The sequence below is a fragment of the Marinospirillum celere genome, from assembly GCF_900112235.1.
In the GTDB taxonomy this organism is placed as follows: Bacteria; Pseudomonadota; Gammaproteobacteria; order Pseudomonadales; family Halomonadaceae; genus Marinospirillum; species Marinospirillum celere.
The window spans coordinates 173,015-230,685 of record NZ_FOLH01000003.1; the positions used below are offsets into that span (position 1 = coordinate 173,015).

Sequence of the window (57,671 nt, forward strand, 5' to 3'; positions counted from 1 at the left end):
CCCAAAGTAGTTTTTTGAACATCACCCACTCTATCCCGCCCTCCAGTTCGCTCAGCCCGATACAGCTGGTTGATATCAAACTCACTAAAGGAGCCATCAAACAGGTTAGGGACATCATACTGTTCAACAAAGGGCACATAGGCAGAAAATACGCGCGGCTCAAGCGTTTGTATCATGTCCTGACCGAAAAAGCGGGCATCCCTTTCCAGAAAAATACCTGTATCCAGACTATAGACAGGCACAGTGACGCTGGGCTCCAGGTTGACGCCATCACGCTCTTCTTGGCTGACATTTTCATCCCAGTAGGGGTCCAACCAATAGCTGGAGTGCTTGAGCTTGACTTGCGGGCGCACATAGGCCCAAGGCCAAGTCCAGTCACCACTTAACGAGGGCTCCAGGTGCAGGCGGGTGGCTCTGGGAGCACCCCAATTATTAAGACTGCTGATATAAAAATCACCCCCAGTTTCGGCAACATTCTGTGTAAAGTAACGGCCCGTACTAGCCTCCTCATCAGCCAGCTTGTCAAAATAGGTCAAATCCATCAGGAAACCCGCCTGAAAGTGACGACTTAGCCGTTCACGGCCCCGGATTTCCAGTTGTGGTAACTGATAGTAATCCTGACGGCGCGCATCCCGTCCTTGGCGTAAATCGAAGAGTGCAAAGGTGGTTTCAGGTTCCACAGCATTGCTATTAGGATCAAAACGGCGCCTTAACTCTTGATAGCCTCTGGCCTGTAAACGTCCCTGCCAGTTGTTCCAACGATAGTCCAACCGTAACTGCTGGAGAAGGCGCTCATTGTCCTCATCACCAAAACGCCCTTTAGCCAGATCATAAAAATAACTATGGTCACTGGCCTGAGCAAAATCCAAATTGTAATTCAGGCCAGCGGCTTCCCAGCGCCCAGTATGTTGAGCCGCAAAATGCCAGCGATCCAAGCCATAGTAACGATCATCATTATTCAAACGGGCATAAAACAGCTGCCCTGCATCACTGGGCTGTAGATAACGAAACTCAGTGCCCAGCATCCAGCCCCGATCTCCGATATAACGTGGCCAGAAGGTGGCATCATAATTAGGTGCCAGGCTCCAATAAAAGGGCTGGATATAATCCAGTCGCTGCTGGCTGGTTGAATAAGAAATAGTCGGGCTCAATAAACCCGTATGGCGGCGATCATCAATGGGAAAACGCACCCAGGGCACATAGAAAACGGGCACCTTTTGCACTTCCATACGCACATGGTAAGCATCACCAAAGCCACTTTCCCTATTCAAATCAATACGCTTGGCAACCAGCCGCCAAGCATGATCATCAGGACTACAGGTCGTCATACTGGCTTCCTGCAGGCGAACGCGACCATCCGGCAGCTGTTCCAGCTTCCAGGCAGCGCCTCGCATATGTTGATCATGGATCAGGTAGTGAGCACCCTCTGCACGAAGGTAATTGCTATCCAATTCATAATCACCCTCTTCAGCACGAAGCAAAAAATTGTCCTGGCGAACCTCCAGATTACCTGTAAAACGCGCTCGGGTTCGATCAGCATTTAGCTGGGCTTGATCAGACAGCAGATAAAGCGGCCCTTGTCTGAGACGCACCTCGCCCTGCAAATTCATTCCACCTTCAGGTGAATAGTCAAGTTGCCGTCCTTCGGCAAACAAGCGAGCATCACCTAGGGACCGATCGGCTTCCGGCAAATCCAAGGGAGGGGACACGTAATAACCCTGGCAAACCTGCCCTGCAGGGCGGCGTTCATATAGCTGCCAGTCAAGCTTCTGGGCAGGTAAATCAGGTGGTAGGCTTGGCGAGGCCATGAGCGGCCCCGATGCCAACAGTAAAAAACTGCAAACCCTTAAACTTACTGGCTTCAAAAGCAACTCCTGAAGACTGGAAAACCCAAGCAGGCCTGCTAAAGGCTTAAAAAAAGCGTATTATAGCGTTTCTATTAACCACTGCCATGATTGCTTTTTATGACTCAGACAAGCAACGCGCTTCAAGACCGCCAACAGCAGCTTGTCAGTTGGCTACAGCCCTGGTTGAGACAGACATCGCCCAACCTGGTTCAAGTCGCCGGTGATGCCAGTTTTCGGCGCTATTATCGCCTGGAAGCCCAAGCAACTCATCTGGGTGAAGACTTAATAGTTATGGATGCCCCTCCTGCCCAAGAGGATTCAAGCCGTTTTTTACAACTGGCTGAAGCCTGGCATCATGAAGGCATTGCTGTACCCCGGCTCCATGCCAGCTGCCAACAACAAGGCTTTGCTCTGCTTGAAGATTTTGGTGACCGCCAACTGATGCAGGTGGTTGAGCCGTTAACTCCAGAAGCAGCCGACCCCTTCTATCGACAGGCCCTTAAACAACTGGCCGAACTTCAGCAGTGCTCAGATCAGCAACTGGCTGGCTTGCCTACTTATGATTGGGCCTTACTGAACCGGGAAATTCAGCTTTTTGAAGACTGGCTGCTCGGGCACTTTCTTGATCTAAAACCAAGTGCCCTACCCGCATCCTGGAGCCACTTTCGGGAAGACTTGATCCAACAGGCACTGGCGCAACCTCAGGTTAGGGTGCATCGTGATTACCACTCACGCAACCTGATGGTAACGCCCTATCAGCAGCTGGGTATCCTGGATTTTCAAGATGCAGTCAGCGGCCCCTGCACCTATGATGCAGTTTCTCTGATACGTGACTGTTATCTGGATTGGCCGCTGGCCTGGCAAGACCAGTGGTTGGATTATTTTTATCAATTAATCCAACCCGGAGTGAACAAGTCCCAGTTTGAACACTGGTTTGACTGGATGGGAATGCAGCGCCATTTAAAAGCTGCAGGTATTTTTGCCCGCCTTTGGCTAAGAGACAGCAAGCCCAGTTATCTTCAGGATTTACCACTAACTCTACAGCATTTGACCAGAGCCCTTAAAAAATACCCGCAAGCGGCCGATATCACCCAATGGATTGAAGACATGATCCTCCCGCAGGTGGTAACGCTCGTGCATGAACAGCAGATCAAGCATCAGGAAGTATGATCACTCAGGCCATGATTTTTGCAGCAGGCGAAGGAAAGCGAATGCGGCCCCTGACCCTGAAAACCCCCAAGCCCCTGCTCAAGGTTGCGGGCAAGCCGCTTATTGTCTGGCACTTAGAAAAGCTGGCTGCAAAAAAAATCAAGACGGTTGTGATTAATACCAGCCATCTGGGTGAACAGCTCCCCCTGGCATTAGGGCAGGGGGAGCGCTGGCAACTAGATATCCAGTACAGTGCTGAAGCCACCCCACTGGAGACGGGGGGCGGCCTGCTTCAAGCTCTGAATTTGTTGAAACCCGAGCCCCTGCTGCTGATCAATGGCGATATCTGGTGCTCGCACCTGCCCGAATTGGACCTACCCGAGAACAAGCTAGCCCGGTTGTTTCTAGTTCCCAACCCTGAGCACCATCCCAAGGGTGATTTTTATTTTAACCCTAGCACTCAAACCCTGAGTAACCAGCCCGGCGCTGATGCAACCGCGATGACTTTTTCTGGTATTAGCCTGCTTGACCCCCGATGCCTGACAAAAGAACACCTAACCAGTGCCTATGAGCAACTACCGGAAAAAGGGCAAGCCTTTCCTCTAGCCCCTTTGCTGCGCTCCCTGGTTGATCAACAACTGGCTGATGGTCAAGCTTATAATGGTGATTGGGTGGACGTAGGAACCCCCTTAAGACTGGATCAACTCAACGGATATCTGGCATGAAATTGCGGTTACCTCCTTTTGCCGGCAAGGCGGCAGGCGCATTGATTGGCTTTCTACTCGGTGGCTGGGTCGGTCTTGCTCTAGGTATCATTCTTGGTCACAGTTTTGACTATCATCGCCAATCACTTTTTGTCTTGCTGGGTAAGCTACCAAGAGGCCGCTTACCCAAACCCAGTGAACGCATCTACCGGGAAACCCTGTTTACCTGCCTGGGCTATCTGGCCAAACAGGATGGGCGCGTTTCACCTCAGGAAATTGCCGCTGCAGAAGCCCTCTTCAAGCGTATGAAGTTAAAGCGCAAGGAACGCCAGGAAGCCATAGAGCGTTTTAACCAGGGCAAGCTGGCCAGCCAAACCACGGCCCAAAATGCTCTCGAACAGCTGCGTAAACGCTATGCTACCCGCAAGGCCAGACGTTTGGATTTTATGGAACAGCTGCTGGAAATGGCCTATGCCGATGGCGGACCCAGGGAAGCACAGCTGAAGATAATACAGAGCTTCCTGCCTTTTCTGGATATCGGCCAGGTTGATTTGGACCGGCTGCACCGCCGCATTCGGGAAGCCAAAGGCTATGGCACTAGTCAGGAACGTCAGCAGGGCTATACGCGTAAACCGACTCAAGAACTCAGCCTGGTTTCTGCCTATCGAACCCTGGGGCTCAATTCTTCAGCCAGCAACAAGGAAATCAAGCTCACCTACCGGCGACTAATGAGCCAAAACCACCCTGACAAACTCATGGCACAGGGTTTGACTGATCGTGCTCTGGCAAAAGCCAAGGAACGTGCCCAGGAAATTCAGCAAGCCTATGCTCTACTGAAAAAGGCACGCGGCCTCTAATCCAGGCTGCGCAGCCAACCCTCAACCCGTTGAGTCAACCAAGCATCCGAACTCCGTTGACGCTGACCACTGTTGGCTTCCATTGGCAATTGCACTGCACGCTGATTACCCGCCCGCCGATAAGCTGCTTTGCGCCCTTCAGCATGGCGCCTTTGTTCAGCTGAACGGGGGTCATAGACATCCAGCAAGGGCCTGGAACCTAAAGCACGCAGGGCTTGATTGAGATCAGCCGCACGAGCACCTTCCGGCACCTTGACATTCAAGAGAACCAAAGCGGCATTTTCAGGCCAATTACCCGCTTCCAGCCAAGGTAAAAGCCAGAAAACGGCTTCGCCCTGAAGAACCAAGACCTGGCGACCTTCTGTTCCCTGGTGGTTCAACGCCAGTTGCAACCGTTCTTCCACCAGGGCACGCTGTTCAGCCAGTCTTTCAGCAGGGTCCGGTGGCTCCTGGATTTCTTCTTCCTCGTCCTGATCATCATCAAAAGCACCCGGAAAAGCGCCTGCCTCTTCTTCATCATTTTCCTGATGAGCAGGCGTTGCTGTTGAGCTCAGGCGTGATAAAAGTGGCCCAGGTGGCAAGGTGCGGTCGGGTGGGCCCAGCGGTTGATACAAAGGCAAGGAAAGGGCCAGGGTATGCCAACCTTGATCAGCCATCGCCTTGCGAAGTGGAGCGACTCCCAACGGCCAATTGGGGTGAAGTCCATCTCCCGGTAGAATAAATAGGTTACCCTTGGGACTGGCACTGAGGGCCTCCTGCTGTAACAACAGAAATTGGCGCTCGTCGTCCAGATCCAGCTCCAGAATTTCTTCTTCTTCCACCTGCTCCAGCATAGCTTTGAGTAGCAGACGCTGATAGTCCACTTCAGCCCGCTCCCGCTGATCTTCCTCTTCTTCATCTTCTTCGTCAGCAAAGCCAGGCGGCAAACCTGTTGCTTGAAGCGGTTGCAGCGCCAGCATCAACATCAGCAGGATCAACAGAAAATACTTCACCTTGGACACTTCCTTTATCAAAACCTACCCCGAGTATAAACAGCCTTGGGTAGACAACCAAGCAGCGCCTGCAAAGGATCGCTGACTATTTGAGTTGTCTGCTTTCTTGAAACGCCAGTATCCCCTAAAATGGCTAAAAATTTGATCCTTAGGTGCCTAGATGTCCAGAAATGACTTTGTAATTGCTCCCTCTATACTCTCTGCCAATTTCGCCCGCCTGGGTGAGGATGTCGACCAAGTCCTGGCTTCAGGAGCCGACTGGGTGCATTTTGATGTGATGGACAACCACTATGTACCTAATCTGACCATAGGCCCCATGGTCTGCAAGGCCCTTAGGGATCACGGTATCACTGCGCCCATTGATGTCCATTTGATGGTTAAGCCAGTGGATCGAATTATCGGTGACTTCATTGAAGCTGGAGCAACCAGCATCACTTTTCACCCGGAGGCTTCTGAACATATTGATCGCAGTCTACAAAGAATCCGCGAAGGTGGCTGCCAAGCTGGCTTGGTTTTTAACCCAGCCACGCCCCTGAATTTGATGGATCATGTACTGGACAAGCTGGACCTGGTGCTCCTGATGAGTGTTAACCCAGGCTTCGGAGGTCAGAAATTCATTCCCCACACCCTGAATAAAATCCGTGAAGCGCGCGCCAAAATTGAAGCCAGCGGCCTGCCTCTGCGTTTAGAAGTGGATGGTGGCGTTGGTCTTGCCAATATTGCGGAAATTGCAGCAGCCGGTGCAGATACCTTTGTAGCCGGTTCAGCCATCTTTGGACAAAGGCTCAGCGAAGACCCCAATGGCTTTGACACCGTCATTCAAAAGCTGCGCCAGCAACTGGCGCAAAGCTGAGCCGATGCAACTTCACCCACAACTCCAAGGCTGCCAGCTTTTGGCTTTTGACCTGGATGGAACCCTGATTGACTCGGTGCCTGACCTGGCCACAGCCGTGGATTGCACACTTGAACACTTGGGTTTACCTGCTGCAGGTCAGCAGCGTGTACGCAACTGGGTCGGTCAGGGCAGCCTGGCTCTGTTACAAAAAGCCCTGACCAACAATGACCAGGGTGAGCTCTTTTTGGATAAAGAGGACCCCAGGTTACTAGAGGCCCACAGCTATTTTTTGGAAACCTATGATCGCTGCAAAGGGGAAGCAACCTGCCTTTACCCACAGGTAGAAGAAACCTTGCTGGCCCTGCAGAATCTGGATCTGCCAATGGCGGTCATCACCAATAAACCCCTGCGCTTTGTGCCGGGTATCCTGGAGGCGTTAAATATTGCCTCCTGCTTTCAACTGCTCTTGGGTGGCGACAGCCTAGATTATAAAAAGCCCCACCCGGCTCCCTTATTAGCGGCGGCTAAATATTTTGGCAGCCAACCCGAGAAATCTGTTCTGGTGGGAGACTCCCGTCATGATATTCAAGCGGCCAAGGCTGCCGGTTTTATCAGTGTTGGTGTACCCTATGGCTACAATCAGGGTGAACCCATCAGTAGCAGTCAGCCTGACCTAGTGATCAACCAACTGAGCGAATTGCTGAATCAAGGATTAGCCGAATGACCCCCGAACTCTTTGCTTCTTTGGCCGCCCAGGGCTATAACCGCATTCCGGTTGCCCGTGAAGTTCTGGCCGACCTGGACACACCCCTTTCGACCTATATGAAACTGGCTCAGGCACCCTATACCTACCTGCTGGAGTCCGTTCAAGGGGGTGAAAAATGGGGGCGTTATTCCATTATCGGCTTGCCCAGTGACGAACGCATTGAAATCCACGGCCACAACTTTAGTCACTACAAGGCTGGGGACTGCTTGCGTAACGAGGAAGTGGCCGATCCCTTGCAAACGATTGAAGACTTCCAGGCTGGTTTTAAGGTCGCACCCCTTCAAGGGCTGCCCTTGTTTACCGGTGGGCTGGTTGGTTACTTCGGGCACGAAACCATTCGCTATATAGAGCCCAGGCTCAATGCCAACTCTCAGGCTCGTGACCAAGCCGATCCTTTGCAGGTACCCGATATTTTATTGATGGTTTCCGAAGAAGTAGTGGTTTTTGATAACCTCTCCGGCAAACTCTATCTGATCACGCATACCGATCCAGTTAACCCGGCTGCTTTAGATAAAGCCTACCAGCGCTTGGAAGCCCTGGAGGTTCAACTGCGTACGGCCACGCTAACCACCACCAGCCCCGGAACAGGACGCGAACAAGTCAAAGAAAGCGATTTCCAGGCAGGCTTCAGCGAAGCGGATTTCAAGCAGGCAGTCGGCAAGATCAAGGACTATATTCTGGCCGGAGATATTATGCAGTGTGTGCTATCACAGCGCATGAGCTTACCCTTTCAGGCCCAGTCACTAGACCTCTACCGAGCACTACGCTGCCTGAACCCTTCGCCCTATATGTTTCATTTGCAGCTGGACACTTTTCAGGTAGTCGGCTCTTCACCCGAAATTCTGGCTCGTCTTGAAGAGGGTGAAGTAACCGTCAGGCCTATTGCGGGAACGCGTAAACGTGGCAGTAATGAAAATGAAGACCAGGCTCTGGAAGCTGAACTCTTGGCTGATCCCAAGGAAAGAGCCGAGCATTTGATGTTGATCGATTTAGGACGCAATGATGTTGGTCGTATTGCTAAAACCGGCAGTGTTGAAGTCACCGACACCATGACGGTGGAGCGCTACTCTCATGTCATGCATATTGTCTCCAATGTTGTCGGCCAGCTCAAACCCGAACTAACCGCTCTGGATGTCTTGCGCGCGACCTTTCCGGCAGGCACCCTGTCAGGCGCACCTAAGATCCGTGCTCTGGAAATTTTGGATGAACTCGAACCCGTTAAGCGCGGGGTCTACGGTGGCGCTGTGGGTTATCTGGGCTGGCAGGGTAATATGGACACCGCCATTGCAATCCGTACGGCCGTCATTAAAGAGGGCGAAATCCATATCCAGGCCGGGGCCGGGGTAGTCGCCGACTCGGTTCCCCAACTGGAATGGGAGGAAACCCTGAATAAAGGCCGGGCTGTCTTCCGTGCCGTTGCTATGGCTGAAAAGGGGTTGGATAACCTTTAGTAATCCACTTCCCAAAAGATATCGAGCGAGTTTTCAATGGAGTTGACCACTTCAATATAAAGTTGACGGGTCAACTCATAGCGCACGGCAACCCGGCTGATATCTTCATAAATCCCCACACCATAGCGAACACTCAAGCGCCGGTTTAAATAGCCGGCAGCAACCACACTGGCATCACTGCCTTCACCCTCGGTTGCCAACTCAAAGTCACGTATCCCTACGACCTCACCCACGCGGCGGGTATAATCAGCAACGCCAGCCAGCCCAAGTGACAAAGCTGCTGTATTGACCGCATTTTCATCTGTTTCAGTTTGCAAGGGTCGCCCCAGTACCAACCAGGCCAAAGCATTTTCGCTAGACATTGCCGGTTCTGAAAAAATCTCAGTTTCCGGTTCATCAATTCTTCCAGTCACCCGAATGCCAACCAGAACATCCTGTATTTCCCGAATCGCCTCTATATCGAGAAAGGGAAGATCGATAGGACCATTGAAATTCAGCCTTGCCCTACGCAAACGTAGATCCTGCCCCCAGGATTGATAGGTTCCCCTAACCAGCAAGAGCTCTCCCCGGGTATCCATACCATCACCGACTCTTAAGCGTCCTTCCAAGTCAGCTTCCAAACCAAAGGCATTGAGACGCAAGCGATCGCTGCCAATAATCAGTTCAATATCCATACTAAATCCGGCGACCAAGGCTGGCTCAGGCTCTGGCCGATTCCTGACCCTGGCATCACTGGAAACCCTGACGGCCTGCTGGGGTAAGCGTTGAATTTCAATATTGCCACTGGGAATGGCCAGAGTTCCTCCTAAATGCAACTCACCTGCACGCAAGGTCAAACGCAGGTTAGGTTCCAATTCAAGGCCTGCCCAGGGTTCAACACGAATATCAATTTGCCGGCCACTGATATCCAGTAAGCCTTCCAAGCCGTCTTCCCAGTTCAATTGACCATCCAGACGCCCCGAACCCCGTCGACCCGCTTCAAAATCACCGCCCAATCTGGCTTCTCTAGCTTGCAGAGTAATCACTGCATCCAGACGACTTAAATTGACCGGCCATTGCAAATCACTGGCCGAAACCTCAATTAAGCGTAGTTCCCCCCAAATTTCAGGAGCCAAGAGTTGCCCCCTAATCTCACCGGACCCCTGCAGCTTGCCATCCAGATCATCCACATCCAAAAAGGGTAAGAGGAGTTGTAAATCTGCATCTTCCAGAAGATAGCGCCCATTTAGAGAACGCTCACCCGTTTCTGGGTCGGCAAACAAAGCCAGTTGTAAATCCAGTTCACTCAGCCCCAACTGCTCGCCATAAAGCTGCCAGTGCACATCCAGGTAATCGGGTCTTAATTGCACCGCCAGCTCAAGCTGCTGGTAGGAAAAAGGAATCCATTCTTCTATTCGATTGATCTCATCGACCTGATAAACCAGGAATTCGCCACCATTGGCATCTAAAAACAGGTCAGCATGCAGACCATCCGGCTGCCAATCCATGCTTACTTCACCCTGCATCCGCCCTTGCCATTGCAAATTATCCGGTAACAAAAAACCCAGGCCTTCCAGATCAAAGGGTTCCATTGCATAGCTCAGGATCCGGCCACCTTCCTCTTGTGGCTTCCAGCCTCCATCCAAGGTCATGCTGAAATTTTGACCGGTATAATCGCCACTCAGTCTTAGTCGGTGCTCTTCAGCCAAGCCTTCCAGCTGCAAGCGCAGATTTTCAAGCTGCAGGTCATCACCGATCTGTAACTGCTGAGCAAGCACTTGCCATTTGATCGGCTGTTGACCTAAAGGACGGGAAATTAATCCCGAATACTCCAAGGCCCAGGCCATTTTTTGAATTTCAATGTCCTGCCAGCTGACCTGTCTTGCTGAAGCTCGAAGACGGTAATCACCCTGTAAAAGGCTAGTTTGTAGGCTCGCCAAATCAACTGAGGTCTTATAGCCATTGATCAGAGCGGGCAGACTGGCATGAGCCGTGACAACCAGGTCACCATCCAAGCCTTCCACCCAAGGCTGGGTTAAATGTTCCAAATCGGCCAAATGGCTGGAGAGGCTGGCTTGCCAGAAGTCCGAAGTCAGTAATAACTTCGCTTGTAGGTGTTCTTCGCCCGCACCCTGTAAACTAATAGTCGGTAGATGTAAGGAATAATAACGCTGAGACCCCTGCCATAGCAGATCAAAATCCAAATTGGCTAAAAAGGGAAAATCTACTCGCTCTAACTCACCCTTCAACTGACCTTGCAGACCTAACTCCAAGTCTTCAGCCCAGCTCAACCATTTTTCAAGTGGCGATGAGGGCTCATTAAGATTCAAAGGCTCCAAGGGCTGGGATAGGCGCGCACTGGCACGCCCAAGGTTCAGCAAGCTGTGCAAGGGTAGTGTTGATGAGAAGCGGGTTTCCAATTCCAACTCATCGCCTTGCAAATCCAGATGGGTATCCAGATACCCACCCAGACTCAGTTGTCCTTGCTGAAGACTGGCTTGAAGAGTCAGTGAGTCTTCACTCCAGAAAGGCGTCCAGGGCTCATTCATGAATGCCTGCCAGGGAAAGCCTTCACCCAGAAAAGTCTGCCAATCCAGATGCAGCTGGGCATCAGCGGTTTCTCTGCCCTCTCCACCCAAAGAGAATAAAGAAGCCCAATCACTTTGCCCGGATAAAGTCAGTTGTCGCTCCGGGTGATAGGCTAGCTGAAGTTTTTCTAACTGAAGGTCTGTTAAATCCATAGTCAGGGCTAAATCCAGCAGGATCAATTGCTGCCCAGCTAAGAGCTGACCTTTGGAATCAAGACGCCAGCCTTGCTCCAAATCACCGGAGAATTCCAGATTCACATGATCTAAGAGAAAGTTGCTATCTAACTTCTGGACGGCTACAGGTGGCGGTAGAGATCTGGCCTGCCAGAAATCCGAACTCGAAACTTCGGTCGCCTCCAGCTGCACACGCAGCGGTAACTCAGCAGTAAAAAGTGCCAGCTCAGCTGTTGCTTTGACCGGCAAACGGTCAGCTGCCAGCTCTCGAATTTCCAAGACCTGCAGACTTCCGCCTGCCTGCGCCTGTAATTGCAATCCCTGCCAGCCAGCCTGCAGATCCAAAGCCAGTGCCCAATCGCCCTGCATATCCAAATGCCCCTGAGCTTGCAGAGGAGAGTGACTATCCAAGGGCAACCAGGGAGTGTGTAGGCTTAGGTTTTGCCACTCAAGAGTTACGTCTTGCCAGCGAGCGTCCTGCAAATAGATGGCATTTAAATGCTCTTGCTGGTTAAACGTCAGACTGGATAAACGTACTTCATCGACCGTTAGAGGCCAAGGCATGGCTAGCTCAGGAAGCTGAATTTCTGGCATACGAAAACTATCCCAGCCAGAGTCTTCACTGGTGGCTGTTGCTTCTGCTTCAGAATCAGTAGCGGGAAAACGATCAATATTTAACGCCGTTGCTTCAGCAGAGCGCACACAGACAGCAAATCTGAGCAGACAAAGGGGCTGCCAGGCTATTTGTAAATTTTCCAGTTCGACCCGGGTTTCCTCGCCCTCCCAGCTAAGCTTCTCCGCTTGCCAATCACTAATCAAATAACCACTAAAGCCTTCAACTTGAACACCTGGAGCTTGGCGTAGTAACCAGCTGCCTCCTGGCTCACTGGCAAAAAGCCATAGAAAACCCAATAACAAGAAGAGAGTTAGCAGGCTGATACTGGCGGAAGCCAAATAAAGCAGCCAACGCAGAATCAAGCGCAACCATAGAAGGGGCAGCAGCAAGCGCGCCACCAGTCGTTGCCTGAAATAGAGCCAAGCGCGACTAATCATATCTCTGGCCCCAAGGTAAAGTGAATCCGCCAGCCACCCAGATCATCATCCAACCCCTGAGCAATATCCAGGCGCAGTGGACCAACCGGCGATACCCAGCGTATCCCTGTCCCCACACCTACTTTGGGTTCCTGAAGGTCTTCTGGTTCCAAAACCGCATCACCGGCATCCACAAAAAAAGCCCAGCGCCAGCGCTCTGCAAAGGCATACTGGTATTCCAGACCTGCCGTTGCCAGGTAGCGTCCACCAATCAAGCGCCCGTCACTGCCCTCAGGAGCTAACTCCTGATAACCGTAACCGCGAACACTTTGGTCACCCCCGGCAAAAAAGCGCAAGGAAGCAGGTACCCGGTTAAATTCATTGGTTGCCGTTCCGCCGGCACGAAAACGTGCCAGGAAACGGTGGTGGTCCCAGAGCGTGGTCAGCCCCCTGGCCAGGAAAGTAACCTGTAAAATATCAACATCCGAAAAATAATCCTGCCGACTACCTTCAACATCAATCTGTAAGCGGTAGCCTCGAGTTGGATCAACACGCCGATCACCCTGAAAGTAGCCATAGCCTATACCAGGGAGTGTCAACCAGGTGGCACCATCATCTTCACCAACGCGAAACTCTTCGCGCTCGCCTCTTAATGAAAGCACTCGCTCCCAGTTATTGCTATGCCGGTAAAACCATTGGATAGCCGCCCCATAGCGTCGACTCCTTTGAATATTAAAATATTCATTTTCAACACTACTACTGATCCGCAGCTTGTCAGTCATGGGTGGATCCAGAGGAAACTCGTACCAGCCACTAATACTTTGTTGAGGTTCAGAGACTTGAGTATCCACACCTCGCCGTAGACCTCTCGGATTAACCCAGTGCTGTACCCAACCAGCGCTGGCTCTGGGGCCGATATCGGTTGAAAAGCCCAGACCCAGATTTAAGGTTCTGGGCTTTCTGGCTCTAACCAGGACTTCCACAGGTACATGCAAGTCTTCATCTACTTCATCCGGATCAGCATCAACCAACACCTCACGAAAATAACCACTTTCTCTCAGCTCACGGCTGAGTTCAGCTAGTTGCTGTGTGGAATAGGGCATGCCCGGAACAAAGCGGACAAAACGCTGCAAAAACGCCTCATCCAATTTACCTTCATGATCAAAGCTAACTGGGCCCAAACGGTAACGCGGCCCTGAATCAAAGTGAAGAGTGATATCCGCAATATCTACTTCAGGATCAATCAACAGTTCTTGGACGGTGAAGCCAGAAGAAAAGTAACCATAGGTCAGTGCCTGATTGCGAAAGTGGCGTTTTGCTGATTCATAGTGGCTGTGGTTGAGCGGTTGCCCTCTTCTTAATTGAGCTGTTGAAGGCAGAGTAAACTCAGGTTGCTGGAGTGCTTCACCGACCAGGCCAATACTGACATATCCCAGCATCACCGGCTCACCCGTCTCAACAACCACTCTCAGGCGTGCTGGATCTCCTTCCTCAACAGTCAGTTCCATTTGATAGTTATAGTAACCCAGGGCTTCCAATGCCTTTTCAATTTCACCACGCGCAAAACGTGCATAACGGCGCATTTCACGCGTATTACGATTGGCAACCTCACCCAAGTAGGCTTCAACATTGGTTCTAACCGCCGAATTTTCTGGCTCTAGAATCAATTCGAGATTACTGGCACCCACGCGTGGAACAACCAGGACCAGGAGTAAGAGGCCCCATCCCAGTAACCAGGCTTTATTCGTTGCTAGTAAACGCAACCACATAACCGGCAAATTTACGTAAATTAATGACACCTGTATCCAATAGCAGGTACTGGCCTTTGATGCCAAGCAACTGGCCTTCAATTTGTGGTGTTTTTTCAGGATTCAAGGATTTAATTTTGCTCGGGTACTGGAGAACCGGATACTTGAAAATCAAAGGCTCACCGGTCAAGCGTTGTACTGCTGCTGGAGGGAAGTTTGCTAACTCTTCCTGATAGGCATCAAGGACATGGGTGGCCTCAGCCAGCAAATCCACTTCCGGCACCTGGTTTTTAAGCATGGCCTGCCAAGCCGTTTTATCCTTTAAACGCTGCGCCAAGAGAATCTCAACCTGGCCCGAGGTTAAGCGATCCTTGACCTCAAGTAAGGGTAAAGCAGCAACAGCACCCTGGTCCATCCAACGTGTTGGCATCTGCGATTGGCGAGTGATACCAACTTTCAAACCGCTGGTATTGGCCAAATAGACACTATGGGGCTGAAAGCAATGAGCTTCACCCCAAGCAGGCTCACGGCAGGTGCCCTGATGATAATGGCAAGTTTCAGGCTTAATGATGCAAGTATCACATTGAGCCAGTTTTTTAAAACAAGGGTAGCAATAGCCCTGACTAAAACTTTTACTGGTTTTCCGATCACAATGAATACAGTGAATATCGCCAGAAAACTCCAAACTTAGTTGCTGTCCCAACAAGGGATTAAGTGGCACCTGTGTTTCTGGCTCGGATGGATGGGTCAACCGCAGCTGATAGCTCACCTCCTGTTGGTGCTGGGTGAGCATTTTTCTTAAACGTCCCTGAACCTGCATGAGTTACTGCCCTGAGTTAATAATTTTGATACTCGCTTCTTCTGCCGGGCGTTTTTTCATGGGCTTGGGTGCAATATAGCCCACTCTTTCCTGCTCGGGAATCTGGTTGTTAATTTCATAACGCAGCACAGCTTCCATACTGATTTCCCGCTGCTCACGGGTAAGTGCTTGACCGTTTGGCCACTTACCCAGTTCAACGCCCCGCTTCAATGCCTGATAGATATCCGGGGTCATTTTTTCAATCATTTCTGCAAACTTCATTGCCATCATATCCTCTTATTTGTTGGACCCGAGCGCCAAGGCAGTAAGGCAAAAGCCAAGCCAGCCAGAAGACCACCCAGATGTGCCTCATTGGCCATATTAATTCCCATCGACTGAGACCAGGGCGTCATGCCAAACAACATCCAGATCAGCATAAAAACGACCAGGCCTGGGGTAAGGCCCAAACTCTGCCCGGGATTGCGTCTATCCCATAGCCAGGTGTACCCCAGGTAGGCGTAAACCACACCAGAAAGCCCTCCAAACTGGCTGGAACCATTGATCAAAAACTGTGCAGAATTGGACACCAAAGCAGCAAAAAGGATCAGCAAGATGAGCCGCAAACTCCCTTGATGTCGTTCAATCGCTTCACCCAACACCCAGGTCCAGAGTAGATTAAAGACGAGGTGCATCCAGCCAAAGTGCAACAAAATCGGAGTGATTAAACGCCACCATTGGCCACTGGTTAGGGTTTCACTGAGCGGCAAACTAACCAGTTGACGCCCTTCCACCACCATAGGTGTAAAAGAAACCACCAGAAAAACCAAATAGCCAAAGAGGTATTCAAATGCCAGGGTCACCAGAAAAGCGGCTGCCATCAAGGTCAGGGTAACAGGGCGTTGTTTGAAGAAGGTCAAACCGGGAGACTGCTTTTTTGATTGACCCACTAAAGCGGTATCGCCTCTTTGCCAGGCATCAAGTGCTTCTCGGCAAGCGGGTAACTGATCTGGGTTCACCAGCCAAAAAGCATGGCCTGGGGTTTTCTCATCCGGAAGAATACGGTGGCCTATACCAGCCCGCCAAAGATAACGGGACAAGGGAACAGGGTCTTGGTCAGCTGGAAGTACAAAGAGTTTGAGCATAGGACAGCTATCACCTGGACAAAAAAATGGCGACCCTAGGGTCGCCAAAGCAGGGATCATCATGAGGAAACTACACCTGCTTTGAGATGGTGATTATACGAAAGTTCCCACAGACTTTCAGAATTTCTGGATTTTTTCTGCAGTCATTTCAGCACGCAGCTCTTCCAAGGGTGGGAATTCATCTCTTTGAACTTCTACCCAGACAAATTTCCCTGCATCCAGAGTCGTCTCGCCATCAAAGCGATAAGCCACCAAGCGACCATATTTAACCGCACTATAGTCCAGGCAAGCGAGGTTGGGCCGGATAACTGCCGGAAAGCCCTGACACCAATAGTGCCCAAAGAAGAGATGCCTTTCTTCAGCTGGATAGTAGCTGAGATGCTTTTTATCCTGATCACTCAATAGCCGGCTTTCAAGCTCTCTAGCCAAGCGGTCAGGTTGAAAAAGAATATCGCCCCAAGTACGTGGTTGATCTATCCAGTAGCTGGTTCGAAATCTATCCCGGATAAAGCCGTCACCACTTTTTTGAGTCACACCTTCAGGCAGCTTCAGCCAAGTACCCCGAGTGCAACGATCAACAACTTGAAACTCAAAGCTGCCGGGGACCGCTGAGCGCCTGAAGAAGTCAGTATTCATGCGTGCATCGGGATAGTCTTGCAGAAAAGGGATCATGACCTCTGGGTCCCAGCAGGCGTGAACCACTCTAAAATCTTCATCTTCCAGCGCCAGCGGGATTTCCATAAACCAATCCAGGAAAGCCTGCCATTCGTTTGGATAGGGTTCAAACTGGTCTAGAGTTTCCTGAATGACTCGCTGATGGCGTGCATTGTGAGCCCGTAGTGGCTGCCCCTGCTCATCCTGTGTAAAGTAAGCCAGTGCATTGTACTCATGGTTACCCAGCACCATCCGGGCAGTACCTGCATCCAGCATTTCCCGCACATCATGCAAGGCTTGGCGAATCCGGGGGCCCCGGTCAACAATATCGCCCACAAAGATCACCTGACGCCCCTTGGGGTGACGCCAAGCACCTTGTTGATGACGATACCCCATCAACTCCAGCAAATGGCGTAGGGTATTACCGCAACCATGGACATCACCGATCAGATCAAAACCACGCATTGAGTCGCCCGCTAATAGTTGCTGTGCTGGGTATTCCAACCCAGTTTGCTACGACAGATCTGATAGAAGTCATGGCCCAAAGGATGAATCAATTTGAGCTTATGCGGCTTCTTGCGAATATAAATAACGTCACCGGGTTTAGTGACCAGATGGGTTTGACCATCGCAGGATACATGGGGGTAGGTTTCATTACTTTTGGTAATCAGGATTTTAATTTCACTGTTCCCATCCACCACTATCGGTCGACTGGAAAGGGTGTGGGGAAACATAGGCACCAGAACCAGAGCATCCAGTTTGGGATGCATAATAGGCCCGCCTCCCGAAAGAGCATAGGCCGTCGAGCCGGTTGGCGTTGCCACGATCAGGCCATCAGAACGCTGGTTATAGACAAACTGGCCCTCGATATACAAATCAAACTCAATCATTCGAGCTGATTTGCCAGGGTGCAAAACCACATCATTGAGGCCATCCGCTGAGCCTATGGGCTCGCCTTCACGCATCACTTCAGCATCCAGCAGAAAACGACGCTCCGAGGTATAGTGGCCTTCCAGAACTTCAGCAACTTTGGCTTCCAAATCTGAAGGACTGATATCCGTCAGGAAACCTAAACGCCCACGGTTAACACCAAGAACAGGCACTCCCGTACGCGCCATTGCTCTTGCTGCTCCCAGCAGGCTGCCATCGCCACCAACCACTATGACCAGGTCGCAAATCTCAGCCAACATCTTGCGATTGGCTTCCTGAAAACCGTGCCCCAAAAGAACCGTTGCGGTTCGGTCTTCAACAATAATCTGGTAATGCTGTTGATCCAAAAAGTGCATCAGCCGCTTGAGCGTTTCGACAACGCGAGTACTACCTAAACGACCAATCAAGCCAATATTTTTAAAACCGGTTTTTTTCATCAGAACTTGTAACCTACGCCAAGAGTCAGTGCGTCCAGGTCTGTTTCAACGTTATCAGCATCGGCAGCCATATAGGACATATACTCTATATCCAAATAAAAGGCGCGCGGCAGGTCAAATTCAACACCCAGGCCGTAACCCAGGCCAAAGTCAGTAGTACTTGTGTCCGCCACCTGCAAGGAAGCAGCCGTCAGCCCCAGTTTGGCAAAAGGAGTGAAATGACCGAGAGGCAGGGCAAAGCGGGCATAGCCGCCGAAGAGCCAGTCCAAGCCAACATCATTGTCATTGGTTCCACCATGGCCCAGTTGAACTTCGGCACCTACAAAAGTATTTAGATGCTGGCCAAACCGCAGCTTGAAGCCAAGTGCGCTGTCCCCACCGTCATTCCAGATGTGCAGCCCGCCGCCAGCATAGGTATAGATGTCATTATATTCATCGTAAAAAGCCTGTGCTTTAGCCAAGGGCAGCAACAGAGTCAGGCTCAAAAGCCCTGAGGCTATCCAGCGCTTCATCGGTAAGCTCCTTGTCTAGTCTGTCAATCTTGTTCAAAGCCCGATTAAACACTGAATAAAGCCAGATTGCCAGGAGAATTCAGGCTCTTGCTGCTTCCACTCTTGGCTTCACCCAGGTTTCATTAACCCAGAGTGCCAACAAAATAATGCAACCACCCAGTGTCAGTCTGAGCAGATCAACATCTCGGTTCCAGATCAACAAATTAACCAACAGGCCAGCGGGCACCAGGGCATTATTCATAATGGCCAGGGCACCTGCATCCACCAGGGTGGCTCCTTTATTCCAGATAAAGTAACCCAAGCCTGAAGCCACCAGCCCCAACCAAAGCAGCACACCCCACTGAAGACCGGTTGTCGGTAGTCGATTCCAGTTTCCAAAAAACAACATTCCCAGCAAGGCAACCACCAGAGCACCCAAGTAGAAATAGCCAAAGAGGTCACGCTGGGTCAGATCTGCCAAGCCTCGCTCTGCTTCAACTTGCATAACCCGGCGGTAAGCCACCTGCCCAAAAGCAAAGCACAAGTTGGCCCCTTGAACCAGCAGAAAACCCAACACAAAGCTGCTACTCAATTCATCATAACGAATCACGCCGGCACCGATAACGGCCAGTAAGGCAGTCAAAAGGTACATTAGGGTAAAGCGTTTTTGCAGGAGGTCATCCAGCAGAGTGATATAAATTGGCGTAAAGATAGTAAACAGCAAAACTTCCGGTACGGTCAGGAAGATGAACGACTGATAAAAGAAGAGATACATGACTCCCAACTGGATAGCGCCTATCACCATCAGCTTACCAGCCAGTTGTAAGGGAACCCGCGCAAATTTTAGTAAAGGCAGGAAGACCAGGCTGGCAAGCAGAATACGTACCAGCACAGCAAAATAGGCATCAACACTGCCAGCCAAGTAGACACCGATCAAACTAAATGAAAATGCCCAAAGTAGGGTTATTGCCCAAAGATAAGCCACGCGTTAACCTCCAGCCTTTTAAAAGTTAACGAATTATACTGATTCAAGATCAAAGCTCCAATGCCTTCTTCGCTGACAAGCGCTTTCAGATGAGCAGCTATTTTCAAGTTAACAAAGAATCCTTAAGGGTCTATGCTGAAGGAAACTATCCAAATAGCTTAAGATCCAACGACCTGGACGCAAGACAAATAACTATTAACTCCTAAGGAGAGAGACCATGACACAGCACATTCTGGTAAAAGATGCCATGTCTTATGACAACTACACAGTACAAGCCAGTGCCAGCGTAGAGGAAGCAGCCGCCACTATGCAAAAGCATAAACTTCCAGGAGCGCCTGTCGTCAATGAACGCCGTGAACTCGTTGGCTTTGTCTCAGAACACGATTTATTGCGTCAAATGCTGGAAGCCAGCTACCACAGCACTAGTAAAGCCAGTGTAATGGATGTGATGCGCACAGAAGTGCTAAGTGTTAAACCCGATGACAGCATTATTGACTTAGCCCAAACCATGTCCCAAATCGACAAGCCCAAACTCTACCCAGTGGTCACCAAGGGCAAGGTAGAAGGCATCATTACCCGCGGCCTCTTGCTAAGGGCCCTCATCGAAAATCGCAATCAAAAATCCCTGGTCTAAACCACCGCTTAAAGGTGCAGGGAAGCACCCTGTTTGCGTCAGGCCTTCTCATTGAGTAGCGGCGGGGTTAGTATGCTGCCAAACCCTTCATTCAGTTAAAAAGGAAGTCTTTGACCATGGCCGCCGTACTCTTTTACCAAAAAATAACACCACTCAATAAGGAAGAGCACCGCGCACTTCATTTGCAGCCTTTTGAAAACGATTACAGCTTTGCCCGCAGCACCCCGGTTGTCCCTCTGGCAGCGACTGAATTTTTCAATGCCAGCCGCCATTACCCTGTGCTTTTTTCCGGAGAAGAAAGCTCACTGGTACCTGTTGCTGTGATGGGCTATTCAGAACAACAGAATGTCTTCATCAATGATGCCAACCAGTGGCAAAAAAATGCCTACATTCCTGCTTTTATTCGCCGCTATCCTTTTATTTTGGCCAACTCCAATGACCAAAGCCAATTGACTCTCTGCTTTGATGACAGCTGGAAAGGCTTCAATGAAGAAACCGGCGAACCTCTCTTCACAGAAGATAAGGAACAAAGCGAATATCTAAAAAGGGTCTTGTCATTTGTTGAGGGTGTTCACCAGGAAATGCAACGCACCCGACCCTTTGTTACCCGCCTTCAAGAGCTGAATCTGCTGGAAAAACGTGACCTCCAGGTTTCCAGAGCTGATGGCACTCATTTTTTATTACGGGATTTTCGGGTCATTAATGAAAAAGTCTTCATGCAACAAGAAGATACCGTTATTTTGGAGTTCCATAAAAAAGGCTGGCTACCCTGGGTCTATGCCCACTTACTCTCACTCTCTAATTTACAAACTCTGGGCCAATAACCCTGTTAGGAGTGGCTTGTTGTCTGCCAGGAAACTGGCTAAGATTCGCCACACTAAATTAGACCCTCAAGGGCTTACCAGCAAACGGCCAAACTGAAAAGGCAGCTTCAGTGACTCAAGAACTTAATCAACGCTTGCAGCAACTTGAACCCCTGGCCAAGCGCGGCCTGTTTGACCAGCTTCGCCGGGGCCTGGAAAAAGAAAGCCTGCGCACTACTCCAGAAGGTTGGATCAGCCAAAAGTCCCACCCTCAAGCCCTGGGCTCTACTCTGACCCACCCGCATATCACCACGGATTACTCCGAGGCCCTTTTGGAGTTTATTACACCGGTCAGTTGTAGCCGGGAGCAAACGCTCGACTTTCTGCTCGACCTGCACCGTTTTAGCCTGGCCCGCCTTGAAGACCATGAACTGCTTTGGCCAGCTAGCATGCCTTGCCGCCTGGATGGCAATGCCAGTGTACGTATTGCCGAATACGGCCATTCCAATGTAGGCAAGATGAAAACCGTCTATCGACATGGCTTGGATTGGCGCTATGGGCGAATTATGCAGAGCATTGCCGGCCTGCATTACAATGTCTCCTTTCCTGATGAACTTTGGCCGCGCCTGGCTGAGATCGAAGGCCTTCCTGCCGAAGTGGCCAATGATGCCTGGCGCTCACGCAAATACTTTGCCCTGATTCGCAACTTTAGGCGCTACTCTTGGCTACTCATGTATCTTTTCGGGGCCAGTCCTGCGGTTGATGAAAGCTTCCTGGCAGAGCATCCCGAGCACCCTCTGAAACCCTTGGCCAAGGCCACCTGGGGTTCACCTCTAGCAACCAGCTTGCGGATGTCGGACCTGGGTTATCAAAATAAGGTCCAATCCAGCCTGAAAATTTGCTTCAACTCTTTGGATAATTATATTCAAACGCTTAATGAAGCCATACACACCTCGCATCCAGGCTATGAAGATATAGGCGTTAAGGTAGCTGGTGAATACCGCCAGTTGAACACCAATATCCTGCAAATCGAGAATGAGTACTACAGTGATATTCGCCCCAAAAGAGTCACTCGCAGCGGCCAAAAACCCAGTGAGGCCTTACAGGAGAAAGGGGTTGAATATATAGAGGTACGCTGCCTGGACCTCAATCCCTTCCTGCCAGGCGGAATCGATATTGCTCAAATGCGCTTTTTGGATACTTTCCTGCTCTATTGTCTGCTGGAAACCAGTCCTGAACTCAGTGACCAGGCCTGCAAGCAAGTGGATGACAACCTGGCCAGAGCCGTTAATGCCGGAAGAGATCCTCATACCCAAATCTGGTGGTTTGAACAGGAAGCCAGTACCGAAAGGCCTTTACTGGAAGCAGCCAGTGAACTGCTTGAGCGCCTCCACCCCGTTGCTCTGTTATTGGATAAGAGCCACCAGGAGGACGCACCTTTTAGTAGCGCACTGGCGCAGCAACAAGCCAGGGTTGACGATCCCAGCCTGACGCCTTCAGCCCGTTTACTGGAATTAATACAAGAGAGTGGCAGTTATCTGGAAGCCATTCTTCAACTGGCACGCGCCCAACGTGAGCAACTCATGACCTGCCCCTTGGACAAGTCACGAGAAAAGCTTTTTGCTGAACTGGCTGCCACTTCCCTGCAGCAGCAAAAGGACCTGGAAGCCAACGAAGCTTTAAGCTTCGATGACTACCTGGCCGAGTACTTTGCTGCAGAAAAAGCGACTTAAAGCTCCAGGGCCAGCTGATAGCCCTGCTCAATAGCCCTCTTGGCATCCAGCTCTGCTGCCAGTTCAGCGCCACCGATCAAGTGGACTGACTGGCCAGCTTCCTGCAACTGCTGATAGAGCTGATTGACAGATTCCTGACCCGTGCAAAGCACCAGGGAGTCCACTTCCAAGCAGCGGGTTTCATCCTGATGGCGAAGATGCAGGCCCTGCTCATCAATTTTTAGATATTCACAGCCTGCTAGCATCTTAACCTGATGGGCTTTCAGTGAAGCACGATGGATCCAGCCCGTGGTTTTTCCCAGACCCTTACCCGGTTTGCTGGCTTTACGTTGCAGCAACCATACTTCCCTCGCTGGGGTGGGCTTTTCTGGCTCAACCAGGCCACCTGGCTGGTCAACATTTAAGTCAACACCCCACTCTTTCAAAAAAGAATCACTGCTTTGGGGTTCACGACGGGTGCGCGGATGCACCAACAACTCAGCAACATCAAAACCTATGCCGCCAGCGCCCAGCAACGCAACCTTTTGGCCAATTTTTTCAGGGTTGCGTATGGCCTCGGCATAAGTGAACACCTTTGCGGAATCCACGCCGGGGATAGCTGGAATGCGTGGCTCAACACCCGTAGCAACCACCACCTCATCAAAGCCTTGCAATTGCTCAGGCTCTACGCGAGTGTTGAGTTGCAAATCGACCCCGGTTAGCTCTAACTGCTTGCGGAAATAACGCAGGGTTTCATCAAATTCTTCTTTGCCAGGGATCTGACGAGCCAGGTTAAATTGGCCGCCCACATCTGCCGCTGCTTCAAACAGAGTGACCTGGTGACCACGAGCCGCAGCTTGGGTCGCGCAGGAAAGACCCGCCATACCAGCACCGACAACGGCAATGCGCTTAATCGTCGTTACTGGTTCTGGCTGCATCAGGGTTTCATGACAAGCCCTGGGGTTCACCAAACAGGAAGTTACCTTGCCCAAAAACACCTGATCCAGGCAAGCCTGGTTACAGGCAATGCAGGTATTGATCTCATCGCCCTTACCCTGCTCAGCCTTGCTCACCCATTCAGGATCAGCCAAAAAAGGCCGTGCCATGGATACCATATCGGCATGTCCGGCGGCTAACACCTCTTCGGCTGTTTCCGGCATATTAATACGATTGGTGGTGATCAGTGGAATCTTAACCTCACCCTTCATGCGCTGAGTGATACGAGTAAAAGCAGCTCTGGGTACACTGGTAGCAATTGTCGGAACCCGGGACTCATGCCAGCCAATACCTGTATTGATCAAGCTAGCACCAGCTGCTTCTATTGCCTTAGCCAGCTCAACGATTTCTTCCCAGCGGCTGCCTTCTTCAACCAGATCCAGCATCGATAGGCGAAAAATAATAATAAAGTCGGAACCAGCTGCTTCACGAACGCGGCGCACTGCTTCCACAGCAAAACGGCTACGATTAGCAAAGCTGCCACCCCAGTCATCCTGACGCTGGTTAGTGCGTAGCGACATAAACTGGTTAATCAAATAGCCTTCACTACCCATCACCTCGACACCATCATAGCCAGCTTCTTTAGCCAGAGTGGCGGCACGCGCATAATCATTTAGTTGCTGTTCAATCTCATCAGGCGTCAGTTCTTTAGGCGTAAAGGGGTTAATAGGGGCTTGAAGTGGCGAAGGGGCGACCAGCTTGGACGAATAAGCGTAGCGGCCAGTATGAAGAATTTGCATACAAATTTTACCGCCTGCCTGATGGACTGCTTCAGTCACCACCCGGTGCTCTGTAGCTTCTTCAGGGGTTGTCATCTTCGCTGACCCCTGAAAAACCACACCTTCTTCATTGGGCGCTATCCCACCTGTAACGATAAGTGCAACACCAGCAGCGGCTCGCTCAGCATAAAAAGCTGCCAAGCGTTCAAAGCCACCCGGCTTTTCTTCAAGGTTGGTATGCATAGAACCCATCAGCACACGATTTTTCAATTGTGTAAAACCCAGGTCTAAAGGCTGAAAAACATTGGGGTAACTGGTCGTTTGCATCATGGCACTCCAAATCAATTTTTTTTGTCACTATTTTTTCCCAGTCTAACCCAAGTCTATTTCAAGCGCACGTTTGAAACAAACGAATTGATGACTTGCGAGTATTGAACAAAGCCCCTATAACAGTCATGAGGTTTCGACCTTGTTTTTCCAATAAAAACGTCCCAAGATTATGAAGGTTCCTTGAACCCGTCACATAAAAAGAGAGAAAAACCTATGATGAAAAAAACACTCCTTGCTGCCAGCTTTGCTGCAGCATCTCTGCTCGGCGCTGCCCAGCTGCAAGCTGACGTCAAAATTGGCTTTCTTGGTGGCTTTACCGGCCCCATTGAAGGCATGACACCTGCCATCCATGCAGGTGCAGAACTGGCCAAAAACCAGGTCAACGCTCAAGGCGGTCTACTTGATGGTCGCCAATTTGTGATGCCAACAGGTGATACCACCTGCGCAGATTCCTCTGCTGCTTCCAATGCGGCTGACCGGATGGTTAACTCAGAGCGAGTGACAGCCATTGTTGGTGCTCTATGTACTGGGGCCACTATTGCGGCTGCCAACAATGCGGCTGTCCCTGGTGGTGTGGTCATGATTTCACCCGCTTCTACAGCACCTGCAGTAACTGAAATCAATGACAATGGCCTGGTCTTCCGTACCGTACCTTCTGATGCTTTCCAGGGTGAAGCTCTGGCTCACCTGCTGATTTCCAAAGGCATCAATGAAGTCGTCTCCACCTACGTCAACAATGACTATGGTCGCGGGCTGGCTATGCAGTTTGTAGAGACTTATGAGTCTCTAGGCGGCTATGTAGGCTCCAACCTAGCCCACGAAGATAATCGCGCCGACTATCGTTCTGAGCTTGGCTCTCTCTCCGGGGAAATGATCGAAAATTTGGTCGTCTTTGCTTATGCTGACTCTTCCGGCCAAACAATTCTTCGCCAAGCCCATGAAAGTGGCAACTTCCAGCAATATATTGGTGTTGACGGCATGATCAGTGACACCCTGATCGAAGCCATAGGTGCCGATGTTCTGGAAGGCATGATTGCCACCCGCCCAGGCTCTCCAGACCTACCCGGTGCGGATATTTTTGAAGCTGCAGCCAAAGAAGCGGGCTTTGATCCCAATGCTGTTTTTGCGGCTCAAGCTTATGATGCCGCCTTTATCCTGGCTCTGGCCGTGGAAAAAAATGGCAGCGACTCGCGTGAAGGCCTGGCCGACGCTGTCCGTGCTGTAGCCACTGCCCCCGGTGAAGTCATTCTTCCTGGTGAATGGGAAAAAGCTAAGCGCCTGATCGCCGAAGGTAAAGACATCAACTACGAAGGTGCTGCTGGCCAGCATGAATTTGATGAGAATGGCGATATTATGGGCGTGGTTGTTGAAATGGCCATTGAAGGTGGTCGCCTGGTGACCAAAGGAGTCATTGACTTCTAATTCAACCAACCCCTGACTCTGATTGCACACAACTAATCAGAACTCCCCATAAAAAAACCGGCAGCCAAGGCTGCCGGCTTTTTTTATCGAGGACAGATTACATCCACGTCAGGTTACATGTTTGATCTTCTCTGGCATCAGCCCTTTAGGTGCATAGCGCAGAACGAGGACAATCAGAAGACCTATGACAAACACGCGTGCTTGCAATGCCCGGCTGGAGAGATTATCCGGTGCTTCCCAGCCAAGCCAGTTAGTCATTAGATCAGCTCCACCCTGCATCAAGAAAAGCGCCAGGGGTTCAGACATCACCCAAATAATATAAACCAGCAAAGCACCTAGAATAGTACCCAGGTTATTACCGGGTCCCCCCAGAATCACCATTACCAGCACCAGAAAGGTGTGATTCAAAGGCAGATAGTTATCTGGTGAGAAAATACCGTTGAAAGTGGTCAAAGCACCACCACCAATACCAATCAACACACAACCAAAGACAAAGACTTCCAGGCGGCGCTTATTGATATCCTTACCCATTGCCTGAGCAGAAATCTCGTTATCACGAATTGAGCGAATCATCCGACCCCAGGGGGCGTTATAGGCTTTTTGTAGCAGATAAAAAATGGCCACTATCATTACCGCAGTAATGACCAGGTAAATAGAACGTGCCATAACAAAGCCCAGCTCACCAGGGCCAGGAGTCGGCCAGGGCAAGGGGGAAACGGTCGCCGTTCCCCGTGTTAGCCAGTCTTCATTTTTCAGGATGGCTTTAATGATTTCCGCTATACCGAGAGTGGCAATCGCCAGATAGTCACTCCGTAATCCCAGGCAAACATGGCCAACAAAATAGCCCACCATCCCGGCAAGAAGACCACCCACCAGCCAGCCCACCCAGGCAGGCATACCCAAACCCCCGATGTAACCCGCCTGGGATTCAATAGCTGAAGTAACTGGAGCAAACATGCTTTTGAGAATCAGCCAGGAAAGAAGTGCCAGGATAATAGTTAGAGTCGTGCGTAGCTTTTTAGGCACACCCAAGCGATGCAACTGAGAAGCACCAATGACTATCGCCAGGGCAACCAGTGCCCAGAGGAAAACACGCCCCAGATCCGAAGCCAACTCAGTACCCCAGAAGGCAGGGTTTACGGGCATACTAAACAACATGGCGCAAAAACCACCCAGGGCAACAAAACCCATAACACCCGCATTAAACTGGCCACCATAGCCCCACTGAATCGTCAGGCCCAAAGCGATAATCGCATAGCAACTGGCTTCAACCAGCATGCGCACACTATAAGCACTTCCCTGGGAAGCAAACACCAGCAATACAGCGACAAAAACCAGAGCTGCAACGATGACTTCGCGTACCGGCAGGCCTTCAGGAAATTTTTCAGTCAATTTTGCCAACATCAGATCACCTTTCCTTTAAAGATACCGGTGGGACGCCAGACAAGCACGGCCACAAGGATGAAAAAGGGTACAACGATCTTGTATTCGCTACCCACCAAAGCCAAATCACGTGGAATTTCCATCCACTCAGGGAACCAGTGGTGAACTCGCCTCAGCAGTATCGACCAGTTAAAGACTGAGAGAGTCTCGGCATAACCCACAAGAAAACCTCCGGCTATAGCACCATAGGGATGCCCAACACCGCCAACGATCGCCGCAGCAAAAATGGGGAGCAACAGGAAGAAACTCATATCTGGCGTCAGGCTGACATCCATAGACAAGAAGGTACCAGCCATTGCTGCCAGGGAGCCTGCCAGTATCCAGGTGACTACCACTACCTTGTTGGTATTGATCCCGGAAACTCTTGCCAAATCAGGATTATCCGACATGGCTCGCATTGCTTTACCCATGCGGGTACGGTTCAAAAACAAATGCAAACCTATAACAGCCAGAATAGTAAAGATGATCAGTGTGATCTGAGGCTCAGTAATCACGATGGGTCGGGTTGCCAGATCAAAGGGCATATCAATGCGAAAGATTTCCTTACGCTCTTCGATATACATGCTGCGGGAACTGGTGCCAGCAAACAGGCGTATTAAGCCTTGTAGCATCAGGGTCACACCCAGAGAGGCAATTACAATAACGATGGGCTTGACCCCATGTTCGCGCAGTGGCTTATAGAAGGTTTTATCGATACCTATAGCTAGAAAGGCAGTGATTACCATAGCAATAGGTAACATCAGCAAGGGCGTCGGGATGCCTAAAGCAGCTCCTGCCCCCGGAAAAAGGGCCGTGAACATGAAAACCATCAAGGCGCCAAAGGTCATCATGTCGGCATGGGCAAAGTGCGCAAAACGCATAATACTAAAAACCAGGGTGACACCGATCGCGCCTATGGCGTAGATAGAGCCGGAAACCGCCCCGGAAATTACCACGTTATTGATAAAAAAGACCAATTCGTTCAAGGTTCTTTACTCCCGTGTTTGGGTGGCACGGCATCAACCGCCGAGGAAGCTCTTGGCCACTTCAGGGTCATTCAGCAAATTTTGACCGGTATCCGTATAGAGGTTTTGCCCCGAGGCCAGCACAAAACCCTTGGTCGCTATTTCCAATGCCTGCTTGGCATTTTGCTCAACCATCAGGATACCCACGCCCGCTTTATTGATTTCCACAATGCGATCAAAGATTTCCTGCATATATAGAGGGGACAGGCCCGCAGTTGGCTCATCCAGCAACAGTAGAGTCGGCTCGGTCATCAGGGCACGACCCATGGCTACCATCTGGCGCTGGCCACCGGAAAGCTCACCGGCTGGTTGTTTGCGCTTTTCTAATAGAGGCGGGAAGAAAGAATAAATTCTTTCCAGCATGGTTTTAGTGGTATGAGGCTTGATATAAGCACCCATCTCCAGGTTTTCTTCCACCGTCATGCTGGGAAAGATATTTTTTTCCTGTGGAATAAAACCCATACCCAGCTCGACCAACTTATTGGGCGCTGAATTTTTAATCGATTTATCGCGCAGCAGGATATCCCCACCATTGACTTCAACCAAACCAAAAATGGCTTTCAGCATAGTGGATTTACCAGCCCCGTTGGGGCCTACAATCACGCCTATGTCTTCCTTGTCGATGGCCATATCCACACCCTTGAGGATATTCATTCCACCATAGCCACCCTCAACCTGGGTTGCATTCAGTAATGACATAATCAATCCACCTTACCAAAATAGGCTTCAACCACTTCGGGGTTATTACGCACTTCTTCAATACTGCCTTCCATCATCACCTCACCCTGGGCAAGAACAATGACTGGATCGCAAAGACGGGCAATCATATCCATATCATGCTCAATCACCAGAAAGGTATAGCCCATCTCTTGATTTAGGCGCTCGATATTTTTGACCAGATCCACCAATAGGGTACGGTTCACCCCGGCTGCAATTTCATCCAGCAGCACCACCTTGGCATCGGTCATCATCGTCCGACCCAATTCCAGCAGCTTTTTCTGACCACCGGAAAGATTCCCTGCCAATTCATTTTTGACATGGCCCAGGTTGATGAAATCGATGACTTCCAGCGCACGCTGACGAACTTCCTCTTCCTGTTGGCGCACCAAGGAGGGCTTCAACCAAGTACTGAACAGATTTTCACCTTCCTGACGAGGCGGCACCATCATCAGGTTTTCTAAGGCAGTCATGTGGGAAAATTCATGGGCAATCTGGAAGGTACGCAACAAGCCTTGATGAAAGAGCTGGTCAGGCGTTTCGTGGGTGATATCCCGGCCTTCCATCAGCACTTGACCCGAATCTTCCGGCAAGGTGCCAGCAATAATATTGAATAATGTACTCTTACCAGCACCGTTGGGACCGATCATGCCGGTCACGGAACCCTTGGCAACTTGAATCGAGCAGTTATTAATCACCTGCAAGCCACCAAAAGCTTTACTGACATTTTGCACTTCAATGATTGGTTGTTCTTCTAATTTTGAATTCATCCTACCCCCGCTAGTAACTAGCTTCAGTATGAGATTTGGACCCAGGGCATTAAACCAAGGTCGCATTCTAGCCACATCAAAAGCTGCCCACAACAACTAGGCGCAGATTCATGCAGTAAATGGGCTATTCACTGAATATAGCAATGATTAGGTAGAGAGGAATTTCAAAAGATGAGATAAAACATGGAAGGAAGAATAAATTAATTTTTGGTGGGTGGTACTGGGTTCGAACCAGTGACCCCCAGCTTGTAAGGCTGGTGCTCTCCCAACTGAGCTAACCACCCAAGAAGATTCAGAAAATGGCGGACCGGACGGGACTCGAACCCGCGACCTCCGGCGTGACAGGCCGGCATTCTAACCAACTGAACTACCGGTCCGCAATACTTCTGTATCTGGGGGTTATCACTGTAAATGGCGGACCGGACGGGACTCGAACCCGCGACCTCCGGCGTGACAGGCCGGCATTCTAACCAACTGAACTACCGGTCCGCATTTGCAGCAATACTTCACTAGGTGAAGGACATGATTGGTGGGCGGTACTGGGTTCGAACCAGTGACCCCCAGCTTGTAAGGCTGGTGCTCTCCCAACTGAGCTAACCGCCCCCTCATGTGGCTGCGCATTCTACAGCCTTTTACGAAGCTGTCAATTTCTTTTTTTAATTTTTTTCGCCCACTAATCAGAGAATTGCAAAAAACAGGGAACTTAATGTTCAGGTATCCCTCCAACACCGCTGTGGTGTTAATCAGTTCATGTCACCAGCCAAGGAAGGCAACCTTTTACGACTTTAGTCCATGAGGTCTTTTGTCGCACTGCAGCAAACCCTTGTTTTTGCATGGAAAAGACCCCCAATCAGCCCCGCTTATCCAATTTTTTCTTTATAATCCACAACCTTAGGTTCAGCTCCTTCTAGCACTGAGTTAGAATGAAGCAGATCCATTGACATGTATCATGGCTGGGGAAGCCCAGCTCCTGGAAACTTGGCGCTGGATTCCTCCAACTTAACTGCTGTAATGGGAACCTGACATGAGCACAGCAATTGAACACCCTACCTACAACTACAAGGTAGTTAGGCAATTTGCCATTATGACTGTGGTCTGGGGTATCGTCGGCATGCTTGTCGGCGTCTGGATCGCAGCCCAACTGGCATGGCCTGCACTTAACTTTGATCTTCCTTGGACTAGCTTCGGGCGTCTGCGTCCGCTGCACACCAATGCAGTTATCTTTGCATTTGGTGGTTCTGCCCTTTTTGCCACCTCCTATTATGTGGTTCAGCGCACCTGTCAGGCCCGCCTGATTTCTGACGGTCTGGCTGCTTTCACTTTCTGGGGCTGGCAATTGGTTATTGTACTGGCTGCCATTACTCTGCCGCTGGGTCTGACCCAAGGTAAGGAATACGCCGAGCTGATTTGGCCCATCACCATTTTGATTGCCGTGGTTTGGGTTGTTTACGCTTTTGTTTTCCTGGGCACCATCTACAAGCGCAAAACCTCCCACATTTATGTGGCCAACTGGTTTTTCGCAGCCTTCATTCTAACGGTAGCCGTTCTGCATATCGTTAACAGCATGGCTATTCCCACTTCCTGGACCCATTCCTATTCCATCTATTCAGGTGCAACGGATGCCATGGTTCAATGGTGGTATGGTCACAATGCAGTAGGTTTCTTCCTGACTGCTGGCTTCCTGGGCATGATGTACTACTTCGTTCCCAAGCAGGCTGAACGTCCTGTTTATTCCTACCGTTTGTCGATTGTGCATTTCTGGGCACTGATCTGTGTTTACATGTGGGCTGGTCCTCACCACCTGCACTACACCGCTCTACCCGACTGGGCTCAGTCACTGGGTATGGTGATGTCCCTGATCCTTCTGGCTCCTTCCTGGGGCGGCATGATCAACGGCATGATGACCCTCTCAGGTGCCTGGCACAAACTGCGCACTGACCCTATCCTGCGCTTCCTGGTGGTCTCTCTATCCTTCTATGGTATGTCTACCTTCGAAGGCCCGATGATGTCCATCAAGACGGTTAACGCCCTCTCCCACTACACGGATTGGACTATCGGTCACGTCCATGCGGGTGCCTTGGGCTGGGTTGCCATGATTACTATTGGCTGTATTTATCATGTCATTCCCAAGGTCTTCGACAAGCCACAAATGCACTCTATTGGCCTGATCAACGTCCATTTCTGGCTTTCCACAGTCGGCACCGTTCTTTACATTGCCTCCATGTGGGTTAACGGCATCATGCAGGGTCTGATGTGGCGCGCTGTCAATGCTGACGGCACCCTGATGTACACCTTCATCGAATCCGTCGAAGCCAGTTATCCAGGCTATGTAGTACGCCTGCTGGGCGGTGCTCTCTGGCTCGTAGGTATGCTGCTGATGGCCTACAACGTTTACATGACTGTCAAAAGCGATGCTTCTGAAAAGAAAGCAGCCGCACAAGCAGCCTAAGCGAAGGGGTTATCAAGAATGAAACACGAAATAGTTGAAAAGAACGTTGGCCTCCTATCAGTACTGATTCTGGTAGTCATCAGCTTTGGTGGCCTTGCCGAAATCGTTCCCCTGTTTTTCCAGGATGCAACCACTAAGCCTGTGAAGGGCCTTAAGCCGCTAAATGCGCTGCAACTGGAAGGCCGCGACATCTACATCCGTGAAGGCTGCTTCAACTGCCACTCACAGATGATTCGCCCTTTCCGTGCAGAAACAGAGCGCTATGGCCACTATTCAGTTGCTGGTGAGTTCATCTATGACCACCCCTTCCAGTGGGGCTCCAAGCGTACCGGACCTGATCTGGCTCGAGTGGGCGGTCGTTACAGTGATGACTGGCACTATGCGCACATGTACAACCCGCGCGATGTTGTGCCTGAGTCCAACATGCCTGCTTACCCCTGGCTGAACTATGCCACTTTGGATGGCAGCAATACGGCCACCAAAATGTCTCGTCTAAGAATGCTGGGCGTACCCTACACTGATGAAGACATTGCTGGCGCTGCGGACAAGGTTCGTGGCAACACCGAAATGGACGCTCTAGTTGCTTATCTACAGCAACTAGGTACCGTCCTTCAAGACAGGTAAGGTTATGGATATTAACGTTTTTCGTGGGCTAATGTCCGTTGTTCTGCTGTTTGCTTTCCTGGGAATCGTTTTCTGGGCCTACAGTAAGAATCAGAAAAAGCCTTTCGATGAAGCGGCGAATCTGCCCTTCGCCGATGAAGACGAAGACGAAAAAAACCATAACCAGGATGCAAGTTCATCACTGGAGAATAAAAAGCATGACTAGCCAAGCCATGAGCGGCTTCTGGAGCGCGTGGATCACAATAATCACCCTGGGTGTTATTGCCTTCTGCTGGTGGCTCCTGTATGCAAACCGCAAAACTGATAAAGCACCATCTGCGGATGGTACTGTTGAAACGACCGGCCATGCGGCCGATGGCATTGAAGAATATGACAACCCCCTGCCTCGCTGGTGGTTCATCATGTTCGTCATCACCATCGTCTTTGGCCTGGTTTACCTGGCCCTTTATCCAGGACTAGGCAACTTCAAGGGTCTTTTGGGTTGGACTTCGCAAGGCCAGTGGGAAGATGAAATGGCACGTGCTGAAGAAGAGTTCGCGCCCATTTTCCAAGAGTTTGCTCAATTCAGTGTTGAAGAATTGGCACAAAACTCTGATGCCATGCGTGTTGCTGACCGCCTCTACCAAAACAACTGCGCTGTTTGTCACGGTTCGTCAGCCACAGGTGGCTACGGCTTCCCTGATCTGACCAACAACGACTGGATGTATGGCGGCAACCCTGAGCACATTCGTTCCTCCATCATCTGGGGTCGCAGTGGCAACATGGTCGCCTACCAAAACATTCTGGGCACTCAGGGCATTGACCAAATGACGCATTATGTCTTGTCCCTGTCAGGCCTGGATCATGATGCAGATAAGGCCGCTGCTGCTGAGCCTCAATATATGGCTCAGTGCGTTGCCTGTCACGGTAATGATGGTCGTGGCAGTGCCGCTCAGGGCCTCTATGATATCGGTGCTCCTAACCTGACGAACAATGTCTGGCTATACCAACAGCCTGGACAGAGCGTTTATGATTCCGTGGCCCAGACACTTCGTCATGGTCGCAACGGTCATATGCCCGCTCAGGCAGGATATCTGGACTATGGTGTAGAGCTGCCCAGTGATCTTCGTAGCAAAAGCCAGGAAGAATTGGCTGAACTGCTGCCCAAGGTACATCTGGTTACGGCCTACATCTATAGCTTGAACCAATAAGCTTTATTGATAGTACCCAGGGATGCGGCTGAAAGCCGCATCCCTTTTATATTCAAGTGGTTTACAGTGCTTTTTAGAATGACTCGTCCAAAAAACTATCATTCTTAAAATCATCGCCCCACCAACAAAAAATACGACTAGCCGTTTTCCATCTCTGCTTGGTGACCTGCACATGAGTGACAAAATACCCACCCAAGATATTACCCCCAAGGATGCTGCCCAAAACCGTAAGTCACCAACAACGGGTGGCCCTCAGGGTGACCTTTACGCCAAGCGGCAACACATCTATGTCAAACTGGTCAAAGGCTTTTTTCAAAAACTGCGTACCGGAACCAACTGGCTGCTGATGCTCGGCTTTTTTCTGGTTCCCTTTATTTCCTGGGGTGATCGCCAGGCTGTTTTCTTTGACATTCCCTCGCGGCAGTTTCATATTTTTGGAACGACCTTTTTCCCTCAGGACTTTATGCTACTGGCCTGGCTATTAATCATCCTGGCCTTTGTTCTCTTCTTTGTAACTAATTTTGCGGGTCGCGTCTGGTGTGGTTACACCTGCCCTCAATCGGTATGGACCTGGCTCTATATCTGGGTAGAAGAAAAAACAGAAGGCCCACCCAATAAGCGTAAAAAATTGGATAAGCAGCCTTGGGGAGGCGAGAAGGTTGTCCGCAAAACCCTTAAGCATTTCATCTGGCTGATCATTGCTTTGGCAACGGCCGCTGCTTTCGTTGGTTACTTTTCTCCGATTCGAGAGCTCTTACCCCGTTTCTTCAGTTTTGACCTGGGACCCTGGGAGCTTTTCTGGATAGGTTTCTTTACTTTCTTTACCTACTTGTTTGCCGGTTGGCTGCGTGAGCAGGTATGTATTTATATGTGTCCCTATGCTCGCTTTCAAGGCGTCATGTTTGATCAGGATACCCTAATTGTCTCCTATGACCCTTCCCGCGGCGAACCCCGTGGGCCACGCAAGAAATCCGCTTCCCTTCAGGAAACAGGATTGGGCCATTGTATTGACTGTGACCTTTGTGTACAGGTCTGCCCTGTGGGTATCGACATACGCAATGGCCTCCAATATGAATGTATTACCTGTGCCGCTTGTATTGATGTTTGTGACCAGGTCATGGACAAAATGGAGTACCCTAGGGGTTTGATTCGCTACACCACTGAAGAAGAACTCAATGGCCGTAAAACCCGAATTCTCAGACCCCGGTTAATTGGTTACTTTACAGTACTGATGGTGATGATTATTGCTTTCAGTTGGGCTCTCTCTAATCGTGTTCCCCTGGAAATGGATATTCAGCGGGACAGAAATCAGCTGTTCCGGATGACATCTGACGGTCTGGTTGAAAATAGCTACCGTTTAGGTATCACCAATATGACCCAAGCTGAGCAAACCTATCAATTACGCCTGGAAGGGGCAGAAACACTGCAACTGCAGGGCGCAGAACGCTATACGCTTGCCGCGGGTGAAAGTCGCCAGTTTTCGATTCGGGTTCAGGCTGATCCTCAAGCACTTCCTGAAGCCCCTGCAATCAATATAGAATTCCACTTAGAGTCTGAAGAAGATGCCCGCTTAGGCGCTTCCAGAGAATCCCGCTTTATACTGAGGTCCATTCGTTAATGAATCCTACAAACACTGAAAAAAACCCCTGGTACAAGGAACCCATTTGCTGGTTAGCTTTCTCACCTGCAATTGCGGGGGTCATCGTTGGCTTGACCCTGCTAACCATAGGAATCAACAATTACGATGGCCCGGTTCATGAAGATTATTACAAGGAAGGACGCGCCATCAACCAGTCCTTTGAAAGGGATCAGTACGCGCGTGACCTGGATCTTCAGGCTTCTTTGCGTTTTACCCGTGACCAACTGCAAATGGATCTTTCCGGTCAGCTGGAATCCTTTCCCGACCAGTTAGTGGTTTTGATGGAAAACCCCACTCGCTCAGCTTTGGATTTTTCCATTGTTGTCCAGCATCTACAGGGTGGCCGTTACCTTGGTAATTTACCCCGTCAACCTGAGCATGACTGGGATATCAAACTCTACGGCAGTGAACGCGAATGGCGGCTTTATGCACGCGCCAGCTTTCCAGCTTCAAATGCCATTGAATTAAGGCCCAGTCAACGCTGAGTTAGAGTAAATAATGAATCAAGAAGCCTGCTTTCACTGCGGCGAACCTATTCCGGAAGCCAGTCCTTATCAGGTCAACATCAGCGGCGAAACCAAGCGTCTCTGTTGTCCTGGCTGTGAGGCTGTTTCTCATGCCATTATTCATGGTGGGCTGGAAAGCTATTATAAGTTTCGTACAGAACTGCCTCAGCGGCCTGAACTCAGCGACGATGAAATTGCCGAGCTGCAGGTTTATGACAGCCCTGAGCTCTTACAGGAATTTGTTCATCAGCCTGAAGAGGGCATGGCTGAAACCACCTTGGCAATCGACGGCATTACCTGTGCTGCCTGCGCCTGGTTGATTGAGCACCAAATCAATAATGTGGAAGGTGTTGAATACACAGGTGTCAATCTGAGCGCACAAAGAGCAACCCTGCGCTGGAATATTAACAAGACCCCTTTCAGCAAGCTGTTGGCAGAATTCAAATCCATCGGCTATACCGCTTTGCCTTGGCGAGCCGATGAAGAGCAACAAAAGCTGCAACGCGAAAACAAAACGGCTATCCGTCGACTTATCGTTGCTGCTATCGGCTCCATGCAGGCGATGATGTTTGGTATTGCCCTGGAAGCTGGCATGCTGGAAAGCTACATGGAGCGTGAGTTTGTTCTCCTATTCATGTGGATGTCTTTCCTGGTCACCACCCCTGTTGTTCTCTACTCCGCCTGGCCTTTCTTTACCAATGCCCTGGCTGCTCTCAGCCGCAAACAGCTGAATATGGATGTGCCTGTGTCTTTGGCAATCGGCCTGGGCTATGCGGCGAGTGTTTGGGCTCTGGTTTTTGAAGTCGGTGAGTTACACTTCTATGCCATTGCCATGTTTGCATTTTTCTTACTCTTTGGTCGTTATATTGAAATGCGCACTCGTCACCGTATTGGTAGCGGCGGTAATGCGCTTCATGACCTAATTCCTCAAGCGGCCTTGCTGCTGGATGATCAGGATGAATCCCAGTATGTGCCCAGTCGTCAACTCAGGCCTGGAGATCGTATTCTGATTAAACCCGGCCACAGCTTTCCGGTTGACGGCGTCATTGTCAGCGGTCATTCCAGTGTTAATGAAGCTACTATGACGGGTGAATACCTGCCCGTTTCCTGTCATCCAGGACACCAGGTGCTTGCAGGAACTCAAAATATCGACAGCCCCCTGGTTGTAGAAGTCCAAAAAATTGGCCATGAAGTGCGCTTGGCCAGTATTGCCCGGCTTAGTGAGCGAGCTCAGGCTGAGAAACCGCGGATTGCCACCCTGGCCAATATTGTTTCCCAATACTTTGTTGCAGCCATTCTGCTCATTTCTCTCACAGTCTTTACTGTCTGGTGGTTTATTGACCCCAGCCAAGCCTTTTGGATTACCCTTTCGGTTCTGGTTGTCACCTGCCCCTGTGCATTGGCCCTGGCCACCCCAACAGCCCTGGCCGTTGCCAATGCCACTCTGGGCCGCCAGGGTGTGCTCATCACGCGCGGACACGTTCTCGAAGGTCTGGCTAAAGCCAATCACATCATCTTCGACAAAACGGGAACCCTTACTGAAGGTCGCTTGGAGCTGAAGGAGATTCGCTGGTTAGCTGCAACAGATGATCCTCGTCGACCTCAGGCAGCGGCTCTGGCTGCTGCACTGGAAGCTCATTCAGAACACCCCATTGCAAGGGCTTTTGCCGAAAGCCAGGACCAAGAAATACAGGCCAAGGATCTACAAACCCTTACCGGGCAAGGTCTGGAAGGTAAAATTGACGAGCAGCTTTACCGTATAGGGCGAGCAGATTTCGCTTCTCCAGCCAGTCAACTGGAACCACCCCTGGAAGAAGGCCAATGGCTACTGCTGGCTGATGAAACTCAACCTCTCTGCTGGTTCAGGCTCAGTGATCAGTTACGCCCTGATGCTCAGCAAATGCTCAGTGAACTAAAAGACCTGGGTATGCAGGTTGAGCTGCTTTCCGGTGACCAGGAAGGTTCAGTCGCCAGCATTGCCAGTGAACTGGGAATTCACAACTATATTTCCAGTGCCACCCCCGAAAAGAAACTGGAGCGTATTCATCAACTCCAGGCTGAAGGCAAACAGGTCATCATGGTTGGTGATGGTGTCAATGATGTTCCTGTACTAGCGGGTGCTCAGGTTTCCATTGCCATGGGCGATGCTACCGATCTGGCTAAAACCACAGCGGATACTCTCCTTTTGTCCAGCCGGTTACAGCGTATTCCCCAGGCAGTACATAAAGCCAGGATGACGCGCATCACTATTGCCCAAAACCTGAGTATTTCACTAGGCTACAATCTAATGGCTCTTCCTGCTGCTGCCATGGGCCTGATTCCACCCTGGCTGGCTGCACTGGGCATGACCACCAGCTCACTTGTGGTGGTATTCAACGCGCTCAGGCTTAGAGACAAGGCCAATGAGCAACGCTTAAGTGAAGTCAGTCCAGAAAACTTCGCACCTTCATCATCTCAGGAGGTAAAAGCATGAATATTCTTTTTCTGCTGATCCCTCTTTCGCTAGTGCTGCTTAGCCTGGCTATCTGGGCTTTTTTCTGGGCTGTAAAGAATGATCAGTTTGAGGATTTGGAAGGCCCTGCCTATTCAATCCTTTTTGATGATGAAGATGACATTAAAAAACCCACAGAAGAAGCAATAACCGAGAAAGCTGAAGAAACTGAAGAGGCCAAAGCACCAAGCAAGGATGACAAGGATTCTCAATGAATGAATTCCTGGCCGCGGGACTGGTCACCGCTCTGGTCGCCGGCTTTCTGGGGGGTGGCCACTGTATCGGTATGTGTGGTGGCATCGTTAGCGCACTAACCTTCGCTTTGCCGCCCAGCCGTAGACATCCAGCCAGAATTGCCTCCCTGATGCTGATGTATAACCTGGGCCGAATCAGCAGCTACACCCTGGCAGGTACCCTGGTAGGCGGCTTGGGGCAGCTTCTGGTCAGTAATCTGCAGGAAGTGGCCAGAATTTTAAGCTGGCTGGCAGTAATCATGCTGATCTTAATGGCCTGTTATCTGGGGCGCTGGTGGCAGGGGTTAATTCGTGTTGAAGCACTGGGCCAGCATTTATGGCGCTACCTTGAACCTCTGGGTCGACGCTTAATGCCAGTGACTCACCCTGGGCAGGCACTGCTCATTGGTTTGATCTGGGGGTGGTTACCCTGTGGCCTGGTTTACTCCATGCTGATCCTGGCGCTAAGTAGCGGCAGTGCCTTGCAGGGTGCACTTTTATTACTGGTTTTTGGTCTGGGAACCTTACCCACCCTACTTTTGACCGGTGCCCTGGCTCGCCAAGTAACCAGTTTTTTCAGGCAGCCTCTGTGGCGCCAGGCATCGGCCTTGCTCCTGCTAGCCTTTGCTTTCTGGCAGGCCATGCCACTGCTCGGTTTCGCCCGAGAACTACCTTTTTAAAAGAGAATCCTTATGAGCCAAGTAGATTTCAAAAATTTTGAATGGAACCCCGAGCTGATTGAGCGCTATAACCTGGCTGGTCCTCGCTATACCTCCTATCCCACAGCACCCCAGTTTACTGATGCTTTTGGTTCTGATGACTTTCAAGCCGCCCTGGCAGCCAGTAATGCCAGCCAGGCTCCTTTATCACTCTATTTCCACATTCCTTTTTGCGCCAAAATCTGTTTCTACTGTGGCTGCAACAAGATAGCCACAGGCGACACTTCGCGCTGTGCGCCCTACCTGGAACGGGTTTATCAGGAAATGGATCTGGTTCAGCAGCAGCTGGATTCCTCGCGCCCGGTCAACCAACTGCATTGGGGCGGCGGTACACCCACCTTCCTTTCGCATCAGCAGATGCGTGAGCTCATGGCTGAAACCGGCAAGCGTTTTCAACTGCGCACTGATGATCAGGGTGATTACTCGATTGAAATCGACCCCCGCGAGATTCAACCCGACACCCTGCCCCTACTCAGAGAGCTGGGCTTTAATCGGATGAGCTTTGGTGTTCAGGACCTGAATCCCAAGGTCCAGGAAGCCGTTAACCGGGTTCAACCTCGTGCCTTGACTGAAGATGCCTTGCACCAGGCTAAAGAGCTGGGTTTTCGCTCTTTGAATCTGGATTTGATTTATGGCCTGCCCCATCAAACTCCGGAGACCTTTGCGGCCACCCTGGAGGAAATCATCGAAATGAATCCAGACCGCCTGTCTGTATTCAACTATGCCCACCTTCCTGAGCGCTTCAAACCGCAACGTCGTATCAAGGCAGAAGACTTGCCCAGCCCTGAACAGAAATTGATTATTCTGGAAGAGAGCATTTCCCGCTTAGTTGATGCTGGCTATGTTTATATAGGCATGGATCACTTTGCCAAGCCTGATGATAGTCTGGCCATTGCCCAGCGCGAGGGGCGTATGCACCGCAACTTCCAGGGTTACACCACCCACTCAGATTGCGACCTCATTTCCATGGGGGCTTCTTCGATTAGCCAGGTCGGGCCAACCTACGCCCAAAACCATCACGATACCGAAGGCTACGAAAGTGCCATCCGGGAAGGGCGTTTTTCAACCCTTAGGGGGCTTAAACTAAGCCAGGATGATCTTTTACGGCGTGCTGTTATTAATCAGCTGATCTGTCATTTTGAAATCGATGGCGATGCCTTTGCTCAGGAGCACGGCATTCAGTTCGGCAGCTACTTTGCTAATGAATTGGAAGCCCTGGCTCAGCACGAAAAAGATGGCCTTTTACAGCGTAAGGGTAATCACCTGATCGTCAACCCTGCTGGGCGCCTTTTAATCCGCAGCATCTGCATGGTTTTTGATGCCTATTTGGATCAGCAGGGGTTGGGTAAAGCCTTCTCTCGGATTATTTAATAAAGTGTTCAAACATTGCCTTGGATCACCTCTCATGGTACAAGTAGTTGAGTTGAATCAAGCTTGCTAGAGAATAGAGGGAGTGAAATTATGTCCAGCCAAGCACAAAAGGGAGCCTGTCTGAGCCTGGGAAAAGAAACCCGCTGTATGACCTGCAGCCTCAGCTCCCTATGCCTGCCACTGTCACTCAATTTGGAAGATATTGACCAGTTGGATCGCATTATCAAACGTCGCCAACCCCTGAAAAAAGGTGATCACCTCTTCCGCCAGGGCGACAACTTTGATTCGGTTTATGCAGTACGTTCCGGCAGCCTGAAAAACTACATCATGACCAATGATGGTGAAGAGCAGATCACCAACTTTCACCTACCCAGCGAACTGGTTGGCCTGGATGGTGTGGACTGCTCCAGCTACCCGGTTTCCTCCAAGGCGCTGGAAACCACCACGGTTTGCGAAATCCCCTATTCACGCCTGCAAAATCTGGCTCAAGAGCTTCCTGATCTGCGCAACCAGATTTTCAGTAGCATGAGTAAGGAAATCCGTGATGACAAACAGATGATGCTGCTCTTGTCCAAGAAAAATGCTGAAGAACGAATTGCCACCTTCCTGGCTAATCTGTCATCACGCTTCAAGCGTCGGGGCTATTCTGCCTATACTTTCAGATTACCCATGTCACGCAATGAAATAGGTAACTACCTGGGCCTGGCAGTAGAAACCGTCAGTCGCGTATTTACGCGCTTTCAAACCCTGCAACTCATAGCTGTTAATGGCAAGGAAGTGCATATTACTGATCGACAGCAACTGCAGCAGGTTGCGGGTGTGACAGAATGTGAAATCGAGCAGCCCAGTAAGCTCATCGCCTCCTAAACGTGGCTGATATATCGCTGGACTCAAGACTCTGTATGTAAAAGGAGGAACTCAAGATGCTGGACGATTTCCCACTCAAGCAGCTGGTTACCAGCCACAAGGACTTTCCCAAGAAAGGCTATACCACGCGTGACCTTTCTGGGCTGCTGTATGAGCCCAAAGCCCTGCAAATCATTACCGACACCTTTGCCCACAGGTACGTCGACTCACCAGCCACCCATCTGATTGTCCTTAAGGGCAGAGGCACCATGTTTGCTGCCGTCCTGGCTTATAAACTCAACCTGCCCCTGGTGTTGATTCGGGACCTGGGTGAAGAGCCAGGAGATGTGCTTTTTGAACGTGCACCCAGCTCAGGTGGAGACCGCACCCTGGAAATGCGTGAAGGGCTGATCAAAGAAGGCGATCAAGTCCTTTTATTTGATGACATCCTGTCCACTGGGGGTAGTCTGATTGCCGCTGCCGCCCTCCTCAGACGCCAGGGCGCAGAAATTCATGAAGTTGCCACCCTCATTGATCTACCTGATAAAGGCGGCAGTTCGCGCTTACAGGAAATCGATGTTTCCACCTACTCTCTAATGGCCTTTGAGGGCGACTAAAAGCTTTCTCTAGGCTTCGCTAACCAGCTGGTCAATCAATTGAATACGATTGGCTAGCGCCTCTTCCCGTTTAGCCTCCAAGCCCTGGAAATCAAAAAGCCGGGTGTCGGCCAACTGAGAAGGGGCGACATTCTGCAAAGCATTAAAGAGGGTCTCAATTCGGCCCGGAAAGCGCTTGTCCCAGTCCTGAAGCATTTCCTTGATGACTTGGCGCTGTAGGTTTTCTTGAGACCCGCAGAGGTTGCAGGGAATAATGGGAAACTCCATCAGCTCCGCAAACTCCTGGATATCTTTTTCCTTACAGTAGGCCAAAGGACGGATGACGATATTTTTGTTGTCATCCGATAAAAGCTTAGGCGGCATGGATTTAATGCTGCCGCCAAAAAACAAATTCAAAAACAGGGTTTCCAGCAGGTCATCGCGATGATGGCCCAAGGCAATTTTGGTTGCGCCTATTTCTTCGGCAAAGCCGTAGAGACTTCCCCTGCGCAGACGCGAACAAAGCCCGCAGGTCGTTTTACCTTCAGGAATTTTTTCTTTAACGATGCTATAGGTATCTTTTTCCAGGATATGAAAAGCCACATCCAGGCTTTGCAGGTATTCAGGCAGCACCTCTTCAGGAAAACCGGGCTGTTTCTGATCCAGGTTAACGGCGACCAGCTCAAAGTTCACTGGCGCACTCTTCTGCAAGCCCATCAGGATATGCAAAAGCGTATAGGAATCCTTGCCCCCTGACAGACAAACCATGACCTTGTCACCTTCCTGGATCATATCGTAGTCAGCAATCGCCTGTCCGGTCTGCCGCCGCAGCCGTTTTTGCAGCTTATTGAACTCTTTTTTGGCCTTGGGTAGCAGTTCCTGCATGAGTATACCTCTAGGGTTTTGCTTTAAAGGTGGGCAAATTAACTAAAGCAGCATTAAATGTAAATGCTCTAAGCGTTTTCTAACCCATCAGGCCCTGTTAAGATCCAAGTCTGGGACTGATTATCCAGCTTAAGGTTTGTATCAAAATGACGGCGTTACAAGAAACTCGGCTTTTCGAGGAAATTCTGGAAGTGCTCCAGGAATTTCCCGAGGGAGTCAATGAACACTCACTACTCAAACAGCTGGACCAGAAGGGTACCGTAACCCTGGAAGCTGACACCTTCAGCGACAACGTCAAACTCTTCCGAACCCACTTTCTGCTCTACAATGCACTTTATCAGTTGCGTGACGACCTCTGGCGTACTGCTCGGGGCCATCTGGAGATAACTGCTGTGCGCATTCAATTACAGCCCTACAATCCTGGGCAGGCTGCACTTCAGCAACATGACCCTATGCGCGACTATTATCTGGACATCGAACAGCTTGAGAAAACCACGCAGCAGGATATAGAAACTGCTTTGAACAATTTCTGGAAACGCCTCCACCAGGAAAGTGTTTTCACGGGTGGCGGCCTTAAAGCCAAGGCTCTGGAAACCCTGGGCCTAAGTGAAGGTGTTACCGCCAAACAAATAAAACTCAGCTACCGCCGCCTGGCAATGCAGCACCATCCCGACCGTGGCGGTGATCCTGAAAAACTGCAAGACATCAATGAAGCCATGGAAGTTTTGAAACCCTTGCTTAAATCCTCTTGACCACTAGGGAACCTGAGTATGCGCCAAGTAAGCTTATTGATTCTGTTACTAACCGGCCTGATTTGGACCACTCAAAGCTGGGCCGAAGAAACCCCACGCTTTCATGCATCAATTCTGATGTACCATCACATCAGCAGCTCGACACCACCTTCTACCAGCACACCCAGCAAAACCTTTATTGAGCATTTGGATATGCTGGAAAGAGATGGCTTTGAAGTTTGGCCTTTGGATCGTGTTGTCGAGCGTATCCAGCGCCGTAGACCCCTGCCAGACAAGATAGCCGTACTCACCTTCGATGATGCCTATATCAGCGTCTATGAAACCGCTATGCCGATTATGGAAGAAAGAGGACTGCCCTACACGATTTTCGTGAATGCAGATCCAATCAATCGTGACCGCCCTCTTTATATGAGCTGGGATCAACTGCGTGAGGCCAAGGAAAAAGGCGCAATCATTGCCAACCACACCCTCAACCACCCACACATGGTTCGCAAGCAAGAAGGCGAAAGTCAAGAAGAATGGCTAGAGCGGATGCGCCATGAAGTTGAAGAAAACCAGCGCCAGTTAATCGACCAATTGGGTACTGCTCCCAAACTCTTTGCCTACCCCTATGGTGAATACAATCCTGAGCTGGAAAAACTGCTCAGAGACCTGGGCTATGTGGCCTTTGGTCAGCATTCCGGCCCGGCAAGCCCTTTTACCTCACTCCAGGCCCTTCCAAGGTATGCAGCCAATGGCATTTTTGCCAACCCCAACACGCTAAGAACCAAGCTGCATGCACTGCCCTTCCCACTAACTTCTGAATCACCCGCCTCAGGGGTGCTCGAAGCTGAAGAAAGGCGTCCCACGCTGGAGTTCACTATGGCAGAAGGGGATTATCGCCTTAATCAGCTGCGCTGTTATGGGCCAGGTGCAGAAGTCCTGGATGTACGCACCCGCAGGCAGGATGATGGTAGCGTCAAGGTAACGGTCAACACCAACAAAGCCTTAAACCCAGGACGTCCACGTTATAACTGCACCGCTCCCCATAGCGCTGAAAACCGCTGGTTCTGGTTTTCACGCCAATGGATGCTGCCACGCCGGGATGGCAGCTGGTACGAAGGTTAAGGCATCACAGCAGGGGTCAGCAGGTAGGTACTGGCCCCTTTAATAAGCGCACATACATCAGGGCGGTGGTAATCGCATCCCCCAAGGCGGAATGCCGCTCTCCCACCATGGGTACGCCCAGTTTCTCAGCAATTTTCTCAAAATGCAGGTCTGGCTGAAGTTCAGGATTGGCACGGCGAACCTTATCCAGATAACAATTGGAAAGCTCCAGGGTCTTGTTGGGCAGGCTAAAACCAAACCTGGGGCGAATAAAGCGGTTTAAAACCGTAATATCATAATTGATGTAGTAGCCCATAATCGGACGATTGCCGACAAAATGCAGCAGCTGATCCAAGGCATCGGTAAGTATTTCGCCGCCACGCAAATCGACACCACGAATACGGTGGATTTTAATTGAATCACCGGTCAGGCTATCTGGTTTTTGTAATTTGATATCCAGCTTATCACTGGTCAACACTTGAGTGCCCTTGATCTTAACCGCAGCGATGGAAACCAGCTCCGCTTTTTGCGGGTCCAGATCCGTCATTTCGCAATCCAGGGCCACCACTTCGTCCCCCTCATAGGGTTCAAAGAGAAAGGAAAACTCACCATCCTTTTGTGTCCACTTGTCCGTTGCACTTCTAATTGTTTTTAAAACCATGACAGCTCACCCCAAATTATTGTTATCTTTCAAGATGGTAGCGGTGCGACATACGCGACTTGAATTCCTTGACCAGATGCAGCGCTTCACGCAGCAGGTCTCGATCCAATTTATTTAAATTCACGGCACTGACCAGGTTGGCTTCATCCATAGCCACCTCACCTCTTTGTGCACGCAACTGTTGCTGCAGTCGCAGGGTGCTCATCACCGCTAAAGCTTCAGCCAAATCCTCGGCAAATTTCTTCTTGATAATCTTTCTTTCTGCCAGCTTTTCAAGGCGCTGAAACGTATTGGTTTCACGCAGCTTATGCTGCAACGACATGGTCCTTACACCATGGACAATCGGAAAAATGCCGCCTTTCTTGATATCCATTCCATCGGAATTTTTTAAGCCACCAAAAAATGTCAAAGGTGTGCTGAAACGGCGCAAGGGCATTGCAAAATAAGAGTAAAAAACCTCGTTACCTTCCAGTTTAGTAAATAACTGATCCCTTACCCGATTAAACAAGCGGGTATCTCCCGCAACCGCATGGGCATCCACAAAGATCGCAAGATTCATCAAGCCAGTGCCCTCTACAGAACCCGACCACTGAGCCAGTTTTTTATTCCATTGGGACTCAGTCATCACCCACTCGGGGTTGGAAACCATGATATTTCCAGGACAGAGCGGATAACCAAATTCCAGCAGGGTCGCAGTAAACTTATCCATCACCTTGCTGCACTCAGGCCAATCCAGGTCATCGGCAAGGATCAGCGCATTATCTTGATCCGTTTTCAAAACCTGCTCGCCGCGCCCTTCACTACCCATAACCAATAGACAGCACTTTTGACGAATTTCTTCTGGGACCAACTGTTCAAAGGCCTTGGCAATAATCCGGCCATTCAAAGCGGCCAGCAAATCCATGGCAAAACGTATTTTGACGCCCTGAGAAACCAGACCGCTGACCAAAGCGGTTGTCCCTTTAGCAGCCCGAGCCAGCTCAAACAAGTTGGATGCTCTTTCGATCTGCAAACCAATAACATGCGATTGACTGGAGAAGAAACTAAGCACATCGGTCAACTCAACCAAACCGGCCAGCTGTGATCCTTCAAAAACAACAACCCGCTGTATTTTGTGGCGGGTCATCAAAACCAAGGCATTAAACAGGAAGTCATCAAATTGAACGGTCAGCAGCTTATAGCTGGCCAGATCACAGATATCAGTATCCAGCCCCAGGTTATTCAGAACCACTCCTTCCAGCAAATCCGTACGGGTGACCATGCCATACTGGTCGCCCTTGCGAACCAGCAGACAATCAGCCTGCTGCTCTCTCATGGTGGCTGTTGCCTGGCTGATACTGGTGCCCGCTTCCAGAACTACGGCATCACGCAACACCGAAGCACCCACCTTGGCCAGCATAAAGGCGGACATATCGCCGCCCCCTTGCTGCTTGCTACGCCGACTTTCCAGCAAGCGGGCTTTTTCAGCCAGTGTATTCTGAAAGTAGGCGGCAAAAGCCGGGTTATCATCGAGGAATTTTAAAAACAGAGACTTGGGCAACAACCAAACAATGGTTTCTTCCAGCGTACGAAAGGTGTAACGGCTGGAACCATTAATAATACTGATCGCCCCAAAGATATCTTCCTGGGCATATTCACGGATAACCCCGCTGTCAGGGTCATCAGCTTCTATTTTTGTATCTATCTCTGCAACCGCGCCCTTCATGACCACAAAAACGTAATCACTACTCTGGCCAGTCTCGATAATGATTTCATTTTTACCAAAATAGCCAATATCCAGACTCGTCAGCAACTGCTGCTGTTCAGCGTCCGTCAAAAGGTCAAAAGGCGGATGCGAAATGTCGAATTCGTTGCTCATGGTGCTTATCCTTGTTATTGGAGCCTTGCCCTGGAGCTTCTCTCAGGGCTAACGAGATCCTTCATCCATGATTTTTATTATGGTTATTTGAATGTAACAAACACCTGAGCTGGCTGTAAGCCGTACTTTAGTCTCAGCTTCCTGAGCTGTTTTCGCAGATCGCAAGATACAAGGGATCCGAGCTACTAAGGCGCCTTAAATCATCAAGTTGCAGCTCGCGTTCCGCCTTCATAGGAACCAGTTCACGGTTGTCACAATTCAGCACAAAGGGCTGGCTACGCACCTGATCGACATGCTGCTTTTGGAAACGGTAAAGCATGAATTCCGTCACTCTTTCTCCATTTAGCTCACTCTGACGAATGCTTGATTCATCTAAAACCGTGAAGGCTGAAGTCATGGGGACTACCAGTGTCCAGGGGCGCCAAAAGTTCTCCTGTGTCTCTGAAGAGACGACTCTGGCCTCACTGGGCAACTGGGTTTGTTTATGCTCAAACCAACCATATTCAATGTTAATTTGGTAACCCAGCATCCCCAGGCCAGCAAAAACAGGGATGATCCATTTGGGCAAGCGCTGCCCACTCAGCTTACGCAGTAAAAGCGCCACACCGGCTGCAGCCAAACCAGCAAATACTGCTGCAATCAAATGCCAGATCATAAAATACTTTCCTCAAAATAAGTCGGGCTTCCTAAACAGGAAGCCCGATTTTGCTTTAACCCTCAACAGAAATCCATCTGCTTTTCAGGTTAATTACCACTTAGTGATCAACAGCACCACCAGCACCTTTGGGGTAGCGCACGCTTTCAACCAGCTCTTGAATTTCAGCAGGCGGAGCGGCGGTTACCTTGGCTACTGCGAAGGCAGTACCGAAGTTCAGCATGGCACCCACAGCACCGAAGGACAGAGGCGAAATACCGAACAGCCAGTTGTCAGGTGTGTTAGGCAGCATGTTGGTTCCTGGAATGAACAGCCAACCCAGGTAGGTGAAGATGTACAGCAGGGTAGAGATCAGACCTACCAGCATACCTGCAATCGCACCCTTGTCGTTCATCTTGATGGAGAAGATACCCATCATCAACGCTGGGAAGATGGACGCTGCTGCGATACCAAAGGCCAAGGCCACCGTCTGTGCCGCAAACCCAGGCGGATTCAGACCCAGATAGGTTGCGAGGAGGATCGCTGCTGCCATAGAGAAGCGGGCAGCCATAACCTCGCCCTTCTCACTGATATCAGGCTTGATGGTCTTCTTGATCAAATCGTGACTGATCGCTGAAGAGATTGCCAACAACAGACCTGCAGCAGTTGACAGAGCCGCGGCGATACCACCAGCAGCAACCAAACCGATTACCCAGGGTGGCAGGTTGGCAATTTCAGGGTTAGCCAGCACCAGGATATCGTTGTTAACACTCAGCTCATTGCCTTCCCAACCGCGTTCTGCAGCTGTTTCAGCAAAGTCAGGATTGGCATCATTGTAGAACTGGATGCGACCATCATTGTTCTTGTCAGTGAAGGTCAGCAGACCTGTATCTTCCCAGGTCCTCACCCAGTCAGGACGATCTTCATAAGCCAAGGGGTTAGCCAGAGCTTCTTCATAGTTCTCAACCTGGCCAGCCGCATCTGGGTAAACCGTAGTGATCAGGTTCAGACGCGCCATGGAAGCAACAGCAGGAGCTGTCAGGTAGAGGATAGCGATGAAGACCAGCGCCCAACCAGCAGACCAACGAGCATCAGCTACCTTGGGTACAGTGAAGAAGCGGATGATTACGTGAGGCAGACCAGCAGTACCAAACATCAGCGACAGGGTGAACAGAGTCATGTTCAGCTTGTTGGAGACGTCAGCGGCATAATCCTGGAAGCCCAGTTCAACCAGTACTTCACTCAGCTTGGCCAGCAGAGGCATACCTGATTCAGTATGAGTGCTGAACATACCAAACATGGGGATGGGGTTGCCAGTCAGTTGCAGAGCAATGAAGACCGCAGGAATGGTGTAGGCAATGATCAATACAACGTACTGAGCAACCTGCGTGTAGGTAATACCCTTCATGCCACCAAATACGGCATAGAGGAATACGATGGCGGCAGCAATCCAGATACCCGCTGCACTGGGGATTTCCAGGAAGCGAGAGAAGGCGACGCCAGCACCAGTCATCTGACCGATTACATAGGTTACCGAAGCAACAATCAGGCAGACAACCGCAATGTTACGCGCGGTATTGCTGTAGAAGCGGTCACCAATGAAGTCAGGCACAGTAAACTTGCCAAACTTACGCAGGTAAGGCGCCAGCAGCAGAGCCAGCAGCACATAACCACCGGTCCAACCCATCAGGAACGAGGAGTTGGCATAACCACCAGAAGCCAGCAGACCGGCCATGGAAATAAAGGACGCTGCAGACATCCAGTCAGCTGCAGTCGCCATACCGTTGGTAATGGGGTGTACACCACCACCAGCAACGTAGAACTCTTTGGTTGATCCGGCACGGGCCCAGATCGCGATACCTATGTAGAGTGCAAAGGATGCACCTACAAACAGAAGGTTGATTGCAAATTGACTCATGCAGGTTTACTCCCCAAGGCCAAATTTTTCATCGAGCTTGTTCATTTTCCAGGCATAGTGGAAAATGATCGCGATGAAACAAAGGATTGAGCCCTGTTGGGCAAACCAGAAACCCAAATCGGTACCGCCAACAGGTATACCTGCCAAAAGCGGACGCAAAAGGATTGCAAAGCCGTAGGATACCAAAGCCCAGACGAACAGGCTTCCGAAGATCAGGCGAAGGTTCGCCGACCAGTAAGCAGCAGCATTGGATTTATCATCTGCCATAGTGTTGCTCTCCATTTATTGTTATTGAGAGTTTTGGGGAAACGCCCAAACGATTCTGCAAAAATATCTGTGTAAATGTAAGCCCCGACATTAGTAGTAAGCTGATCGTCGAATATCCAGAAAACAGCAGCTAGTTACTACTTATCAACAACTTAGATGAAAAAGCAGAGACTCAACTGTGACCCTTGACCACAGGAAACAGTACAATGGTCTAATGGGATTCAGAAACGACTTGATTGACTGAGGTTAATCCAGGGGTTCAATAACCACGGCAAGACGGCATAATAGCGGCTTTACCAACTCTGGACTGGAATTATCTATGTTTGCAGGCTGGCAACTCATCCTCTTTTCTCTGGCCTATTTATTAATTCTGTTTGCCATTGCCTGGCAGGGTGACCAGAAAGCACGGAAGCAATTACAACCCAAAAGCCGTCCATGGATCTATAGCCTTGCGCTGACGGTTTACTGTACCTCCTGGAGCTTCTTTGGTGCTGTTGGGCAGGCTGCAGGCGGTGGACTTCTCTATCTGAGTATTTTTCTTGGTCCGATACTCACTTATTTCTTTGCCTGGCCTTGGTTGCGCAAAATTTTCCGAGTCAGTAAAGCACAAAACATTACCTCTATCGCCGATTTTATTGCTTCTCGCTATGGCAAATGGCAAACCCTTGCCGTGGTCGTTACCGGCATCGCCCTTATCGGCACCCTGCCTTATATTGCACTTCAGTTAAAAGCTGTATCCATGGCTTATGAAGTTCTGACCAGCTACCCGGAAGTCGCTAGCCAAGCTGAGTACACCAATCTGCCTATCCTGACGGATACAGCCTTTCATGTGGCGGTGGTGCTGGCACTTTTTGCCATTCTCTTTGGTACCCGCCATATTGATGCTACTGAGCACCATGAAGGCCTGATTCAAGCCATTGCCTTTGAATCACTGGTCAAGCTTTTTGCATTTCTCGCCGTCGGCATCTTTATTACCTGGGGGGTCTTTTCTGGTTTTAGTGATTTGACCGCCAAGGCTGAGTTTTTCAGGCCCTTGGAAGCACAACTCAACACCAGTGCCTTGACTCAGGGTTTTGTCGCCCAGACCCTGCTGGCCATGATGGCCATCATTCTTTTACCCAGAATGTTCCATGTGACCGTGGTTGAAAATGCCCACAAAGATGATGCCCGCCATGCCCGCTGGTTTCTGCCTGCTTACCTGACCCTCTTTGCTATTTTTGTCTTACCCATCGCAGCAGCGGGGCTGATCACCTTCCCAGATGGCAATATTGAAGCCGATACCTTTGTCCTGACTTTACCCCTTGCCTATGATGCCGGCTGGCTGGCTCTACTTGCTTATATCGGCGGCTTTTCTGCGGCGACCAGCATGGCCATCATGGCAACGGTTGCGGTCAGCATCATGGTTTCCAACGAAATAGTCATTCCCTTCCTACTAAAAACACGTTGGGTCAGCAGTACATCCCACCAAAATTTTGGCCGCCTGGTGCTGAGAATTCGTCGCCTGACCATTCTCTTGGTTTTACTACTGGGCTACCTGACTTATCGCATCATTGCAGAATTCAACTCTCTGGCAGCTACGGGCTTTCTGGCTTTTGCAGCCATAGGGCAATTGGCTCCCGCCGTTATTGGTGGCATCCTTTGGAAGCAGGGAAATCGCTGGGGTGCTCTCGCAGGCCTGATTATTGGTGGCATCTTCTGGACCTATACCCTCTTGCTACCTAGCCTGGAAGCAGCCGGTCTCGTCCACCACCAACTTCTTAGCCAGGGCCCCTGGGGAATCGAATGGCTAAGGCCAACGGCCCTTTTCCTGCCCACCGGGCTGGATTTCTTTTCCCAGGGTGTCCTCTGGAGTTTGACGGCCAACCTTCTTGCCTATGTTTTGGTATCCCGTTTTACCCATCAGCGCGTGATAGATCGCATCCAGGCTTCTGCCTTTGTTGATAACCTGGAAAGCAAGCCCGCTAAAAACTCCAGACTCTGGAAGGGCTCAACCAATCTGGGTGATCTACGCCTATTAGCTGAACGTTTTCTAGGTGAAGGTCCGGTCAGAAAGGCTTATCGCGACTATGCCCTCAAACGCCACCTGCCTGCTTTACGGGATGAAGACCCAGCCAGCATTGAAATCATCCAGTTTACCGAACGCTTATTGGCCGGGGTTCTAGGGGCTTCCTCGGCGCGGGTGGTGATGAGCTCGACACTGCAAGGCAAGGAAATAAAAATCTCTGATGTCATCTCCATTGTCGATGAAGCCTCCCAGGTTCTTGAGTTCAACCGCGGCCTCTTGCAGTCCACCATAGAGAACCTCTCTCAGGGTATTAGCGTGATTGATCAGCACATGAACCTGGTGATATGGAACCAACGCTACCTAGAACTCTTCAGCTTTCCGGATAATTTTATTCGCGTCGGTCGTCCGGCTGTGGAAATTTTCCGCTATAACGCCGAAAAAGGAGAATATGGCCCCGGTGATCCTGAAACCCATGTTCAGCAGTTGATGGATAACATTCAGGAAAACGAGCCTCACCGTTACCTGCGCTACCGCAAGGATGGCACCGTTATTGAAATACAGGGCAACCCTATGCCTGGTGGCGGCTTTGTTTACAGTTACCAGGACATTACCCAGCAAAAACAAATTGAAGAAGCCCTGATTCAGTCTGAGAACAATATCCGGATTTATACCGACAATGTTCCTGCACTGATTGCCTACTTTGATACCGAAAGGCGCTACCTGTTTACCAACAGAGCCTATGAAGAAGCCATGAACATCGATCGCAACCGGGTAATCGGTCGGCCTGTTTATGAAGTTCTACCTCCGGCTGAGTATGAGGCACGCAGCTCCTTTATGCGCGCTGCCTTGGAAGGACGCCGACAAACCTTTGAATTAGAGCTACCTGGCCGCAACCACAGCATTCGCTATGCACTGGTCACCTATACTCCACACGTCGCCGAAAATGGTGAGCTACTGGGTTTCTTCGCGCTCTATCAGGATATTACTGAGAGGCGGCTGGTTGAAATAGCCCTTCAGGAAACCAATGAACATCTTGAAGAAAGGGTTCGTGAACGTACCCTGGCTCTCTCTGAGCTTAACTCAGCACTCTTTAAAGAAAACCAGGTCCGGGCCCAAGCGGAAGACAGTATGCGCCTGGCCAAACAGCAGGCTGAAGATGCCAATGCTTCGAAAACTCGCTTTTTGGCAGCTGCCAGTCATGACTTACTCCAGCCACTGAATGCTGCCCGCCTGTTTACCTCTGCACTGGCCCAGCAGGTTCAGGAAGAAGAGCACATCAAAACCACCCGTCATATCGACAACTCACTGAAAGCCGCCGAAGAGTTGCTAAGTACCCTCCTGGATATCTCCAAGTTGGATGCTGGTGCCCTCCAGCCCAAAATCAGTGATTTTGCCTTAAGCGAAATCCTTAACCCCTTGATGGCTGAATTTGAGGTTATGGCTGCTGACCGGGAGCTGCATTTGGAACAAGTGAAAACCCAGGCCTGGGTCCGTAGTGACCCCCAGATGCTCAGACGCATACTACAAAACTTCCTTTCCAATGCCCTGCGTTATACCGGTGAAGGTCGGGTACTGCTTGGCTGTCGCCGTCAGAAAGACTCACTACGTATTGAAATCTGGGATACAGGACCTGGCATCCCGGAAAGTCGCATCAAGGAAATCTTCCAGGAATTTAGACGCCTGGACACACCGGATAAACGCAATGAAAAGGGTTTGGGACTGGGCCTATCCATTGCGGACCGTATGGCCAGAGTGCTTGGCCATGAAATTGCTGTACGTAGTTGGCAGAGCAAGGGGACGGTTTTTTCCGTTACCCTGCCGCGCGTAGCTGCTCAGCAAGTCGGCTCTACCTTTGTTCCAGGTAGACGCAATTTCAACAAGCTGGATGGCCTGGAGCTGTTATGTATTGATAACGAGCCGCTCATTTTGGAAGGCATGCAAGCCATGCTTAAAGGCTGGAAGTGCAACCCACATACAGCAACCAGCCTGGAAGAGGCGAAGGATCTGGTCATTGGAAATCCAGACCAGGAAATTGAAATCTTTCTGGCTGACTACCATCTCAATGACGGGAAAACCGGCATCCAGGCCCTTCAAGCATTGGAAGCTGCGACTGATCAAAAGCTGAGTGGAATCATCATCACTGCAGACCGCACCGATGAAATCGCCGATGAAGTTAGTGAAGCTGGCTTTCTACTACTGCACAAGCCCGTAAAACCCGCAGCCTTACGGGCAATGATTACGCGTCTTTTGCAAAGTCGCAAAAGACATGGCTGAAGTCAGTCAGCAACCTTGGGGGGGTCAACTTCCAGACGCTTGGCAGCAATAACTGCCTGAGTACGTGAATGCACACCCAGCTTACGCAGGATGGCTGTAACATGCGCCTTAATGGTCGCTTCAGAAACATCCAGCTCGTAAGCAATTTGTTTATTCAGCAGCCCTTCCGTCAGCATATTAAGAACGCGGAATTGCTGAGGGGTCAGAGATGAGAGAGCTTCAGCAAAACGGGCCTCATCTTCACTGATCTCATCAAGATTGGCTGCCACTTCAGGTGGGATCCAAACTTCCCCTTGAATAACCTGAGCAATCGCTTCAGCAATGGTGTCCAGAGATGAAGACTTGGGAATAAACCCTGAAGCTCCGTAATCCATCGCACGACGAATAACGTGATTATCTTCACTTCCTGAAACCACTACCACCGGAATTCCCGGATTGACGCCCCGCAAAAAGACCAGACCAGAAAAGCCATGAGCACCGGGCATATGCAGATCCAAAAGAATAAGATCAGCATCAGGGTTTTCGGCAACAACCTGGTGTACACCATCCAGGGTGTCAGCTTCTACGATCTCCACATCACTCAACGCCTGACGAACCGCTTGTTGCAAGGCAGCGCGGAACAGCGGGTGGTCATCGGCTACGATTATTTTGTGGCGTAAAGCCATTCAATTTCCTCCGGTGATAAAAAGTCACTCGACACGCATTATTATATTCCTGTTCACATTTATCAAGGTAACAGAAAAAGAAAGCCCCGCACTGAGGCGGGGCAAAGCAATGCCAAAGGGTTAGGCTTGCGACTACAACTTACTTGATTGCACGGTTGGCAATCAAATCATCAACCACTGAAGGATCAGCCAGGGTTGAAGTATCACCCAGACCATCGGTTTCATTGGCGGCAATCTTACGCAGAATACGGCGCATGATTTTGCCGGAACGGGTTTTGGGTAAGCCAGGAGAAAACTGAACCACATCTGGAGAAGCAATAGGACCTATTTCTTTGCGCACCCATTGGACCAATTCTTTTTTCAGATCATCGGAAGGATCGAAGCCATCCGCCAGAGTTACGTAGACATAAATACCCTGACCCTTGATGTCATGAGGGTAGCCAACCACAGCCGCTTCTGCTACTGCCTGGTGAGCAACCATCGCTGACTCTACTTCAGCTGTACCCATCCGGTGACCGGAAACATTGATGACATCATCAACTCGACCGGTAATCCAATAATAGCCATCATCGTCGCGACGGCAGCCATCACCGGTGAAATACATTCCCTGGTAGGTAGAGAAATAAGTTTGTACAAAGCGCTCATGGTCACCCCAGATAGAGCGCCCTTGACCAGGCCAGGAATCCAAAATAACCAGATTACCTTCAGTTGCTCCTTCCAAAATCTTGCCTTCTGCGTCAACCAAAGCGGGTTGAACACCAAAGAAAGGTAGCGTTGCCGAACCTGGCTTCAGATCGGTTGCACCAGGCAGGGGTGAAATCAGAATGCCACCCGTTTCTGTTTGCCACCAGGTATCAACGATAGGACACTTGCTATTGCCGATTTTATCGTAGTACCACTGCCAGGCTTCAGGGTTGATGGGTTCACCCACCGAGCCCAACAAGCGCAAGGAATCACGCTTGGTGTTGCCCATCACATCGTCGCCTTGGGCCATCAGGGCACGAACGGCTGTTGGGGCGGTATAAAGAATGGTGACACCATGCTTATCAACAATATCGCCAAAGCGGCTGTGTGAAGGATAAGAAGGTACACCTTCAAACATCAAGGTAGTGGCACCGTTGGCCAGAGGGCCGTAAACGATATAGCTGTGACCAGTAACCCAGCCCACATCAGCAGTACACCAGTAAACATCACCGGGATGGTAATCAAAAATATACTGGTGGGTCATAGAGGCATAGACCATGTAGCCGCCCGTTGTATGCTTCAAGCCTTTAGGCGCACCTGTAGAGCCTGAAGTAAACAGAATGAAAAGCGGATCTTCGGCCTTCATTTCTTCAGGGGCACACTCATCAGCGGCATCCTTGACCAGATCATGCCACCAGACATCCCGATCATCGTGCCAGGCAATATCACCACCGGTACGCTTCAGAACCACAACATGTTCAACGGTTTTAACCTTGGGATTGGTCAGGCCTTCATCCACATTTTCTTTCAGTGGAACCTGCTTGCCACCGCGCAGACCTTCATCTGAAGTAATGATGACACGTGAATCAGAGCTGATCACACGGCTGGCAATCGCATCAGGAGAGAAGCCACCGAAAACTACTGAGTGGATAGCACCGATACGGGCACAGGCCAGCATGGCAACGGCTGCTTCAGGCACCATAGGCATGTAGAGGGTTACTACCTCACCCTTCTTCACACCCAGCTTTTTCAAACCATTGGCAAAGCGGCAAACCTCGTGATAGAGCTCACGGTAGGTTACTTTCTTGTCTTCGTTGGGGTCATCACCTTCCCAGATGATGGCAACTTCATCGCCGCGCTCTTCAAGGTGACGATCCAGACAGTTGACAGAAGCATTCAGGGTGCCATCTTCAAACCAACGAATATCG

At 50.4% G+C, this 57,671-nt stretch carries 49 protein-coding genes and 4 tRNA genes (2 of these 53 running past the window's edge); 25 read left to right on the plus strand and 28 right to left on the minus strand.

Features of this window, described 5'->3' with window-relative positions; all coding sequences use genetic code 11:
* Positions 1–1,808, minus strand: the 5' portion of a protein-coding gene (locus BM185_RS07880) for an LPS-assembly protein LptD (RefSeq protein ID WP_091961764.1). It extends 760 nt beyond the left edge of the window; only the first 1,808 of its 2,568 coding nucleotides appear in the window; it begins with the start codon at positions 1,806–1,808; its stop codon lies off the left edge, out of view.
* A 156-nt stretch (positions 1,809–1,964) separates the two neighbouring features.
* Here BM185_RS07880 and BM185_RS07885 point away from each other — a divergent pair, with 156 nt between their 5' ends.
* The 3 genes from BM185_RS07885 to djlA are packed head-to-tail and all read left to right on the plus strand — an operon-like array spanning position 1,965 to position 4,557.
* Positions 1,965–3,017, plus strand: a complete 1,053-nt coding sequence (locus BM185_RS07885) for an aminoglycoside phosphotransferase family protein (RefSeq protein ID WP_091961766.1) — start codon at positions 1,965–1,967, stop codon at positions 3,015–3,017.
* 11 nt (positions 3,018–3,028) lie between these two features.
* Complete coding sequence (locus BM185_RS07890; RefSeq protein ID WP_425434201.1) at positions 3,029–3,721, plus strand: nucleotidyltransferase family protein; 693 nt, start codon at positions 3,029–3,031, stop codon at positions 3,719–3,721.
* Positions 3,718–4,557, plus strand: a complete 840-nt coding sequence (gene djlA / locus BM185_RS07895) for a co-chaperone DjlA (RefSeq protein WP_091961772.1) — start codon at positions 3,718–3,720, stop codon at positions 4,555–4,557. Before BM185_RS07890 ends, djlA begins: the two co-directional genes overlap by 4 nt.
* Here the strand turns inward: djlA and BM185_RS07900 are convergent.
* Entirely contained in the window at positions 4,554–5,549 is a 996-nt protein-coding gene (locus BM185_RS07900; protein ID WP_091961774.1) for a DUF3530 family protein, read from the minus strand. The two genes, djlA and BM185_RS07900, sit on opposite strands and share 4 nt — an antisense overlap.
* 160 nt (positions 5,550–5,709) lie before the next feature.
* On the opposite strand from BM185_RS07900, the gene rpe reads away from it, so the two are divergent.
* From rpe to trpE, 3 genes are read left to right on the plus strand one after another with little or no spacing between them, the layout of a single operon-like run.
* Complete coding sequence (gene rpe, locus BM185_RS07905) at positions 5,710–6,402, plus strand: ribulose-phosphate 3-epimerase (protein ID WP_091961777.1); 693 nt, start codon at positions 5,710–5,712, stop codon at positions 6,400–6,402.
* A 4-nt stretch (positions 6,403–6,406) separates the two neighbouring features.
* Positions 6,407–7,108: a phosphoglycolate phosphatase gene (locus BM185_RS07910; RefSeq protein ID WP_091961781.1), complete on the plus strand. Its 702-nt coding sequence runs from the start codon at positions 6,407–6,409 to the stop codon at positions 7,106–7,108.
* The gene (gene trpE, locus BM185_RS07915; RefSeq protein WP_091961784.1) at positions 7,105–8,601 is read left to right on the plus strand and encodes an anthranilate synthase component I; all 1,497 of its coding nucleotides are present in this window, start codon (positions 7,105–7,107) and stop codon (positions 8,599–8,601) included. Before BM185_RS07910 ends, trpE begins: the two co-directional genes overlap by 4 nt.
* Here trpE and BM185_RS07920 read toward each other — a convergent pair.
* The 9 genes from BM185_RS07920 to BM185_RS07960 form a co-directional block, all read right to left on the minus strand.
* The gene (locus BM185_RS07920) at positions 8,598–12,395 is read right to left on the minus strand and encodes a translocation/assembly module TamB domain-containing protein (RefSeq protein WP_091961787.1); all 3,798 of its coding nucleotides are present in this window, start codon (positions 12,393–12,395) and stop codon (positions 8,598–8,600) included. The genes trpE and BM185_RS07920 overlap by 4 nt on opposite strands.
* Entirely contained in the window at positions 12,392–14,137 is a 1,746-nt protein-coding gene (locus tag BM185_RS07925; protein ID WP_218149417.1) for an autotransporter assembly complex protein TamA, read from the minus strand. The genes BM185_RS07920 and BM185_RS07925 overlap by 4 nt, the downstream gene beginning before the upstream one ends.
* Positions 14,115–14,942 (minus strand): DUF2797 domain-containing protein, encoded by an 828-nt coding sequence (locus BM185_RS07930; protein ID WP_091961792.1) that lies wholly within the window; start codon positions 14,940–14,942, stop codon positions 14,115–14,117. The genes BM185_RS07925 and BM185_RS07930 overlap by 23 nt, the downstream gene beginning before the upstream one ends.
* 3 nt (positions 14,943–14,945) lie before the next feature.
* Positions 14,946–15,203: a YeaC family protein gene (locus tag BM185_RS07935; protein ID WP_091962736.1), complete on the minus strand. Its 258-nt coding sequence runs from the start codon at positions 15,201–15,203 to the stop codon at positions 14,946–14,948.
* A 5-nt stretch (positions 15,204–15,208) separates the two neighbouring features.
* The gene (locus BM185_RS07940; protein WP_177203513.1) at positions 15,209–16,063 is read right to left on the minus strand and encodes a rhomboid family intramembrane serine protease; all 855 of its coding nucleotides are present in this window, start codon (positions 16,061–16,063) and stop codon (positions 15,209–15,211) included.
* 117 nt (positions 16,064–16,180) lie between these two features.
* Entirely contained in the window at positions 16,181–17,182 is a 1,002-nt protein-coding gene (locus BM185_RS07945; protein ID WP_091961798.1) for a metallophosphoesterase, read from the minus strand.
* 11 nt (positions 17,183–17,193) lie between these two features.
* Positions 17,194–18,084: an NAD(+) kinase gene (locus BM185_RS07950; RefSeq protein WP_091961799.1), complete on the minus strand. Its 891-nt coding sequence runs from the start codon at positions 18,082–18,084 to the stop codon at positions 17,194–17,196.
* Positions 18,084–18,596, minus strand: coding sequence for a porin family protein (locus tag BM185_RS07955; RefSeq protein WP_091961802.1), 513 nt, complete (start codon positions 18,594–18,596; stop codon positions 18,084–18,086). Before BM185_RS07955 ends, BM185_RS07950 begins: the two co-directional genes overlap by 1 nt.
* A gap of 79 nt (positions 18,597–18,675) precedes the next feature.
* Positions 18,676–19,560 (minus strand): carboxylate/amino acid/amine transporter, encoded by an 885-nt coding sequence (locus BM185_RS07960; RefSeq protein WP_091961804.1) that lies wholly within the window; start codon positions 19,558–19,560, stop codon positions 18,676–18,678.
* A 217-nt stretch (positions 19,561–19,777) separates the two neighbouring features.
* Here BM185_RS07960 and BM185_RS07965 point away from each other — a divergent pair, with 217 nt between their 5' ends.
* The 3 genes from BM185_RS07965 (at position 19,778) to gshA (ending at position 22,730) form a co-directional block, all read left to right on the plus strand.
* Positions 19,778–20,194, plus strand: a complete 417-nt coding sequence (locus BM185_RS07965) for a CBS domain-containing protein (RefSeq protein ID WP_091961807.1) — start codon at positions 19,778–19,780, stop codon at positions 20,192–20,194.
* A 116-nt stretch (positions 20,195–20,310) separates the two neighbouring features.
* Positions 20,311–21,018 (plus strand): SapC family protein, encoded by a 708-nt coding sequence (locus BM185_RS07970; RefSeq protein WP_091961809.1) that lies wholly within the window; start codon positions 20,311–20,313, stop codon positions 21,016–21,018.
* 110 nt (positions 21,019–21,128) lie between these two features.
* Positions 21,129–22,730 (plus strand): glutamate--cysteine ligase, encoded by a 1,602-nt coding sequence (gene gshA, locus BM185_RS07975; RefSeq protein ID WP_091961812.1) that lies wholly within the window; start codon positions 21,129–21,131, stop codon positions 22,728–22,730.
* On the opposite strand, the gene BM185_RS07980 is transcribed toward gshA, so the two are convergent.
* Entirely contained in the window at positions 22,727–24,754 is a 2,028-nt protein-coding gene (locus BM185_RS07980) for an NADPH-dependent 2,4-dienoyl-CoA reductase (RefSeq protein ID WP_091961815.1), read from the minus strand. The two genes, gshA and BM185_RS07980, sit on opposite strands and share 4 nt — an antisense overlap.
* 213 nt (positions 24,755–24,967) lie before the next feature.
* On the opposite strand from BM185_RS07980, the gene BM185_RS07985 reads away from it, so the two are divergent.
* Positions 24,968–26,176, plus strand: coding sequence for an ABC transporter substrate-binding protein (locus BM185_RS07985; protein WP_091961817.1), 1,209 nt, complete (start codon positions 24,968–24,970; stop codon positions 26,174–26,176).
* Positions 26,177–26,284: 108 nt separating this feature from the next.
* Here BM185_RS07985 and BM185_RS07990 read toward each other — a convergent pair whose 3' ends face one another.
* The 8 genes from BM185_RS07990 to BM185_RS08025 form a co-directional block, all read right to left on the minus strand.
* Positions 26,285–27,580, minus strand: a complete 1,296-nt coding sequence (locus BM185_RS07990; protein WP_091961820.1) for a branched-chain amino acid ABC transporter permease — start codon at positions 27,578–27,580, stop codon at positions 26,285–26,287.
* Positions 27,580–28,584, minus strand: coding sequence for a branched-chain amino acid ABC transporter permease (locus BM185_RS07995; protein ID WP_091961823.1), 1,005 nt, complete (start codon positions 28,582–28,584; stop codon positions 27,580–27,582). Before BM185_RS07995 ends, BM185_RS07990 begins: the two co-directional genes overlap by 1 nt.
* Before the next feature lie 33 nt (positions 28,585–28,617).
* Positions 28,618–29,322 carry an ABC transporter ATP-binding protein gene (locus BM185_RS08000; RefSeq protein WP_091961825.1) on the minus strand — a complete coding sequence of 235 codons (705 nt, stop codon included), beginning with the start codon at positions 29,320–29,322 and terminating at the stop codon, positions 28,618–28,620.
* A 2-nt stretch (positions 29,323–29,324) separates the two neighbouring features.
* Entirely contained in the window at positions 29,325–30,110 is a 786-nt protein-coding gene (locus BM185_RS08005) for an ABC transporter ATP-binding protein (protein WP_091961829.1), read from the minus strand.
* Between the two features lie 208 nt (positions 30,111–30,318).
* A tRNA-Val gene (locus BM185_RS08010) sits at positions 30,319–30,394 on the minus strand.
* Between the two features lie 16 nt (positions 30,395–30,410).
* A tRNA-Asp gene (locus BM185_RS08015) sits at positions 30,411–30,487 on the minus strand.
* A 35-nt stretch (positions 30,488–30,522) separates the two neighbouring features.
* Positions 30,523–30,599 (minus strand) — tRNA-Asp (locus BM185_RS08020).
* A 38-nt stretch (positions 30,600–30,637) separates the two neighbouring features.
* Positions 30,638–30,713, minus strand: a tRNA-Val gene (locus BM185_RS08025).
* A 421-nt stretch (positions 30,714–31,134) separates the two neighbouring features.
* On the opposite strand from BM185_RS08025, the gene ccoN reads away from it, so the two are divergent.
* The 12 genes from ccoN to BM185_RS08085 all read left to right on the plus strand — a co-directional run bounded on the left by ccoN (position 31,135) and on the right by BM185_RS08085 (position 42,795).
* Entirely contained in the window at positions 31,135–32,559 is a 1,425-nt protein-coding gene (ccoN, locus tag BM185_RS08030; protein ID WP_091961834.1) for a cytochrome-c oxidase, cbb3-type subunit I, read from the plus strand.
* An 18-nt stretch (positions 32,560–32,577) separates the two neighbouring features.
* A complete protein-coding gene (gene ccoO, locus BM185_RS08035; protein WP_091961837.1) occupies positions 32,578–33,183 on the plus strand; it encodes a cytochrome-c oxidase, cbb3-type subunit II in 606 nt (201 codons plus the stop codon).
* A gap of 4 nt (positions 33,184–33,187) precedes the next feature.
* A complete protein-coding gene (locus BM185_RS08040) occupies positions 33,188–33,388 on the plus strand; it encodes a cbb3-type cytochrome oxidase subunit 3 (protein ID WP_091961840.1) in 201 nt (66 codons plus the stop codon).
* Positions 33,372–34,373, plus strand: coding sequence for a cytochrome-c oxidase, cbb3-type subunit III (gene ccoP, locus BM185_RS08045; protein WP_425434202.1), 1,002 nt, complete (start codon positions 33,372–33,374; stop codon positions 34,371–34,373). Before BM185_RS08040 ends, ccoP begins: the two co-directional genes overlap by 17 nt.
* 172 nt (positions 34,374–34,545) lie before the next feature.
* Positions 34,546–35,991, plus strand: coding sequence for a cytochrome c oxidase accessory protein CcoG (ccoG, locus tag BM185_RS08050; protein ID WP_091961847.1), 1,446 nt, complete (start codon positions 34,546–34,548; stop codon positions 35,989–35,991).
* Positions 35,991–36,497: a FixH family protein gene (locus tag BM185_RS08055; protein ID WP_091961850.1), complete on the plus strand. Its 507-nt coding sequence runs from the start codon at positions 35,991–35,993 to the stop codon at positions 36,495–36,497. The genes ccoG and BM185_RS08055 overlap by 1 nt, the downstream gene beginning before the upstream one ends.
* Before the next feature lie 13 nt (positions 36,498–36,510).
* The gene (locus BM185_RS08060) at positions 36,511–38,991 is read left to right on the plus strand and encodes a heavy metal translocating P-type ATPase (protein ID WP_091961853.1); all 2,481 of its coding nucleotides are present in this window, start codon (positions 36,511–36,513) and stop codon (positions 38,989–38,991) included.
* The gene (gene ccoS, locus BM185_RS08065) at positions 38,988–39,224 is read left to right on the plus strand and encodes a cbb3-type cytochrome oxidase assembly protein CcoS (protein ID WP_091961856.1); all 237 of its coding nucleotides are present in this window, start codon (positions 38,988–38,990) and stop codon (positions 39,222–39,224) included. Before BM185_RS08060 ends, ccoS begins: the two co-directional genes overlap by 4 nt.
* Positions 39,221–39,922, plus strand: a complete 702-nt coding sequence (locus BM185_RS08070) for a sulfite exporter TauE/SafE family protein (RefSeq protein ID WP_091961859.1) — start codon at positions 39,221–39,223, stop codon at positions 39,920–39,922. The genes ccoS and BM185_RS08070 overlap by 4 nt, the downstream gene beginning before the upstream one ends.
* A 12-nt stretch (positions 39,923–39,934) precedes the next feature.
* Positions 39,935–41,332, plus strand: coding sequence for an oxygen-independent coproporphyrinogen III oxidase (gene hemN, locus BM185_RS08075; RefSeq protein ID WP_091961862.1), 1,398 nt, complete (start codon positions 39,935–39,937; stop codon positions 41,330–41,332).
* A 90-nt stretch (positions 41,333–41,422) separates the two neighbouring features.
* Positions 41,423–42,199, plus strand: a complete 777-nt coding sequence (gene fnr / locus BM185_RS08080; protein ID WP_091961865.1) for a fumarate/nitrate reduction transcriptional regulator Fnr — start codon at positions 41,423–41,425, stop codon at positions 42,197–42,199.
* A 56-nt stretch (positions 42,200–42,255) separates the two neighbouring features.
* Complete coding sequence (locus BM185_RS08085) at positions 42,256–42,795, plus strand: purine phosphoribosyltransferase family protein (protein WP_091961868.1); 540 nt, start codon at positions 42,256–42,258, stop codon at positions 42,793–42,795.
* Between the two features lie 9 nt (positions 42,796–42,804).
* On the opposite strand, the gene ttcA is transcribed toward BM185_RS08085, so the two are convergent.
* Positions 42,805–43,659: a tRNA 2-thiocytidine(32) synthetase TtcA gene (ttcA, locus tag BM185_RS08090; RefSeq protein WP_091961870.1), complete on the minus strand. Its 855-nt coding sequence runs from the start codon at positions 43,657–43,659 to the stop codon at positions 42,805–42,807.
* Positions 43,660–43,805: 146 nt separating this feature from the next.
* On the opposite strand from ttcA, the gene BM185_RS08095 reads away from it, so the two are divergent.
* Together BM185_RS08095 and BM185_RS08100 are read left to right on the plus strand one after the other, a co-directional pair.
* Positions 43,806–44,411, plus strand: a complete 606-nt coding sequence (locus BM185_RS08095; protein ID WP_091961873.1) for a DNA-J related domain-containing protein — start codon at positions 43,806–43,808, stop codon at positions 44,409–44,411.
* A gap of 18 nt (positions 44,412–44,429) precedes the next feature.
* Positions 44,430–45,518, plus strand: a complete 1,089-nt coding sequence (locus tag BM185_RS08100) for a polysaccharide deacetylase family protein (protein WP_091961876.1) — start codon at positions 44,430–44,432, stop codon at positions 45,516–45,518.
* Between the two features lie 16 nt (positions 45,519–45,534).
* On the opposite strand, the gene BM185_RS08105 is transcribed toward BM185_RS08100, so the two are convergent.
* The 5 genes from BM185_RS08105 to BM185_RS08125 all read right to left on the minus strand — a co-directional run bounded on the left by BM185_RS08105 (position 45,535) and on the right by BM185_RS08125 (position 50,835).
* Positions 45,535–46,158, minus strand: a complete 624-nt coding sequence (locus BM185_RS08105; RefSeq protein WP_091961878.1) for a 3'-5' exonuclease — start codon at positions 46,156–46,158, stop codon at positions 45,535–45,537.
* 22 nt (positions 46,159–46,180) lie between these two features.
* Positions 46,181–48,016 carry a DUF294 nucleotidyltransferase-like domain-containing protein gene (locus BM185_RS08110; protein ID WP_091961881.1) on the minus strand — a complete coding sequence of 612 codons (1,836 nt, stop codon included), beginning with the start codon at positions 48,014–48,016 and terminating at the stop codon, positions 46,181–46,183.
* A gap of 133 nt (positions 48,017–48,149) precedes the next feature.
* Positions 48,150–48,671 carry a hypothetical protein gene (locus BM185_RS08115; protein ID WP_091961885.1) on the minus strand — a complete coding sequence of 174 codons (522 nt, stop codon included), beginning with the start codon at positions 48,669–48,671 and terminating at the stop codon, positions 48,150–48,152.
* Positions 48,672–48,771: 100 nt separating this feature from the next.
* Positions 48,772–50,568 (minus strand): sodium:solute symporter family protein, encoded by a 1,797-nt coding sequence (locus BM185_RS08120; RefSeq protein WP_091961887.1) that lies wholly within the window; start codon positions 50,566–50,568, stop codon positions 48,772–48,774.
* A gap of 6 nt (positions 50,569–50,574) precedes the next feature.
* Positions 50,575–50,835 carry a DUF4212 domain-containing protein gene (locus BM185_RS08125; RefSeq protein WP_091961890.1) on the minus strand — a complete coding sequence of 87 codons (261 nt, stop codon included), beginning with the start codon at positions 50,833–50,835 and terminating at the stop codon, positions 50,575–50,577.
* 319 nt (positions 50,836–51,154) lie between these two features.
* On the opposite strand from BM185_RS08125, the gene BM185_RS08130 reads away from it, so the two are divergent.
* A complete protein-coding gene (locus BM185_RS08130) occupies positions 51,155–55,114 on the plus strand; it encodes a hybrid sensor histidine kinase/response regulator (protein WP_091961893.1) in 3,960 nt (1,319 codons plus the stop codon).
* 2 nt (positions 55,115–55,116) lie between these two features.
* Here the strand turns inward: BM185_RS08130 and BM185_RS08135 are convergent, their stop codons facing one another.
* On the minus strand, positions 55,117–55,779 hold the full coding sequence (locus BM185_RS08135) for a LuxR C-terminal-related transcriptional regulator (RefSeq protein ID WP_091961896.1): 663 nt from the start codon (positions 55,777–55,779) through the stop codon (positions 55,117–55,119).
* 139 nt (positions 55,780–55,918) lie between these two features.
* Positions 55,919–57,671, minus strand: partial view of an acetate--CoA ligase gene (gene acs, locus BM185_RS08140; RefSeq protein ID WP_091961900.1) — the 3' portion only. Its footprint extends 197 nt past the window's final position; 1,753 of the gene's 1,950 nt are visible here — the last part of the coding sequence; the start codon falls outside the window, past its right edge; its stop codon occupies positions 55,919–55,921.

What these genes read in the sequence shown, in the direction of transcription:
- BM185_RS07885 (WP_091961766.1), top strand. Translation starts at nt 1,965, where the DNA reads ATGACTCAGACAAGCAACGCGCTTCAAGACCGCCAACAGCAGCTTGTC.
- BM185_RS07890 (WP_425434201.1), top strand. Translation starts at nt 3,029, where the DNA reads ATGATTTTTGCAGCAGGCGAAGGAAAGCGAATGCGGCCCCTGACCCTG.
- djlA (WP_091961772.1), top strand. Translation starts at nt 3,718, where the DNA reads ATGAAATTGCGGTTACCTCCTTTTGCCGGCAAGGCGGCAGGCGCATTG.
- rpe (WP_091961777.1), top strand. Translation starts at nt 5,710, where the DNA reads ATGTCCAGAAATGACTTTGTAATTGCTCCCTCTATACTCTCTGCCAAT.
- BM185_RS07910 (WP_091961781.1), top strand. Translation starts at nt 6,407, where the DNA reads ATGCAACTTCACCCACAACTCCAAGGCTGCCAGCTTTTGGCTTTTGAC.
- trpE (WP_091961784.1), top strand. Translation starts at nt 7,105, where the DNA reads ATGACCCCCGAACTCTTTGCTTCTTTGGCCGCCCAGGGCTATAACCGC.
- BM185_RS07920 (WP_091961787.1), bottom strand. Translation starts at nt 12,395, where the DNA reads ATGATTAGTCGCGCTTGGCTCTATTTCAGGCAACGACTGGTGGCGCGC.
- BM185_RS07930 (WP_091961792.1), bottom strand. Translation starts at nt 14,942, where the DNA reads ATGCAGGTTCAGGGACGTTTAAGAAAAATGCTCACCCAGCACCAACAG.
- BM185_RS07935 (WP_091962736.1), bottom strand. Translation starts at nt 15,203, where the DNA reads ATGAAGTTTGCAGAAATGATTGAAAAAATGACCCCGGATATCTATCAG.
- BM185_RS07940 (WP_177203513.1), bottom strand. Translation starts at nt 16,063, where the DNA reads ATGCTCAAACTCTTTGTACTTCCAGCTGACCAAGACCCTGTTCCCTTG.
- BM185_RS07945 (WP_091961798.1), bottom strand. Translation starts at nt 17,182, where the DNA reads ATGCGTGGTTTTGATCTGATCGGTGATGTCCATGGTTGCGGTAATACC.
- BM185_RS07950 (WP_091961799.1), bottom strand. Translation starts at nt 18,084, where the DNA reads ATGAAAAAAACCGGTTTTAAAAATATTGGCTTGATTGGTCGTTTAGGT.
- BM185_RS07955 (WP_091961802.1), bottom strand. Translation starts at nt 18,596, where the DNA reads ATGAAGCGCTGGATAGCCTCAGGGCTTTTGAGCCTGACTCTGTTGCTG.
- BM185_RS07965 (WP_091961807.1), top strand. Translation starts at nt 19,778, where the DNA reads ATGACACAGCACATTCTGGTAAAAGATGCCATGTCTTATGACAACTAC.
- BM185_RS07970 (WP_091961809.1), top strand. Translation starts at nt 20,311, where the DNA reads ATGGCCGCCGTACTCTTTTACCAAAAAATAACACCACTCAATAAGGAA.
- BM185_RS07980 (WP_091961815.1), bottom strand. Translation starts at nt 24,754, where the DNA reads ATGATGCAAACGACCAGTTACCCCAATGTTTTTCAGCCTTTAGACCTG.
- BM185_RS07985 (WP_091961817.1), top strand. Translation starts at nt 24,968, where the DNA reads ATGATGAAAAAAACACTCCTTGCTGCCAGCTTTGCTGCAGCATCTCTG.
- BM185_RS07990 (WP_091961820.1), bottom strand. Translation starts at nt 27,580, where the DNA reads ATGTTGGCAAAATTGACTGAAAAATTTCCTGAAGGCCTGCCGGTACGC.
- BM185_RS08000 (WP_091961825.1), bottom strand. Translation starts at nt 29,322, where the DNA reads ATGTCATTACTGAATGCAACCCAGGTTGAGGGTGGCTATGGTGGAATG.
- BM185_RS08005 (WP_091961829.1), bottom strand. Translation starts at nt 30,110, where the DNA reads ATGAATTCAAAATTAGAAGAACAACCAATCATTGAAGTGCAAAATGTC.
- ccoN (WP_091961834.1), top strand. Translation starts at nt 31,135, where the DNA reads ATGAGCACAGCAATTGAACACCCTACCTACAACTACAAGGTAGTTAGG.
- ccoO (WP_091961837.1), top strand. Translation starts at nt 32,578, where the DNA reads ATGAAACACGAAATAGTTGAAAAGAACGTTGGCCTCCTATCAGTACTG.
- BM185_RS08040 (WP_091961840.1), top strand. Translation starts at nt 33,188, where the DNA reads ATGGATATTAACGTTTTTCGTGGGCTAATGTCCGTTGTTCTGCTGTTT.
- ccoG (WP_091961847.1), top strand. Translation starts at nt 34,546, where the DNA reads ATGAGTGACAAAATACCCACCCAAGATATTACCCCCAAGGATGCTGCC.
- BM185_RS08055 (WP_091961850.1), top strand. Translation starts at nt 35,991, where the DNA reads ATGAATCCTACAAACACTGAAAAAAACCCCTGGTACAAGGAACCCATT.
- BM185_RS08060 (WP_091961853.1), top strand. Translation starts at nt 36,511, where the DNA reads ATGAATCAAGAAGCCTGCTTTCACTGCGGCGAACCTATTCCGGAAGCC.
- ccoS (WP_091961856.1), top strand. Translation starts at nt 38,988, where the DNA reads ATGAATATTCTTTTTCTGCTGATCCCTCTTTCGCTAGTGCTGCTTAGC.
- BM185_RS08070 (WP_091961859.1), top strand. Translation starts at nt 39,221, where the DNA reads ATGAATGAATTCCTGGCCGCGGGACTGGTCACCGCTCTGGTCGCCGGC.
- hemN (WP_091961862.1), top strand. Translation starts at nt 39,935, where the DNA reads ATGAGCCAAGTAGATTTCAAAAATTTTGAATGGAACCCCGAGCTGATT.
- fnr (WP_091961865.1), top strand. Translation starts at nt 41,423, where the DNA reads ATGTCCAGCCAAGCACAAAAGGGAGCCTGTCTGAGCCTGGGAAAAGAA.
- BM185_RS08085 (WP_091961868.1), top strand. Translation starts at nt 42,256, where the DNA reads ATGCTGGACGATTTCCCACTCAAGCAGCTGGTTACCAGCCACAAGGAC.
- ttcA (WP_091961870.1), bottom strand. Translation starts at nt 43,659, where the DNA reads ATGCAGGAACTGCTACCCAAGGCCAAAAAAGAGTTCAATAAGCTGCAA.
- BM185_RS08095 (WP_091961873.1), top strand. Translation starts at nt 43,806, where the DNA reads ATGACGGCGTTACAAGAAACTCGGCTTTTCGAGGAAATTCTGGAAGTG.
- BM185_RS08100 (WP_091961876.1), top strand. Translation starts at nt 44,430, where the DNA reads ATGCGCCAAGTAAGCTTATTGATTCTGTTACTAACCGGCCTGATTTGG.
- BM185_RS08105 (WP_091961878.1), bottom strand. Translation starts at nt 46,158, where the DNA reads ATGGTTTTAAAAACAATTAGAAGTGCAACGGACAAGTGGACACAAAAG.
- BM185_RS08110 (WP_091961881.1), bottom strand. Translation starts at nt 48,016, where the DNA reads ATGAGCAACGAATTCGACATTTCGCATCCGCCTTTTGACCTTTTGACG.
- BM185_RS08115 (WP_091961885.1), bottom strand. Translation starts at nt 48,671, where the DNA reads ATGATCTGGCATTTGATTGCAGCAGTATTTGCTGGTTTGGCTGCAGCC.
- BM185_RS08120 (WP_091961887.1), bottom strand. Translation starts at nt 50,568, where the DNA reads ATGAGTCAATTTGCAATCAACCTTCTGTTTGTAGGTGCATCCTTTGCA.
- BM185_RS08125 (WP_091961890.1), bottom strand. Translation starts at nt 50,835, where the DNA reads ATGGCAGATGATAAATCCAATGCTGCTGCTTACTGGTCGGCGAACCTT.
- BM185_RS08130 (WP_091961893.1), top strand. Translation starts at nt 51,155, where the DNA reads ATGTTTGCAGGCTGGCAACTCATCCTCTTTTCTCTGGCCTATTTATTA.
- BM185_RS08135 (WP_091961896.1), bottom strand. Translation starts at nt 55,779, where the DNA reads ATGGCTTTACGCCACAAAATAATCGTAGCCGATGACCACCCGCTGTTC.